The 56,481-nt window shown below is 59.2% G+C and carries 54 protein-coding genes and 1 pseudogene; 28 read left to right on the top strand and 27 right to left on the bottom strand.

What is annotated here, in order from left to right; translation table 11 throughout:
• Positions 1-156: 156 nt before the first annotated feature.
• Positions 157-579 (bottom strand): DUF1801 domain-containing protein, encoded by a 423-nt coding sequence (locus QRN31_RS00005; protein ID WP_285429390.1) that lies wholly within the window; start codon positions 577-579, stop codon positions 157-159.
• Positions 580-878: 299 nt separating this feature from the next.
• Between QRN31_RS00005 and QRN31_RS00010 the strand changes: the two genes are divergently transcribed.
• Both QRN31_RS00010 and QRN31_RS00015 read left to right on the top strand, forming a co-directional pair.
• Entirely contained in the window at positions 879-2,594 is a 1,716-nt protein-coding gene (locus QRN31_RS00010) for an amidase (RefSeq protein WP_285429391.1), read from the top strand.
• A gap of 186 nt (positions 2,595-2,780) precedes the next feature.
• Positions 2,781-3,038, top strand: a complete 258-nt coding sequence (locus tag QRN31_RS00015) for a DUF6555 family protein (protein ID WP_285429392.1) — start codon at positions 2,781-2,783, stop codon at positions 3,036-3,038.
• Between the two features lie 510 nt (positions 3,039-3,548).
• Here QRN31_RS00015 and QRN31_RS00020 read toward each other — a convergent pair.
• The 3 genes from QRN31_RS00020 to QRN31_RS00030 all read right to left on the bottom strand — a co-directional run bounded on the left by QRN31_RS00020 (position 3,549) and on the right by QRN31_RS00030 (position 6,930).
• Positions 3,549-4,874, bottom strand: a complete 1,326-nt coding sequence (locus QRN31_RS00020; RefSeq protein ID WP_285429393.1) for an OprD family porin — start codon at positions 4,872-4,874, stop codon at positions 3,549-3,551.
• A gap of 141 nt (positions 4,875-5,015) precedes the next feature.
• On the bottom strand, positions 5,016-6,365 hold the full coding sequence (locus tag QRN31_RS00025) for a GntT/GntP/DsdX family permease (protein ID WP_285429394.1): 1,350 nt from the start codon (positions 6,363-6,365) through the stop codon (positions 5,016-5,018).
• A 184-nt stretch (positions 6,366-6,549) separates the two neighbouring features.
• Positions 6,550-6,930, bottom strand: a complete 381-nt coding sequence (locus QRN31_RS00030) for a RidA family protein (RefSeq protein WP_222587533.1) — start codon at positions 6,928-6,930, stop codon at positions 6,550-6,552.
• A 138-nt stretch (positions 6,931-7,068) separates the two neighbouring features.
• Between QRN31_RS00030 and QRN31_RS00035 the strand changes: the two genes are divergently transcribed.
• Positions 7,069-8,034, top strand: a complete 966-nt coding sequence (locus QRN31_RS00035) for a Dyp-type peroxidase (protein ID WP_285429395.1) — start codon at positions 7,069-7,071, stop codon at positions 8,032-8,034.
• Between the two features lie 89 nt (positions 8,035-8,123).
• Here the strand turns inward: QRN31_RS00035 and QRN31_RS00040 are convergent, their stop codons facing one another.
• The gene (locus tag QRN31_RS00040; protein WP_285429396.1) at positions 8,124-9,140 is read right to left on the bottom strand and encodes a M14 family metallopeptidase; all 1,017 of its coding nucleotides are present in this window, start codon (positions 9,138-9,140) and stop codon (positions 8,124-8,126) included.
• A 173-nt stretch (positions 9,141-9,313) separates the two neighbouring features.
• Here QRN31_RS00040 and QRN31_RS00045 point away from each other — a divergent pair.
• Positions 9,314-9,799: pseudogene (locus tag QRN31_RS00045) on the top strand (TetR family transcriptional regulator C-terminal domain-containing protein); the annotation flags it as partial.
• Here QRN31_RS00045 and QRN31_RS00050 read toward each other — a convergent pair.
• The 5 genes from QRN31_RS00050 to QRN31_RS00070 all read right to left on the bottom strand — a co-directional run bounded on the left by QRN31_RS00050 (position 9,758) and on the right by QRN31_RS00070 (position 15,147).
• Entirely contained in the window at positions 9,758-10,762 is a 1,005-nt protein-coding gene (locus QRN31_RS00050) for a DMT family transporter (RefSeq protein WP_285429397.1), read from the bottom strand. The pseudogene QRN31_RS00045 and the gene QRN31_RS00050 overlap by 42 nt on opposite strands.
• Positions 10,762-11,460: an ABC transporter permease gene (locus tag QRN31_RS00055; protein WP_285429462.1), complete on the bottom strand. Its 699-nt coding sequence runs from the start codon at positions 11,458-11,460 to the stop codon at positions 10,762-10,764. Before QRN31_RS00055 ends, QRN31_RS00050 begins: the two co-directional genes overlap by 1 nt.
• A gap of 5 nt (positions 11,461-11,465) precedes the next feature.
• A complete protein-coding gene (locus tag QRN31_RS00060) occupies positions 11,466-12,179 on the bottom strand; it encodes an ABC transporter permease (protein ID WP_222587538.1) in 714 nt (237 codons plus the stop codon).
• A 154-nt stretch (positions 12,180-12,333) separates the two neighbouring features.
• The gene (locus tag QRN31_RS00065; RefSeq protein ID WP_285429398.1) at positions 12,334-13,116 is read right to left on the bottom strand and encodes a transporter substrate-binding domain-containing protein; all 783 of its coding nucleotides are present in this window, start codon (positions 13,114-13,116) and stop codon (positions 12,334-12,336) included.
• A 27-nt stretch (positions 13,117-13,143) separates the two neighbouring features.
• On the bottom strand, positions 13,144-15,147 hold the full coding sequence (locus QRN31_RS00070; protein WP_285429399.1) for an aminotransferase class I/II-fold pyridoxal phosphate-dependent enzyme: 2,004 nt from the start codon (positions 15,145-15,147) through the stop codon (positions 13,144-13,146).
• A gap of 308 nt (positions 15,148-15,455) precedes the next feature.
• Here QRN31_RS00070 and glcD point away from each other — a divergent pair, with 308 nt between their 5' ends.
• Genes glcD through QRN31_RS00090 form a run of 4 tightly spaced genes read left to right on the top strand, consistent with a single transcriptional unit; the run spans position 15,456 to position 19,662 of the window.
• A complete protein-coding gene (glcD, locus tag QRN31_RS00075; protein ID WP_285429400.1) occupies positions 15,456-16,955 on the top strand; it encodes a glycolate oxidase subunit GlcD in 1,500 nt (499 codons plus the stop codon).
• Positions 16,955-18,019, top strand: a complete 1,065-nt coding sequence (gene glcE / locus QRN31_RS00080; RefSeq protein ID WP_285429401.1) for a glycolate oxidase subunit GlcE — start codon at positions 16,955-16,957, stop codon at positions 18,017-18,019. The genes glcD and glcE overlap by 1 nt, the downstream gene beginning before the upstream one ends.
• Positions 18,020-18,022: 3 nt before the next feature.
• The gene (gene glcF, locus QRN31_RS00085) at positions 18,023-19,264 is read left to right on the top strand and encodes a glycolate oxidase subunit GlcF (protein WP_285429402.1); all 1,242 of its coding nucleotides are present in this window, start codon (positions 18,023-18,025) and stop codon (positions 19,262-19,264) included.
• On the top strand, positions 19,261-19,662 hold the full coding sequence (locus QRN31_RS00090; RefSeq protein ID WP_285429403.1) for a heme-binding protein: 402 nt from the start codon (positions 19,261-19,263) through the stop codon (positions 19,660-19,662). The genes glcF and QRN31_RS00090 overlap by 4 nt, the downstream gene beginning before the upstream one ends.
• A gap of 137 nt (positions 19,663-19,799) precedes the next feature.
• On the opposite strand, the gene QRN31_RS00095 is transcribed toward QRN31_RS00090, so the two are convergent.
• Complete coding sequence (locus QRN31_RS00095) at positions 19,800-20,108, bottom strand: hypothetical protein (RefSeq protein ID WP_414922522.1); 309 nt, start codon at positions 20,106-20,108, stop codon at positions 19,800-19,802.
• A 307-nt stretch (positions 20,109-20,415) separates the two neighbouring features.
• Here QRN31_RS00095 and aotJ point away from each other — a divergent pair, with 307 nt between their 5' ends.
• From aotJ to QRN31_RS00130, 7 genes are all read left to right on the top strand, one after another.
• Entirely contained in the window at positions 20,416-21,192 is a 777-nt protein-coding gene (gene aotJ / locus QRN31_RS00100; RefSeq protein WP_285429404.1) for an L-arginine-binding protein AotJ, read from the top strand.
• Positions 21,193-21,281: 89 nt separating this feature from the next.
• Positions 21,282-21,971, top strand: coding sequence for an ABC transporter permease (locus QRN31_RS00105; protein WP_285429405.1), 690 nt, complete (start codon positions 21,282-21,284; stop codon positions 21,969-21,971).
• A gap of 14 nt (positions 21,972-21,985) precedes the next feature.
• A complete protein-coding gene (locus QRN31_RS00110; RefSeq protein ID WP_285429406.1) occupies positions 21,986-22,684 on the top strand; it encodes an ABC transporter permease in 699 nt (232 codons plus the stop codon).
• Between the two features lie 9 nt (positions 22,685-22,693).
• Positions 22,694-23,806, top strand: a complete 1,113-nt coding sequence (locus tag QRN31_RS00115; RefSeq protein ID WP_285429407.1) for a succinylglutamate desuccinylase/aspartoacylase family protein — start codon at positions 22,694-22,696, stop codon at positions 23,804-23,806.
• 18 nt (positions 23,807-23,824) lie between these two features.
• Positions 23,825-24,589, top strand: coding sequence for an ABC transporter ATP-binding protein (locus tag QRN31_RS00120; protein ID WP_285429408.1), 765 nt, complete (start codon positions 23,825-23,827; stop codon positions 24,587-24,589).
• Between the two features lie 80 nt (positions 24,590-24,669).
• Positions 24,670-25,578 (top strand): MurR/RpiR family transcriptional regulator, encoded by a 909-nt coding sequence (locus QRN31_RS00125; RefSeq protein ID WP_285429409.1) that lies wholly within the window; start codon positions 24,670-24,672, stop codon positions 25,576-25,578.
• A 217-nt stretch (positions 25,579-25,795) separates the two neighbouring features.
• On the top strand, positions 25,796-27,250 hold the full coding sequence (locus QRN31_RS00130; protein WP_285429410.1) for a M15 family metallopeptidase: 1,455 nt from the start codon (positions 25,796-25,798) through the stop codon (positions 27,248-27,250).
• 22 nt (positions 27,251-27,272) lie between these two features.
• Here QRN31_RS00130 and QRN31_RS00135 read toward each other — a convergent pair whose 3' ends face one another.
• The 4 genes from QRN31_RS00135 to QRN31_RS00150 all read right to left on the bottom strand — a co-directional run bounded on the left by QRN31_RS00135 (position 27,273) and on the right by QRN31_RS00150 (position 31,778).
• Positions 27,273-27,731 carry a GNAT family N-acetyltransferase gene (locus tag QRN31_RS00135; protein WP_285429411.1) on the bottom strand — a complete coding sequence of 153 codons (459 nt, stop codon included), beginning with the start codon at positions 27,729-27,731 and terminating at the stop codon, positions 27,273-27,275.
• Positions 27,732-27,752: 21 nt separating this feature from the next.
• Positions 27,753-28,406 carry a peroxiredoxin gene (locus QRN31_RS00140; RefSeq protein ID WP_285429412.1) on the bottom strand — a complete coding sequence of 218 codons (654 nt, stop codon included), beginning with the start codon at positions 28,404-28,406 and terminating at the stop codon, positions 27,753-27,755.
• Between the two features lie 223 nt (positions 28,407-28,629).
• Complete coding sequence (locus tag QRN31_RS00145) at positions 28,630-30,492, bottom strand: amidohydrolase (RefSeq protein ID WP_285429413.1); 1,863 nt, start codon at positions 30,490-30,492, stop codon at positions 28,630-28,632.
• A 281-nt stretch (positions 30,493-30,773) separates the two neighbouring features.
• Positions 30,774-31,778: a helix-turn-helix transcriptional regulator gene (locus tag QRN31_RS00150; protein ID WP_285429414.1), complete on the bottom strand. Its 1,005-nt coding sequence runs from the start codon at positions 31,776-31,778 to the stop codon at positions 30,774-30,776.
• Positions 31,779-32,013: 235 nt separating this feature from the next.
• Here QRN31_RS00150 and QRN31_RS00155 point away from each other — a divergent pair, with 235 nt between their 5' ends.
• A complete protein-coding gene (locus QRN31_RS00155) occupies positions 32,014-32,286 on the top strand; it encodes a DUF2790 domain-containing protein (RefSeq protein ID WP_285429415.1) in 273 nt (90 codons plus the stop codon).
• 53 nt (positions 32,287-32,339) lie between these two features.
• Here QRN31_RS00155 and QRN31_RS00160 read toward each other — a convergent pair whose 3' ends face one another.
• From QRN31_RS00160 to QRN31_RS00180, 5 genes are all read right to left on the bottom strand, one after another.
• Positions 32,340-33,278 carry a LysR family transcriptional regulator gene (locus tag QRN31_RS00160; protein WP_285429416.1) on the bottom strand — a complete coding sequence of 313 codons (939 nt, stop codon included), beginning with the start codon at positions 33,276-33,278 and terminating at the stop codon, positions 32,340-32,342.
• Positions 33,279-33,343: 65 nt separating this feature from the next.
• Positions 33,344-34,291 carry an aldo/keto reductase gene (locus tag QRN31_RS00165; protein WP_285429417.1) on the bottom strand — a complete coding sequence of 316 codons (948 nt, stop codon included), beginning with the start codon at positions 34,289-34,291 and terminating at the stop codon, positions 33,344-33,346.
• Positions 34,292-34,316: 25 nt separating this feature from the next.
• Positions 34,317-35,807, bottom strand: a complete 1,491-nt coding sequence (locus tag QRN31_RS00170; RefSeq protein WP_285429418.1) for an efflux transporter outer membrane subunit — start codon at positions 35,805-35,807, stop codon at positions 34,317-34,319.
• A gap of 19 nt (positions 35,808-35,826) precedes the next feature.
• Complete coding sequence (locus QRN31_RS00175) at positions 35,827-37,299, bottom strand: DHA2 family efflux MFS transporter permease subunit (protein ID WP_285429419.1); 1,473 nt, start codon at positions 37,297-37,299, stop codon at positions 35,827-35,829.
• Complete coding sequence (locus QRN31_RS00180; protein WP_285429420.1) at positions 37,299-38,435, bottom strand: HlyD family secretion protein; 1,137 nt, start codon at positions 38,433-38,435, stop codon at positions 37,299-37,301. The genes QRN31_RS00175 and QRN31_RS00180 overlap by 1 nt, the downstream gene beginning before the upstream one ends.
• 252 nt (positions 38,436-38,687) lie before the next feature.
• Here QRN31_RS00180 and QRN31_RS00185 point away from each other — a divergent pair, with 252 nt between their 5' ends.
• The 9 genes from QRN31_RS00185 (at position 38,688) to QRN31_RS00225 (ending at position 47,759) form a co-directional block, all read left to right on the top strand.
• Complete coding sequence (locus QRN31_RS00185; RefSeq protein ID WP_285429421.1) at positions 38,688-39,320, top strand: TetR/AcrR family transcriptional regulator; 633 nt, start codon at positions 38,688-38,690, stop codon at positions 39,318-39,320.
• Between the two features lie 2 nt (positions 39,321-39,322).
• Positions 39,323-39,829, top strand: a complete 507-nt coding sequence (gene mug / locus QRN31_RS00190) for a G/U mismatch-specific DNA glycosylase (protein ID WP_285429422.1) — start codon at positions 39,323-39,325, stop codon at positions 39,827-39,829.
• 168 nt (positions 39,830-39,997) lie between these two features.
• Positions 39,998-41,371, top strand: a complete 1,374-nt coding sequence (locus QRN31_RS00195) for a glutamine synthetase family protein (RefSeq protein ID WP_285429423.1) — start codon at positions 39,998-40,000, stop codon at positions 41,369-41,371.
• A 7-nt stretch (positions 41,372-41,378) separates the two neighbouring features.
• Positions 41,379-42,770, top strand: coding sequence for an aldehyde dehydrogenase family protein (locus tag QRN31_RS00200; protein ID WP_285429424.1), 1,392 nt, complete (start codon positions 41,379-41,381; stop codon positions 42,768-42,770).
• A 3-nt stretch (positions 42,771-42,773) separates the two neighbouring features.
• Positions 42,774-43,934, top strand: coding sequence for an iron-containing alcohol dehydrogenase (locus QRN31_RS00205; RefSeq protein ID WP_285429425.1), 1,161 nt, complete (start codon positions 42,774-42,776; stop codon positions 43,932-43,934).
• Positions 43,935-44,047: 113 nt separating this feature from the next.
• Complete coding sequence (locus tag QRN31_RS00210; RefSeq protein ID WP_285429426.1) at positions 44,048-45,595, top strand: amino acid permease; 1,548 nt, start codon at positions 44,048-44,050, stop codon at positions 45,593-45,595.
• Positions 45,596-45,893: 298 nt separating this feature from the next.
• Entirely contained in the window at positions 45,894-46,433 is a 540-nt protein-coding gene (locus tag QRN31_RS00215) for a kinase inhibitor (RefSeq protein ID WP_285429427.1), read from the top strand.
• Between the two features lie 3 nt (positions 46,434-46,436).
• Positions 46,437-47,255: a helix-turn-helix transcriptional regulator gene (locus QRN31_RS00220; protein WP_285429428.1), complete on the top strand. Its 819-nt coding sequence runs from the start codon at positions 46,437-46,439 to the stop codon at positions 47,253-47,255.
• A gap of 168 nt (positions 47,256-47,423) precedes the next feature.
• Positions 47,424-47,759: a hypothetical protein gene (locus QRN31_RS00225; protein WP_285429429.1), complete on the top strand. Its 336-nt coding sequence runs from the start codon at positions 47,424-47,426 to the stop codon at positions 47,757-47,759.
• Between the two features lie 269 nt (positions 47,760-48,028).
• Here the strand turns inward: QRN31_RS00225 and QRN31_RS00230 are convergent, their stop codons facing one another.
• From QRN31_RS00230 to QRN31_RS00240, 3 genes are all read right to left on the bottom strand, one after another.
• Positions 48,029-49,189, bottom strand: a complete 1,161-nt coding sequence (locus QRN31_RS00230; RefSeq protein WP_285429430.1) for an L-talarate/galactarate dehydratase — start codon at positions 49,187-49,189, stop codon at positions 48,029-48,031.
• 37 nt (positions 49,190-49,226) lie between these two features.
• Positions 49,227-50,543, bottom strand: coding sequence for an MFS transporter (locus QRN31_RS00235; RefSeq protein WP_285429464.1), 1,317 nt, complete (start codon positions 50,541-50,543; stop codon positions 49,227-49,229).
• A 253-nt stretch (positions 50,544-50,796) separates the two neighbouring features.
• Positions 50,797-51,849: a LacI family DNA-binding transcriptional regulator gene (locus QRN31_RS00240; RefSeq protein WP_285429431.1), complete on the bottom strand. Its 1,053-nt coding sequence runs from the start codon at positions 51,847-51,849 to the stop codon at positions 50,797-50,799.
• Between QRN31_RS00240 and QRN31_RS00245 the strand changes: the two genes are divergently transcribed.
• Positions 51,797-52,243 carry a hypothetical protein gene (locus QRN31_RS00245; protein WP_285429466.1) on the top strand — a complete coding sequence of 149 codons (447 nt, stop codon included), beginning with the start codon at positions 51,797-51,799 and terminating at the stop codon, positions 52,241-52,243. The two genes, QRN31_RS00240 and QRN31_RS00245, sit on opposite strands and share 53 nt — an antisense overlap.
• 24 nt (positions 52,244-52,267) lie before the next feature.
• On the opposite strand, the gene QRN31_RS00250 is transcribed toward QRN31_RS00245, so the two are convergent.
• From QRN31_RS00250 to QRN31_RS00260, 3 genes are all read right to left on the bottom strand, one after another.
• Complete coding sequence (locus tag QRN31_RS00250; RefSeq protein ID WP_285429432.1) at positions 52,268-52,627, bottom strand: DUF6124 family protein; 360 nt, start codon at positions 52,625-52,627, stop codon at positions 52,268-52,270.
• A gap of 564 nt (positions 52,628-53,191) precedes the next feature.
• A complete protein-coding gene (locus QRN31_RS00255; protein WP_285429433.1) occupies positions 53,192-53,509 on the bottom strand; it encodes a hypothetical protein in 318 nt (105 codons plus the stop codon).
• A 3-nt stretch (positions 53,510-53,512) separates the two neighbouring features.
• Positions 53,513-53,878 (bottom strand): hypothetical protein, encoded by a 366-nt coding sequence (locus tag QRN31_RS00260; protein WP_285429434.1) that lies wholly within the window; start codon positions 53,876-53,878, stop codon positions 53,513-53,515.
• Positions 53,879-54,683: 805 nt separating this feature from the next.
• Between QRN31_RS00260 and QRN31_RS00265 the strand changes: the two genes are divergently transcribed.
• On the top strand, positions 54,684-55,427 hold the full coding sequence (locus QRN31_RS00265) for a carbonic anhydrase family protein (RefSeq protein ID WP_285429435.1): 744 nt from the start codon (positions 54,684-54,686) through the stop codon (positions 55,425-55,427).
• 127 nt (positions 55,428-55,554) lie between these two features.
• Positions 55,555-55,884 carry a GIY-YIG nuclease family protein gene (locus tag QRN31_RS00270; RefSeq protein ID WP_285429436.1) on the top strand — a complete coding sequence of 110 codons (330 nt, stop codon included), beginning with the start codon at positions 55,555-55,557 and terminating at the stop codon, positions 55,882-55,884.
• A 5-nt stretch (positions 55,885-55,889) separates the two neighbouring features.
• Here the strand turns inward: QRN31_RS00270 and QRN31_RS00275 are convergent, their stop codons facing one another.
• On the bottom strand, positions 55,890-56,360 hold the full coding sequence (locus tag QRN31_RS00275) for a hypothetical protein (RefSeq protein WP_285429437.1): 471 nt from the start codon (positions 56,358-56,360) through the stop codon (positions 55,890-55,892).
• Positions 56,361-56,481: the final 121 nt, after the last annotated feature.

Raw genomic sequence — 56,481 nt, forward strand, 5'->3', positions numbered from 1 at the left:
TTGGCGCTCTTCCAAGTGACCCGCCGTCAGGGCGGAACCAATAGCCGCCGTTACCCAAAAATGGATATTTACCCCCCCCTTAAGTGAACCGCATCACGGCAAAACCTGGCTTTCTCACGTCAACGCATCCCAGCCAACACGCAGGCCACGGTGCGCTTACTTGAGCGGTTTACCGCGAGCAGTCGTTCGCGAGGTATTGAGCGCAACAGCAGCAACAATCAACGCTTTCAACGCCCCCTCATCAATCGGCTCACCTTCATGGATATCGATAGCCCGCCGGGTATTCCCTTCAAGGCTTGAATTGAACAGCCCCGCAGGGTCTTCAAGCGAGGCCCCCTTGGCAAAGGTCATTTTCACAACCTGCTTATACGTCTCGCCGGTACAGAGAATCCCGGCATGAGACCACACCGGAACGCCCCGCCACTTCCACTCCTCGACAACATCAGGGTCGGCCTGGTGGATAAGCGAGCGGACCCGAGCCAGCGTCTCACCCCGCCAGTCATTCAACTCGCTGATTCTTGCGTCTATCAACCGAGAAGCAGAATCGTCCCCTTCTCCGACCATTGCGACCTTCTTCATGTGAATGCCAACTCCTTGAGGAAGATTTTTGCCCGATTGAGAATAGTCACCACACGCCCCAGGCTTGAGAAACGCTGACTGACGGCATCCCTGCACGCCAAATCATCACACCGATTCCCTCCGCGCCCGCCTTGGTGCTAAATAGAGCGCTCAGGTTTAAGCCCAGACCCTGTCGCGTAATGCAGTGCAACGAGAACTGATATGAACACCCATTTTGAGAGAAGCGATGCCCTTGAGCCCAAGACCCGGCGCGAGGCAAACATCGACCACAACGCCCTTCAGCCAGCGGTGGTAGCAGCATGATCGAGGTCACCGAGGTTTCCATTGCCGAACTGCGCGCGGCGCTCGAATCCGGCCGGACCACGGCCGTTGAACTGGTCCAGGCCTATCTCGCCAGGATCGACGCCTACGACACCGCCCAAACGCCTACCGCACTCAACGCGGTGGTGGTTCGAAACCCCGACGCACTCAAGGAGGCGCAAGCCAGCGATGACCGTCGGGCCAAGGGCGCGACGCTCGGTCCGCTGGATGGCATTCCCTATACAGCCAAGGACAGTTATCTGGTGAAGGGGCTCACTGCCGCCTCCGGAAGTCCTGCGTTCAAAGACCTGATTGCCTACCGCGATGCGTTCACCATCGAACGGCTTCGTGCTGCCGGGGCGATTTGCCTGGGCAAGACCAATATGCCGCCGATGGCCAATGGCGGCATGCAACGCGGCGTCTACGGCCGCGCCGAGAGCCCGTACAACGCTGACTATCTGACGGCGCCGTTTGCGTCGGGCTCATCGAACGGTGCCGGCACCGCGACCGCCGCCAGTTTCGCCGCATTCGGCCTGGCCGAAGAAACCTGGTCGAGCGGACGCGGTCCGGCATCGAACAACGGTCTGTGTGCCTACACGCCGTCGCGCGGGGTGATCTCGGTGCGCGGCAATTGGCCGCTGACCCCGACGATGGACGTGGTCGTGCCGTACGCCCGAACCATGGCCGACCTGTTGGAAGTGCTCGACGTGGTGGTGGCGGATGACCCCGACACCCGTGGCGATCTGTGGCGGATGCAACCCTGGGTGCCGATCCCGAGTGTCGCCTCGGTGCGCCCCGCCTCCTATGCCGAACTGGCCGCGACCTCCGATGCACTCGCCGGCAAGCGCTTCGGCGTTCCGCGCATGTACATCAACAAGGATCTGGATGCAGGCACCAGCGAATCGCCTGGCATCGGTGGACCGACGGGGCAGAAAATCCACACCCGCCAGAGCGTGATCGATCTGTGGGAACAAGCGCGCAAGGCCCTCGAAGCCGCAGGCGCCGAAGTGATTGAAGTCGATTTCCCGCTGGTCTCCAACTGCGAGGGCGATCGTCCTGGGGCGCCGACCGTATTCACCCGTGGCCTGGTGTCCAAAGAGTTTCTGCATCATGAGCTTTGGGACCTGTCGGCCTGGGCGTTCGATGATTTCCTGCGGGCCAACGGCGATCCCAAGCTCAACCGCTTGGCCGATGTCGACGGGCCGCTGATTTTCCCGCACGACCCGGGCACTTTGCCCAACCGTGAAGACGACCTGGCGGCGGGCATGGACGAATACGTGAAGATGGCCCAACGCGGTATCACCCCGTGGGACCAGATCAGCACCGTGCCGGACGGACTTCGCGGACTTGAAGAGACGCGGCGCATCGACCTTGAAGACTGGATGGATCGGTTGAAGCTCGATGCGGTGCTGTTCCCGACGGTGGCTGATGTCGGGCCAGCGAATGCCGATGTCGATCCGCAGTCTGCCGATATCGCCTGGAGCAACGGCGTGTGGGTCGCCAACGGCAACCTCGCCATCCGTCACCTGGGCGTGCCCACGGTCACGGTGCCGATGGGCGTGATGCCGGACATCGGCATGCCGGTCGGACTGACCTTTGCCGGTCGGGCCTATGACGATTCGACGCTGCTGCGCTTTGCCTCGGCGTTCGAGTCGACGGGTAACCTGCGAATGATCCCGCCGCGCACCCCGCCATTGCCGCGCAACAATCCGTAAAACGGCCGGGACTGGGGCCGCACAGGCCCCAGCCCCGTCGCGCAGCCTCCCGGATCGACCCATCGCAGCCAGCGCGGCCTGAAGATAAAAAAACAATACGATTCAAACACCTGAACATGCCGCACAAACACTTTGAATTTTTTTTGACGCGCTCACTCCTTTGTCTATGAGCATAAGGAGCGCCTCATGAACCGCACTGACCTTTTCATCATCGAATACACGCTCCATGGAGAGCCGAAGTCCTTCATCATCCGCGCGAAAGAAATGAGCAACGCGCACGCATGGCACTGGGCAAGCTGTGATGCCGGATTGGCGCCGATCCCGAAACCCGGAAAACCGCCACTCAAGGTCGTCTCCAAACCCCAAGCTGAACGGTACGGCGTCACCGACGTGAAATGGCGCGCGTCGGCAACACTGGACTGGACAGAGGCTTCAACGCCTTGAGCAAATGCTTAGCCTAAAGTGGGAGCGAGCTTGCTCGCGATGGGGCCGGACCAGTCGCCGATGATGTTGAATGTACTGCCGCCATCGCGAGCAAGCTCGCTCCCACAGGTCCACGGATTCGCAAAGTCTTGCGTCAGCGCTGAGCTTGCTTCTGCACTTGATCTGGCTGTTGCACTTGATCTGGCTGTTGATCTGGCTGTTGATCTGGCTGTTGATCTGGCTTTTGATCTTGACCTGCCCCATCGGAAGGCCGAACGCAGGTTCTGCGCAGTGGGCAACCCGGCATGGATGCCGGGTTAGCCGCCCCCGGCCATGGATGGCCGATGGCGGCGGGCCCACGGAGCAGGACCGGAGTGAGGGAATGCCGAGCCACAGCGAGGCACCGTACGTCAGGGGCAAAAGCGCTTGGTTACTTGGCGCCGGGCCGCGCAGGCTCTTCCAAGTGACCCGCCGTCAGGGCGGAACCAATAGCCGCCGTTACCCAAATAACGGATATGCCCCCACAAAGGCTTACAACAACGAAAGCGTGTAGTTAATGATAAAGCGGTTCTGCTCAACATTCCGCCCAGCATCAGTATTCGACTTACCATTGCGCACACTGAAACCAACCCCCTTGAGCGCACCCGATTGCAACACATAATCGAGAGTCATATCCCGCTCCCATTCCGACTGATCACTGGCATTACGCGCCTTGATATCCGTGCCCTTCAGATAAGCAATAGTCGCCTTCAAACCCGGCACCCCCAGCGGTGCAAAGTCATAACTGTACTGACCGAAATTGGTCTGCTCGCCAGCACGGGCAAAGTTCTGAATCATGCGGTCCGTCGGCAGATAGACGCTGCCACCGCCCGCCCCCTTATCCACCAAACTGCCCTGGTTAGGCTGAACAAAGTTGCTACCGTCACCCACCCGCTGATGCCCCAGTGACACCGCGTGACCACTGTTGGCGTAAGTGATCATCGCCACCCAAGTGTTGTTGTCAATTTCACCGTTGTTGTCTTCGGTGTAACCCGAGACACGATAGCCTTGTGCGCGACCTGCAGCGGTGCTGTTGGCACCGGTCGAGGTGGTATGGAAGTAGCGCAAGTCAGTGGTGAAGGAGCTTTTGCCATCGATGGGCAGGATGTGCGTCAAGCCGAAGAAGTTCTGGTTATAGAAGTCTTCCAATTGCGCGAAGTAGTACTGCGCCTTCAGGTCCTTGGTGACGTTGTAGTCGCCGCCGGCGAAGTAGAACTTGTTGCTGTCCTGGGTGCTGCCAGCCACCGAAAGCCCAGTGCGATCAGTCGAGGCACGACCGACCGCGTGTTCGAGCACACCGCTGGTTAGCATCAGGCCATCGATATCGGTCGACGTGACTTGGGCGCCGGTGAACGACTGCGGCAAGACACGCGCATCGTTGGCAATCAGGATCGGCAGTTTTGGCAGCAATGTGCCGTAGCGAAACTCGGTCTTGGAAATACGCATCTTCGCGGTGGGGCCGAAGCTGCTCCAGGCATCCACCGCGCCGTCGCCATCGGTGGGGATCATGCCACTGCCATTGTGACGCCCGGTGCCGCTGTCCAGCGTAATACCGAGCAACGCCTGTGCATCGACCCCGAACCCGACCGCGCCTTGGGTAAACCCTGACTCGTAACGCAGTACAAACCCCTGCGCGGCCTCCTCCGTTTTCGAGGGGGCGGCGGCGCCGTCGCGGTTATCGCTGTTGAAATACAAGGTGCGCATCGACAGGTTGGCCTTGCTGTCCTCGAGAAAACCGTGGCCGGCAGCGTCGGCTGCCTGGGCGCACAGGGAACCGGTGGCCAACAAGAGTGCGGTGGGGATTGCTCGCTTAAACATACGGTGCTCCAGGGTGATTTTTTTATGATTTTTTTGTTGTTCAACGAGCGCCATCCGCCAGTGGCACCCAACATCGGCGCGCACAATGACGCGCTCGATGGGTGACCATGAGCCTTGAAGAAAGCGATCGGAGTGTTCGGGTTAAATCAGGTAAGAAAGACCCACGGTCAGCGCGAACGCCACCACTGAAATGATGGTTTCAAGCACGGTCCAGGTCTTGAAGGTCTGGGCAACGGTCATGTTGAAGTATTCCTTGATCAACCAGAAACCGCCGTCGTTGACGTGGGAAAAGATAACCGACCCCGCGCCTGTCGCCAGCACCAACAGCTCCGGGTGCGGATAACCCAGACCAATGGCCACCGGCGCGACAATCCCCGAGGCCGTGGTCATCGCGACCGTGGCCGAACCGGTGGCGATGCGCATCAGCGCGGCGAACAGCCAACCCATGATCAGCGGCGACAGGTGGAATTCATGGGCCAGGCTGACGATCTGGTCGGTGACCCCGGCGTCCACCAGAATCCGGTTCAAGCCGCCGCCGGCACCGACCAGCAAGGTGATGCTGGCGGTGGGCGCCAGGCATTCGTTGGTGAACTTGAGGATCGATTCGCGGTTGAAGCCCTGGGCGATGCCCAGGGTCCAGAAGCTCAGCAAGGTCGCCAGCAGCAGCGCGATCACCGAGTTGCCGATAAACAGCAGGAACTGGTTGAAGCCGCTGCCCGGCGTGGAGATCAGGTTGGCCCAGCCGCCGATCAGCATCAGCACCACCGGCAACAAAATGGTCGCCATGGTGATGCCGAAGCCCGGCAGGCTGTCGCGTGGCTCGCGGTCGAGAAACTGGCGCTCCAGCGGGTTTTCCGCTGGCAGTTGAATGCGCGGCACGATGAATTTGGCGTACAGCGGCCCGGCGATGATCGCCGTGGGAATGCCGATCAGGATCGCGTACATCAACGTCTGCCCCACCGACGCCCCATAGACCTGCACCGCCAGCATCGCCGCCGGGTGCGGCGGCACCAGCGCATGCACCACCGAAAGCCCGGCGACCATCGGCAATCCGACCATCAGGATCGACACGCCGACGCGCCGCGCCACGGTGAACGCAATCGGCACCAGCAGCACAAAACCGACCTCGAAGAACAACGGCAGGCCGACCAGGAAGGCGATGCAGACCATCGCCCAGTGCGCGTTCTTCTCGCCGAACCGGTCGATCAAGGTGCGCGCCACCTGCTCGGCACCGCCGGACTCGGCCATCATCTTGCCGAGCATGGTGCCCAGCGCCACGACCAGCGCGATGTGCCCCAGGGTCTTGCCGACGCCCGCCTCGTAGGCGCCAACCACGCCGGACGCGGGCATCCCGGCCAGCAAGGCCAGGCCGATGGACACCAGGGTAATGACAATGAACGGATTGAGTCGGTAACGGGCGATCAGAACGATCAGCGCAATGATGGCGATGGCGGCATACACCAGCAGCCAATAGCCGAAGGACAGGGTCATGCGGTACTCCTCGAAAGGGTCACGTCGAATGGGTTGTGAAACTCATAAAACATTTCGAGGCGTGATTTTCAAACGAGGCGAAACTAATTTTCGTGCAGGGATAAGGGTTGTCGTACAGAGGCATGAGCCGTCGGTGTTTTTGAAATTGGGTCAGGCGGATTTTCATCGCGCCTGACCCCAAACGTCAGGCTTTGGCGGCCATCGCGGTGACTTCGACGCGCATGCCTTCAACGGCCAGCGCGGCTACGCCCACCGCTGCCCGAACCGGCCACGGCTTGGCGAAAAAGCGCTTATAGACTTCGTTGAACGCGGCGCGATCGGCCATGTCGGTGAGGTAGATGGTCAGGTGCAACACCCGGTCCATCGAACTGCCGGCGCGCTCCAGCGCGACCTTCAGCGCTTGCAGCGTGCACTCGCTCTGCAAGGTGATGTCGCCCAGTTCCAGGCTGCCATCGGCGTGGGTCGGGATCTGCGTGGAGACCAACAGGCCACCGAAACCGGCAACGTCGGAAGAGATGGAATCCGCGTCAGGATCGGGGGTGAACGTGATGTCTTGGTTTGCCATGGGGATCTCTTGCTTGAGGGGTGAAGGGGCGGTCAACGCCTTTTGCGCGGACAGTTTACAGTTCATACGCCGTGGCTGCCTCGACGCCATTCTCTGCTACTGTTTTTCAACCTCGTCCTGCAGAACAGGAAACGCTCCATGACAACGCTGACGCCTACGGAAAACCCGACGCCGGAGCCGCAACCGGTCGATAGCCCCATCACCCGAAGTGCGATTTTCATCGTGGCGACGATAGCGCCGGGCGATGACGCTGCCAGCCGCGTGCGGGCCTGGTGTGGCGACGTCGCGGGCCTGGTGCGTTCGGTGGGCAAACGCGTTCCTTCGGGCAATTTGTCCTGCGTCTGCGGCTTTGGCGCCACCGCGTGGGACACCTTGTTCGGCAACCCGCGCCCGGCCGCGCTGCACCCGTTTCGCGAGTTCGGTCCGGCGGGACGTCGCGCGTTGGCAACGCCCGGCGACCTCTTGCTGCACATCCGCGCCGAACAGATGGACCTGTGTTTCGAATTGGCCACGCAAATAATCGCCGCCTTGGGTGATGCGATTTCGGTCGTCGATGAAGTGCAGGGTTTTCGCTATTTCGACATGCGCAGCATCATCGGCTTTGTCGACGGCACCGAAAACCCGGTCGGGCGCAAGGCGGTCGACTTCACGATAGTGGGCAGTGAAGATCCGTCGTTCAGCGGTGGCAGCTATGTGCTGGTGCAGAAATACCTGCACAACATGACGGCCTGGAACACCCTGACGGTCGAAGCGCAGGAACGGATTATCGGTCGTACGAAGTTGTCCGACATCGAACTCGATGACACGGTGAAACCGACCAACTCCCACAGCGCCCTGACTACGATCACCGAGGACGGGCAAGAAGTGAAAATCCTGCGCGACAACATGCCATTCGGCCGGCCGGGCGCGGGCGAATTCGGCACCTACTTCATCGGCTATGCGCGCTCGCCGAGCCCTCTGGAGCTGATGCTCGAAAACATGTTCGTCGGCAGGCCGCCAGGCAATTATGACCGCTTGCTTGATTTCAGCACGGCGGTGACGGGGGGTCTGTTTTTCGTGCCTTCAGCCGACCTGCTGGAAGCGCTGGCTGACCGTGAGCCTTAAGGGCGACCGTCGGTCATTAGCAATATGCCTGACGGCCGCCGCTGACGTCTTTAGAGAATCTGGCGTGTTCAGCGGGAGGGCCGTTTCGGCTAGTTCGGGTCCAGCAACCCGCCGTTCCAGTGGAGCGACATTCGGCTGCCGGTGAATTTCGCCACCACCATGCCTTGGGACACTAGCCGATCCCGATAGCGCGTCACCATCCGTCCAGCCTGCTCGGCCACCAGCACCACTTCGGAAGACGGATCGCCGGGGCGGCGCAGAATCCGCGCAAACCGTTGGCCTTCTTCGACGAAATCCCCCAGCTCTTTTTCAAAGATCAATACGCCAGGCTGCGGCGCGAGGATAGTTTCCATGTGGCCCATTTCCATCGCCTCGACGGGCCAGTCGCCTGGTGCAAGCGCTTCGTCGATGACCCCGCAACTGCACAGCCAGACGTACAAACCCTGGGCATCCTGCTCGGCAAAGCGATCGCTGACATCACCTTGTCCGCGCAACTCCAGGGTCGCGGCCATGCGCCCGTCGGTGACGCCATCGCGCAGCCACGGGGCAATGATGGTTTCTTCGAAGGAGCCATCGCCGCCCTCGTCCCAGATGATCGCCACGTCCATCTTCAGCGCCGCCGCCAGTTGCCGGCCACGGGGCCAGAAGCGGCGGTGTACGTAGAGGTAGGGCAGCGCCTCGTCATCGGTGTGCAGGTCGAGCATCAGGTCTGCCGTGGACGCCAGTTGCACCAGGCTTTTTTGCCATTCCTGGACGTTGGTCGACGGCCGTTGCAGCGCGGCCGACTGATCGAAAGCGCGGTTAAAGTTATGCCCGGTGGCGTCGTGAAAACGCCCCAGGATCCGCCCTTGGCGAAACTGCCCGATGCCCAGTGGATTGGCCTGCGGCACCACCGTCACCCGGCCCTTGAGCCGGCCCTCGGCCTCGGCCACTTCCAGGCGCTGCATCAACCGGTGCAACACCAGCATCCCGGCAATTTCATCGGCATGCACCCCGGCTTGCAAATGCACTGTCGGCCCGCTGCCGTCGCCTTCGAAACGCCAGGCACTCACCGGCACCGCATCTCCGTTGTTGTTGCGCACACTGAACGAAATATCCTGCGCCATTGGCCCGCCCTCCCCGTCATGAAACGTTAAAAACCGAAGCATCGCCACGGCCGGAACTGGTGATTGAACGCACGTTCAACTAAGCTCGCCAACCAGGCACCGCACCCAAGGAATTCCTTGTGACAAACCCCTCGCCGAAGAACCGCCGCGCCGAGCCCGACGAACGCCGCGAAATGCTGGTGGCCGCCACCTTGCGCTGCCTGGCCCGTGACGGGCACGCCGGGATTTCCGTGCGCCGCATCGCCACCGAGGCCGGGGTGTCCGTGGGCCTGCTCAACCATCATTTCGGCAGCATCGATGCCTTGATCGCCGACACCTACCAGAAGATCGCCAGCGAGCTGACCACCGCTCTGCTCCAGGAAATCCAGCAGGCCGGCACTCCGGCCGAAAAGATCGACGCGTTTCTCACCGGGTCTTTTTCGCCGCGGGTCATGGACCCGCAACTGCTGGGTGTCTGGGTGGTGTTCTGGAGCCTGATTCGTCACTCCGAACACGTCAGCCAGTCCCACGAAAAAAGTTACCGCGCCTACCTCGACCTGCTCCGCCAATTGCTGGATGACATGGCGGCCAGCGAAGGTTTTGTGATCCACGACACCCGCCTAGCGGCCATCGGACTGTCAGCGATGCTCGACGGACTCTGGATCGAGTGGTGCCTGAACCCCGAAACCTTCAGCCCCGCCAACGGCCTGCACATCTGCCGTTGCTGGATAAAGGGGTTGCGACACGGAGCATTCAGCACCGACGACGTCTTGTGATGCATGGCGTCCGAAGATCATCGCCAGGGTGCCGCTGACCGCGATCAGCCCGGCACCGATCATCAGCGACACGTCCATCAGCGTGCCCCAGATCAGGCTCGACAACAGGAACGCCCAGATCAGCCCGGTGTATTCGAACGGTGCGAGCAAGGTCGCGGTGGCTCGTCGGAAACTGGCGAACAACAGGAACTGACCGATGCCCCCGACCAACCCGGCACCCAGCATCCCCAGCCAGGCCGGGGTCGGCGCCGGGGTGTGGGTCCAAGGCAGCGCGATGGCCATGCACAGCACAAACACCACGTTGGTGATCAGCATCTGCTCCAGCACGGATGTCTGCTCGTCCACCTGGCGTAACTGAATGTAGGTGAATGCCCAGCACATCGCCGCCAGCAGCGTCAGCACGATTGGCAACGGATCGGTGATGTTGCCCGGGCGACAGGCGATGACTACCCCGACAAAACCGATGATCAGGGAGAACCACTGCCAGCCGCTCGCGCGCTCCTTGAGTATCACTGCCGCCAACACCGTGACCATGATCGGTGCGGAAAAATACAAGGTGGTCATCTCCGCCAGCGTCAGGTCACGGGCAGCCGTGTAGTAGAGCAGCCAGGCGACTATCGACAGCAAGCCGCGCACCACCAGCAAGCGTCGGCTTGGCGAGCGCCAGGCCCGCTGAACCAGGCGCAGGCGCCCGGCCAACAGACAGGCGAGGACCACCACCAGGCCGCGCCAGAACAAAATGGTGACCACCGAATAGTCGGCCACCAGCCACTTGATTACCGCGTCCTGCAACGCCAGGAACGCGTAACCCAGGGTGCACAGGCCAATGCCTTGCAACGAGCGGTCGACCACCCCTGACGCACTCATTACACCGACCTGCGCACGGGCGTCCCGCGCCGTTCGGCGAAGGCAAACAGTGCTTCGATCAGGAACGTCAGACAGACATACACACCGGCCACCAGCAGCAGCGGCTCATAGACCTGCAGGGTTTGCGCCCGCACCACGTTGGCCGCACCCAGCAGGTCGACAATCGCAATGGTCGAGGCCAGTGCCGTGGATTTGAGCAACATCACGGTCTCCCCGGCCAGGGTCGGCAACAGCAAACGCAGGGCCCGGGGCAAGCGCACCCGCAGCAGCGACTGGCGCGGGGTCATGCCAAACGCCGAGGCGGCTTCCATCTCGCCTTTGGGCACCGCCAACAGGCCACCACGAATCACCTCGCCCACATACGCGCCCACCGACAACACCAGGGCGAACACGATGTACCAATATCCGTCACGCAAGTAAGGCCAGAGAAAACTGCCGCGTATCAGCGGGAACTGCGCAAACAGGCTGCCGAGCCCGTAGTAGAAGATGTAGATCTGGATCAGCAACGGCGTGCCCCGCGTGACGCTGGTGTAGAACAGACTGACCTTGGCGATCACTGTGTTCTTCGAGATCCGCGCCAGTGCCACCAGCACCGCCAGGGCAAACCCCAAGGCACTGGAAATCAACAGGATGGTAATGGTCGTTTGCAACCCTCGGCCCAACAGCGCCGCGTATTCAACTATCCACGCTGGAATCATTTCATTCACTCAGCCAAAGGCATCCAGCGACGGATGCGTCGCTCAAGCCGTCCCGACAGGTAGTTGGACACCAGCGTCACCGCGTAATACATCGCCGCGGCCGTGAGGTAGAACAACAGATAGTGACGCGTGGAACCCGCGCCTTGCTTGGCGGTGTACAGCAGCTCGTTGGTGCCGACCACGCTGATCAATGCGCTGTCCTTGATCAGGTTGATCCACAGGTTGGCCATCCCGGCCATTGCATACGGCGCCATGATCGGCAGCGTGACACGGCGGAACAGGCCAAAACCGCTCAGACCAAACGCCTTCGCCGCTTCGATCTGGCCGAAGGGAATCGCCTGGATCGCCGCGCGGAAAATCTCCGATGCATAGGCCCCCTGCACCAGCCCCAGCACGACGATGGCGGCCAGCGGACCGCTGACGTTCACCGCGCCGTAACCCAGCTGCGCCATCAACGAATTGAGGAGCATGGAGCCGACGTAGTACAGCAGCAGGATCAGCAGCAACTCGGGAACGGCACGGAACAACGTGGTGTAGCTGCGCATCAGTGCGGCGATCGGTTTGGGTGCGCCCAGTTTCAGACAGGCCACCACCAACCCGATGAACAGCCCGACCACGAAGGCCCCGGCCGATATCTGCAGGGTCATCCAGAGCCCCTTCAACAGCGCACCGCCCCATCCTTGTTCGCTGAAATTGATCAAATCGAACATTGCCGGCATTTCACTCTCCAGTTAAAGCACCACCGGACCTTGTGGGAGCGAGCTTGCTCGCGATAGCGGAGGTTCAGTCACCTCTGATGGTGACTGTCATGCCCTCATCGCGAGCAAGCTCGCTCCCACAGGTTTTGCATCTGACACAGGATCACTGTTGAGGTCAGAACGCCGGTTTCACGCTGGTGCCGAAGTAGTGCTGGGACAGGTCGTCATAGTCCTTGCTGGCCAGCAAGGAGGTGATTGCCGTGTCGAGTTTGGCCTTGAGTTCGGTGTCGTCCTTGCGCAGACCGGCGCCCACACCTTTGCCGAAGATCGGGTCGTACGGAACCGCACCGAGGTACGCCAGGTCCTTGGCATCCGGTGTCTGCACGAAGGCAGCCATGGCCGTACCGTCAGCCATCATCAAGTCGATCCGGCCGGCAATCAGGTCGGCGTTGGCCGAATCTTGGGTGTCGTAATACTTAACGTCGGCAATCTTTTCATAGTAGGTCTTGAGGAAGCTGGCGCTCACCGTCGAGTTCTGCACGCCGATGGTTTTGCCCTTGAGGTCATCCGGGTATTTTTTCACTGACGTGCCCTTCGGCCCGACAAGCGCGACCACCGAATCGTAATAGGCCTTGCTGAACGCGATCTGTTTTTCCCGTTCTTCGGTCACCGACATGGAGGAGAAAATCACGTCGATTTTCTTCGACAACAGCGAAGGAATGATGCCGTCCCACGCCACTTCCTTGATCTCGCACTCGGCTTTCATTTCGCTGCACAGCTTGTGGATCAGGTCGACTTCAAAGCCTTTCCATTCCCCGTTGGCCTGCTTCTCGGTGTACGGCGGATACGGTTCGGCCGCGACCGCGAACCTGATCGGCTGGGCCTGGGCCGCGCTCATCCCGGCCAGCAATACGCAGGCCACGCCCGAGAACCAGTTTGCCAAACGTCGATTTCCCATGATTTTTCCCCGTCTTTTTATGATGTATTAGCGAGTCTGATGAGCGTTGACGAATTGTCGGCAACGCTCGCTGCGTGGGTGTACGAACACTTCATCCGGCGAACCGGTTTCCTCGATCAGGCCTTGGTGCAAGTAGGCGACTTTGGAAGAGACATCGCGGGCGAAGGCCATTTCATGGGTCACCAGGATCATGGTCCGGCCTTCTTCCGCGAGGGAGCGGATCACCCGTAGCACTTCGCCGACCAGTTCCGGGTCGAGTGCCGAGGTGGGTTCATCGAACAGCATGACCTTGGGCCGCATGGCCAGGGCCCGGGCGATGGCCACCCGTTGTTGCTGTCCCCCGGAGAGAAACGCCGGGTACTCGTTGCGCTTGGCCGCAAGTCCGACGCGTTCAAGCAAGGCTTCGGCCCGTTCAGTGGCCTCCGCACGGCTTTCACGCAGGACCTGGGTCGGCGCTTCGATGAGGTTTTCCAGCACCGTGCGATGGGGCCAGAGGTTGAAATTCTGGAACACCATGCCCAGGCTCGAACGAATCCGGACCAGTTGCTTGGCGTCCGACACCAGCGGCGCGCCGGGACGGTCGAAGTTCAGGTGGATGCTCTCGCCGTCCACCAGAATGCGTCCCTGATCCGGCACTTCGAGCATGTTGATGCAGCGCAGCAAGGTGCTTTTGCCCGAGCCGCTGGCGCCAATCAACGAAATCACATCGCCTTCGCGGGCGGTCAGGGAAACGCCTTTGAGCACCTCGATATTGCCGAAGCGTTTATGCAGGCCGTCGACTTCGATCATGGTCTTGGCGGCGACCGGTTCAACCGTCGCCTGGCAGGAGACACGGCTGATCACCGGCCGTGGCGCTTCGCCTTGCAACACCAGGACAAAATCGCGGATGCGCTGGCAGGCCAGGGCCAGTCGTTCCTCACCGAGGGTGAACGAGAGCCGCACAAAGCCTTGCGCCGGCTCGCCAAACGCGGCGGCGTCCAGCACCGAGACGTGCGCCTCGCGCAACAGGCGCCAGGCAAATTCCAGGGAGGTCAGCCCAGTAGCGCGCACGTCCACCAGCACGAACATGCCGGCGTCGGGGTTGAGCACCGAAATGCCCGGGCAGCCCGACAGGCTCGTCACCACCAAATCGCGGCGACGGCGATAGATTTCGCGCATGCCGTGGGTCACGTCTGCATGGGCCTGCACCGCTTTGAGCGCGGCTTCCATGACGAACCCCGGCAAGCCGTAAAGCATGCTCAGCACCAGGGTTTCGGCGTGCGCGACCAAGCTTGGATCGGCGACGATCCAGCCGGTACGCCAGCCGGTCATCGCGTGAGATTTGGACAGGCTGCCGATCACCACGCAGCGCTCGGCCATGCCCGGCAACGCCGCCAGGCTCAGGTGTTCACGCTCGAAGGCGAGGCTCTCATACACCTCGTCGACCACCACCCACAGGTCATGCTCGATGGCGAGTTCGGCGATGGCTTGCAGCTCTTCGCGGTTGAGCACCACACCGGTGGGATTGTTCGGGTTGGAGAAGAAAATCGCCCGGGTACGCGGGGTGATGGCCTTGGCCAACACAGCGGCGTCTAGCCTGAAACCTTCGTCCGCCGAGCACGGCACACGGACCAGCGTGGCGCCCGACGCCTTGAGCGTGGCCTCGTACGTCACGTACATCGGGTCCAGGGCAATCACTTCGTCGCCGGTATTGAGCAGGCACATCGAGGTGATGAACAGCGCGTTCTGCGCCCCTGCCGCGATGATCACGTTTGACGCTTGCAGGTCACGGTCGAACAGCTGGCTGTAGCGCGCCGCAATGGCTTCGCGCAAGGCCAGCCGACCGGCAATTTCGGTGTAGTGGGTGTCGCCCTCACGCAGCGCATGAATCGCGGCATCGGTGATGAAATCAGGGGTGGGGAAATCCGGGTCGCCGACGCTGAGAATGATCACATCCTCGCCCCGGCGCTGGGCTTCAAAGGCTGCATTGTGAATATCCCAAGCGGCAACACCGTCGCCTGAAATCCGCTCAACAAAAGGTGAAAACCGCATGCCAGTGCCTCGTTCGAATAGAAGAAACGCAAGCCCGCGCTACCAGCCGGGGAGGTGGTCATCAACATAGTCGAAGCTGAACAGTCGTTCAACAGAAAAGTCACAGTGCTTCGCGTTCGGTGTAAACAGGTCGTTTTTACGACAGTCGCGGCGTTTTTCAGTCATTGAGCGCGGTTCAGCTCAACGCCGATGGACGTCACCCGTCTCGACAGCAACGTAGACAGCAGGACGCCTCAGGCGAATGATGAACATCAGCTATAAATGGAAGCAGACCTCGAACAAGAACAACTGAGGGTCGCAAACCGATTATGAATATCCTCTACGACGAACGCGTTGACGGCGTGCTGCCCGACGTCGACAGAACCACTCTGTTGCACGCTCTGCGCGCTCGTTTGCCCGACCTGGAAATCCTGCACCAGCAGGAAGAACTCAAGCCGTACGAATGCGACGGGCTTTCCGCGTACCGCACCACGCCCATGCTGGTGGTGTTGCCGCGTCATATCGACGAAGTCCAGGGCGTGCTAAAGCTCTGCCATGAATTTCATGTGCCGGTGGTGGCGCGCGGTGCCGGGACCGGTTTGTCCGGCGGTGCATTGCCACTGGAAAAAGGCGTGCTGCTGGTGATGGCGCGCTTCAACAATATTCTGCACATTGACCCTGCCGCGCGTTCTGCACGGGTTCAACCGGGTGTGCGCAATCTGGCGATTTCCCAGGCGGCTGCGCCGTTCGGCTTGTATTACGCGCCGGACCCATCCTCGCAAATCGCCTGCTCTATCGGCGGCAATGTGGCGGAAAACGCCGGGGGCGTGCATTGCCTGAAATACGGTCTGACCGTGCACAACCTGCTCAAGGTCGACATCCTCACCGTCGACGGCGAACACCTGAGCCTGGGCTCCGATGCGCTCGACTCGCCCGGGTTTGATCTGCTCGCCTTGTTCACCGGTTCCGAAGGCCTGCTCGGGGTGATCACTGAAGTCACGGTCAAACTGCTGCCCAAACCGCAGACTGCCAAAGTGCTGCTGGCGGCCTTCGATTCCGTTGAAAAGGCCGGGCGCGCGGTGGGCGATATCATTGCCGCCGGCATCATTCCCGGCGGCCTGGAGATGATGGACAACCTGGCCATTCGCGCCGCCGAAGACTTTATCCACGCCGGCTATCCGGTGGACGCCGAAGCGATCCTGCTGTGCGAACTCGATGGCGTTGAGGCCGACGTGCACGAAGACTGCGACCGCGTGCGCGAGGTATTGACGCAGGCCGGCGCCACTGAAGTACGCCAGGCTTGCGATGAAGCCGAACGCGTGCGTTTCTGGGCCGGGCGCAAGAATGCGTTCCCGGCGGTGGGTCGTCTCTCACCTGATTATTACTGCATGGATGGCACGATCCCGCGCCGCGAACTGCCCGGCGTGCTGCGCGCGATTGCCGAGTTGTCGGCTGAATACGGTCTGCGTGTGGCCAACGTTTTCCACGCTGGGGACGGCAACATGCACCCGCTGATTCTGTTCGATGCCAATCAACCCGGCGAACTTGATCGCGCCGAAGCCTTGGGCGGCAAGATCCTTGAATTGTGCGTGAAAGTCGGCGGCAGCATCACCGGTGAACACGGGGTCGGCCGGGAAAAAATCAATCAGATGTGCGCGCAGTTCAACAGCGACGAGCTGACGCTGTTCCATGCGGTCAAAGCCGCGTTCGATCCCAGCGGCCTGCTCAATCCAGGCAAGAACATTCCGACGCTACACCGCTGCGCAGAGTTTGGTGCCATGCACGTTCACTTGGGTCAGATGCCCTTCCCAGAACTGGAGCGCTTCTGATGAGCGGCGAATTCGATATCGATGACAGCGCCAACCTGATTGAACAGGTCAACCTGGCCGTGCAAAACGCAATTCCCCTGCGTATTCAAGGGTCCAACAGCAAAGCGTTCCTGGGCCGTATTGCCGCCGGTGAAGTGCTCGACACGCGCAGCCACCGGGGCATTGTCAGCTATGACCCGACCGAACTGGTGATCACCGCCCGTTGCGGCACGCCGCTGGCAGAGCTGCGCCAAGTATTGGACGCCGCGCAGCAGATGCTGCCGTGCGAACCGCCCTCCTTCGGTGACGGCGCCACCGTGGGCGGGATGATTGCCGCTGGACTGTCGGGCCCGCGACGGCCGTGGTCGGGATCGGTCCGTGACTTCGTCCTCGGGACACGGGTCATTACCGGCCTTGGCAAGCATTTGCGCTTCGGTGGCGAAGTCATGAAGAACGTCGCCGGCTACGACTTGTCACGCTTGATGGCGGGCAGTTATGGCTCGCTTGGGGTGATCACCGAAGTCTCGCTCAAAGTCCTGCCCAAACCCCGGCAAGCGTTAAGCATCAGTCTGGAAATGGACAGCGGCCGCGCCTTGTCGAACCTCGCACAATGGGGCCAGCAACCACTGCCGATCAGCGCCGCGTGCCACGACGGACAACGTCTGCACCTGCGACTTGAGGGCGGCGAAGGCTCGGTGGCGGCGGCGCATGATCGCTTGGGCGGCGAGTGGCTGGACTCGTCCTATTGGGAAGACCTCAACGAGCAGCGATTGAGTTTCTTTGACGAAGGCCAGCCGCTGTGGCGCCTGTCCGTGCCTCACAACACGCCACGGCTTTCGCTGCCCGGCCAGCAACTGATCGACTGGGGCGGCGCCCAACGCTGGCTCAAATCCGAGGCTGAAGCGGCGTTCATTCGCAAAGTGGTCGACGAGGTCGGCGGGCACGTGACCTGCTATAGCCACGGCCTGATCGACAGCCCCTTCCAACCGCTGCCTGGCGCATTGATGCGTTATCACCAGAACTTGAAGCAACAACTCGATCCACGGCGCGTCTTCAATCCCGGTCGCCTGTACGCGGAGCTTTGATCCATGCAGACCACCTTGAGCGAACAGGCCCGCCTACTACCCCGCGCCGAAGAAGCCGAAAGCATCCTGCGTACGTGCGTGCACTGCGGCTTCTGCAATGCCACCTGCCCGACGTATCAATTGCTCGGTGATGAACTGGATGGGCCGCGCGGGCGCATCTACCTGATCAAGCAGGTGCTGGAAGGCAACGAGGTCACGCAAAAAACCCAGCAGCATCTGGATCGCTGCCTGTCGTGCCGCAACTGTGAAACCACCTGCCCTTCCGGCGTCGACTACCACAACTTGCTCGACATCGGTCGCGCCGTGGTTGATGCCGCGGTGCCGCGCTCGCTGGACCAGCGCCTGTTGCGCGAAGGGTTGCGCAGCGTCGTGCCCAATCCCGGGTTATTCAAGGCACTGGTCAGCAGCGGGCAGATGTTCCGTGCGTTGCTGCCCAACACGTTGCAAATCAAGTTACCTCGCCGTATCTACCCGGCCAAACCGCGCCCGGTCACGCCCCACACCCGGCAGGTGCTGATACTCGAAGGTTGCGTGCAGCCCAGCCTGTCACCCAACACCAACGCGGCCACCGCGCGTGTTCTGGATCGACTGGGGATCAGCGTCATCGCGACACGCGAAGCCGGTTGCTGCGGCGCCGTGGATTATCACCTCGATGCCCAGGCGGCCGGCCTTGATCGCGCCCGCCGCAATATCGATGCGTGGTGGCCGAGCATTGAAAAAGGTGCCGAAGCCATTGTGCAAACCGCCAGCGGTTGCGGTGCTTTCATCAAGGACTATGGTCACCTGCTCAGCACCGACCCGGTGTATGCCGAGAAGGCGAAACGGGTCAGTGCGCTGGCCCGGGACTTGGTTGAAGTGCTGCGCGACGAACCGCTGGAAACGCTCGGCATCCACAGCGACCAGCGCCTGGCTTTCCATTGCCCGTGCACCTTGCAACATGCGCAAAAACTCGGCGGCGCGGTGGAAGCACTGCTGACGAAACTGGGCTTCAACCTGACCTTCGTTCCCGACGCGCATCTGTGCTGTGGCTCGGCGGGCACCTATTCGCTGACCCAACCCGAACTGTCCCGCCAATTGCGCGACAACAAGCTCAATGCGCTGGAAAGCGGACATCCCGAAGTCATTGTCACGGCCAATATCGGCTGTCAGTCGCACCTCGACGGTGCGGGCCGAACCCCTGTGCGGCACTGGATCGAACTGGTCGAAGCCGCGATGCCCCCATCGAATCCCGGAGTGTTGCCATGAACAGCAAAGCCGTACTAAGCCAGACCGAAGTCAGCCAGATCCTAAACGCCGCACGCACCGAAGCGCAAAACAACCACTGGGCCGTGACCATCGTGATCGTCGATGACGGCGGCCATCCTCTGGCCCTTGAGCGCCTCGACGGTTGCGCGGCCATCAGCGCCTACATCGCCACCGAAAAGGCCCGCACCTCGGCCCTCGGCCGGCGAGAATCGAAAGGCTATGAGGAGATGGTCAACGGTGGACGCCACGCCTTTTTGTCAGCGCCCTTGCTGACGTCACTTGAAGGTGGCGTGCCGATCATCGTCGACGGCCAGGTGATCGGCGCGGTCGGCGTGTCCGGCGTCAAGGCCGAGCAGGATGCCCAGGTGGCAAAGGCCGGAGCGCAATGCCTGAACTGAGACAAAAGCAGACCCTGTAGGAGTGAGCCTGCTCGCGATAGCGGTCTGACATTCAACACCTGTGTTGTCTGACAGTCCGCTATCGCGAGCAGGCTCGCTCCCACAGGGGATAGGGTTTTAAATTCGCGAGCCTTTTTTCACTTGCGCGCCAATTTGAACCGCACGCAATCCTCATAAAAATTTTTACGCACGTCCGCCGGCTTGTACCGCGATTTGCTGTCGTAGGTTTGCTCGGTGATGCCCATCGCCATCATCCGCATCCACGCCTTGTCGAATTTGTAGGCCTGTATCTTCTGACGAGCGGCATACAGCGAAACCCCGGCCAGCTTGAGTTCCTGGGCCCTCGCCGCCGTTCCCGCGCCCCAACTGCACATAAACCGGTCATTGGACGCCAGCTCTTTAGCCTGGGCACAGAGTGCAACGCTCGCCAGGGCGAACGAGATCATCGTGACAAATACACTTCGCAATTCCATTCACCTAACCACCTGAAAGTGAAGTGATTTTGGCGATAGTTTGGCGACTTGGGGGCCAGCAGTTTGCCTTTTCTGCGCCTTGAGGGATCGACCGGATAAACCGGGCCGCCATCGGTTGATCGATAAATCCGCGCCTCGTTTTGATATGTTTATTTTCACGATATTGATTTATGAAACAATACGTGTCATTTATAGCCTCACAAAATCATCAGGACTGATCCACCGCCAGCCCGGACGGCAACAAACCAGCACCTCCCAATGCCCCCCAGGAGTCAACAAAATGAACAAGACAGCACTTCTAGGCGCTCTGGCACTGTGCGCAGCAAGCTTTCTGGCACACGCCGAGGAAGACAGCCTGCGTATCGGTATCGAAGCCGCCTACCCGCCCTTCTCCTTCAAGACGCCCGAGGGCAATGTCAGTGGCTTCGACTACGACATCGGCAACGCGCTGTGCGAAGAGATGAAAGTGAAATGCGAGTGGGTCATTCAGGAGTTCGACGGCATGATCCCGTCGTTGAAAGTGCGCAAGATCGATGCGGTACTGTCGTCGATGTCGATCACTGAAGACCGCATGAAGTCGGTCGACTTCAGCAAAAAGTACTACCACACGCCGGGCAAATTCGCGATGAAGGCCGGCAACGTGATCAACGATCCGCTGGTGGACCTCAAGGGCAAGAAAGTCGGTGTGCAACGCTCCTCGACTTACGACCGTTTCGCCACCGAGCAACTTGAAAAAGCCGGCGTCGAAGTGGTGCGCTACGGCTCACAAAACGAAGCCTTCCTTGACCTGGCGTCGGGTCGACTGGACGCCACGCTGGCCGACATCGTCGCCACCGACGAAAGTTTCATCAAAACCCCGGCGGGCAAAGGTTTCGCCCTGACAGGGCCGGACATCAACGACCCGAGATATTTCGGTCGGGGCGCCGGGATCGCGGTGCGTAAAGGCGACAGCGCGAACGCTGCACGCCTCAGTTCGGCGATTGACGCGATCCGCGCCAATGGCAAGTACCAGCAAGTGATGGCCAAGTATTTCGCCTTCGATATCTACGGCGAATAAACCTTTATGTATCACCCGGGCGCCCGCTCATTGCGGACGCTTGGGACATGTCTTGCGCGCTTTACGGCGCTCGCTTGAGGAACTTCATCATGCTTCACGGCTACGGATCGAGCATTCTCGATGGCGCCTGGCTGACCATTAACCTGGCCCTGACCTCCATGAGCATGGCGATTGCCTTGGGGCTGATCGGCGCCGCCTTTCGTTTATCGCCGCTCAAATGGCTGGCGATGCTGGGCGAAGGCTATACCACCCTGATTCGCGGCATCCCTGACCTGGTGTTGATCCTGCTGATTTTCTATGGCGGCCAGGACCTGGTGAATCGCATTGCCCTGGCACTCGGCTACACCCGTTACATCGACATCAATCCCTTTATCGCCGGCGTCTGCACCATGGGCTTCATTTTTGGTGCCTATCTCTCGGAAACCTTTCGCGGTGCCTTTATGGCGATCCCAAAAGGCCAGGGCGAAGCCGGCGTGGCGTATGGCATGAGTGGTACCCAGGTCTTCTGGCGGATTCTGGTGCCGCAGATGATTCGTTTCGCCATTCCAGGCTTCACCAACAACTGGCTGGTGCTGACCAAATCCACCGCGCTGATCTCGGTGATCGGCTTGCAGGACATGATGTTCAAGGCCAAGAACGCAGCGGACGCCACCCATGAACCGTTCACGTTTTTCCTTGCGGTGGCGGCGCTGTATCTGATGCTGACCAGCCTGTCATTGCTGGTACTGCGCTATCTGGAAAAACACTACTCGGTCGGCATCAAAGCCGCCGAACTGTGATTGGGAGCAACCCCATGATTCTCGACTACAACCTGATCTGGGAAAACCTGCCGCTGTATTTGAATGGCGCCTTGTTGACCCTCAAAGTGCTGCTGATCTCCCTGGCGTTTGGCCTGGTGCTGGCGATCCCCTTGGCGCTGATGCGGGTGTCCCGCTCGCCGCTGATCAACTTCCCGGCCTGGCTCTACACCTACGTGATTCGCGGCACGCCGATGCTGGTGCAATTGTTCCTGATCTATTACGGCCTGGCGCAGTTCGCAGCAGTCCGTGACAGTGCGCTCTGGCCGTACCTCTCCAGCGCAACGTTTTGCGCCTGCCTGGCCTTTGCGATCAATACCAGTGCCTACAGCGCGGAACTGTTGGCCGGCAGTTTGAAGGCCACCGCCCATGGAGAGATCGAAGCCGCCAAGGCCATGGGCATGTCGCGCTTCACGTTGTACCGCCGGATTCTTTTGCCGTCGGCCTTGCGCCGGGCACTGCCGCAGTACAGCAACGAAGTATTGATGATGCTGCAAACCACCAGCCTGGCCTCAATCGTCACGCTGGTGGACATCACCGGCGCGGCGCGGACGGTCAGTTCGCGGTTCTACCTGCCGTTCGAAGCGTTCATCACCGCCGGCCTCATCTACCTTGCCCTGACCTTCATCCTGGTCCGTCTGTTCAAGCTGGCCGAGCGCCGCTGGCTGGCGTATCTGGCACCGCGCAAGCATTAAGGAGCGTTTATGGAACACATTGAATACCTGTTGCCGTGGAGTGCTTCGGGCACGGAACGGCGCCTGTCGTTGTTTCGTTTTGGCAGCGGGCCGCGCAAGGCTTACATTCAGGCCTCGCTGCATGCCGACGAACTGCCGGGGATGCGCGTGGCCGTTGAACTCAAGCGGCGCCTGCGGGCGCTGGAAGAACAAGGTCGGCTGAACGGGGTGATCGAATTGGTGCCAATGGCCAATCCAATCGGAATCGCCCAGATGTTCCAGGCCACCCACCAGGGTCGTTTCGAATTCAACAGCGGCAAGAATTTCAACCGCTACTTCCCGGAACTGACCGAGTCCGTAGCGGCGCGGGTGAAAGGTCGACTGAGCGACAACGCCGACCTCAACACCGCGCTGATCCGCCACGCCATGAGCGATGTCCTCGCCGACATGCCGCCCGCAAACTCGGAACTCGATGGTCTGCGTCGCGTGCTGTTGCAGCATGCCTGCGACGCCGATGTGGTGCTGGACCTGCATTGCGACTTCGAGTCGATCATGCTGCTTTACGCCATGCCGCAACACTGGCCGCGCTTGCGTTCTTTGGCCGCGCGCCTGGGTGCCGGCGCGGCGCTCCTCGCCGAAGGTGCCGGTGGCAATGCCTTCGATGAAGCCTGCGCGATCCCGTGGTTGCGTTTGGCCGAGCTGTTTCCTGAAGCCGCTATCCCGTTGGCCTGCGCCGCCACCACCATCGAATTGCGCGGCATGGCCGACACCGAGCGTGAGCAATGCAGCGATAGCGCCGAAGCCATTCTCGGTTACCTCGCCGAACAGGGTCTGATCAGCGGTGACTGGCCCGAAGCGCCCTTGACCTGCTGCGAAGCAACGCCCTTCGCCGGTACGCAGTACGCCTATGCGCCGCACCCCGGCGTGGTGAGTTTTCTGCAACCGCTGGGTGCCCGGGTCCGGGTTGGCGATCCACTGTTCGAAGTACTGGATCCGCTGACAGACCAGCACAGCATCGTGCGCGCCAGCACCGACGGCATCCTCTATGCCCGCGAGCGCCTGCGCTTTGCCCAACCCGGTTTGTGGCTGGCCAAAGTCGCCGGCACTCGCCTTATTCGCCAGGGTCGCTTGCTCAGCGACTGACTCCAGAGAGTGAACAGCATGTACAAACTTGAAATCCAGAACCTGCATAAAAGCTACGGCACCCATCAAGTGCTCAAAGGCGTGTCACTGGAGGCGAAAGCCGGTGACGTGATCAGCCTGATCGGCTCCAGCGGCTCCGGCAAAAGCACCTTCCTGCGCTGCATCAACCTGCTGGAGCAACCGAACGCGGGCACTATCGTGCTCAATGGTGAACAGCTCAAGTTGATGCCCAACAAACTCGGCGGCCTCAAGGCTGCCGAACCCAGGCAGCTGCAACGCATGCGTTCGCGCCTGTCGATGGTGTTTCAACATTTCAATCTGTGGTCGCACATGAGCGCCCTCGAGAACGTCATGGAAGCCCCGGTGCACGTGCTGGGAATGGCCAAGAAAGAAGCCCGAGAAAAGGCTGAGCATTACCTGAACAAAGTCGGCGTGGCGCACCGCATGGACGCCTGGCCGGCGCATATGTCGGGCGGCGAACAGCAGCGAGTGGCGATTGCCCGTGCGTTGGCCATGGAACCGGAAGTGATGCTGTTCGACGAACCGACATCGGCACTCGATCCAGAACTGGTCGGCGAAGTCCTCAAAGTCATGCAGGACCTCGCCCTCGAAGGCCGCACCATGGTGGTCGTGACCCACGAGATGGGCTTTGCCCGGGAGGTCTCCAATCAACTGGTGTTCCTGCACCAGGGACAGGTCGAAGAGCGCGGCAACCCGCGTGAAGTACTGGCCAACCCGCAGTCTGAACGTCTGCAGCAGTTTCTGGCCGGCAGCTTGAAATAATCCACCCACCCCGCTCACCGACGGTTGGCTTCGGATACACTCCAGCCAACCTTATGCCCTCAGGAAATGTTGAGCCGGATATGCCGACCCCCTCGAAAAACACCACGGTCTATGCCGCGCCGGTGATGCGCAAACTGGCGGAAATCGTTGCCGACCTTCAGCCGTCCCTGCGCAAGGTGGCGGACTTTATCCTGCGTCACCCGCTGAAGGCCGCGACGCTGACGATCGAGGAGATGGCGCACGAAACATCCACTTCGCCCGCTGCGGTCAACCGGCTGGCCAAGGCGCTGAACCTGGGCGGCTACACCGGCATGAAGGCCGAACTGGTCGCGACCTTGCAGCAGATGGTGTCGCCGGTCGACAAGCTGCGTAACGAACTGGCCCATCGCCCCGACGGTGCGTTTGGCCTGCATGAGCAAATCCAGAGCGCCAGCAGCAACCTTGCCACCGCGGCGACCAATAACCACGAAGACACCTTTGAAGCGTTCGTCACACGGCTGACCACCGCCCGCAAAATCTACATCCTGGGCTTTGGCAACAGCGTGTACTTCGCCGGCCTCGCCGCCTCGACCCTGATGCCCTTCTGTGCGGACGCCACCGCCATCAGCATGGAGGGCGGTAACGAAAACGCTGCTTATCGTCTGGCCGCGATCACCGATCAGGATGTGTTGCTGGCGATCTCGCTGCCGCGTTATTCCCTCGACACCCTGCAACTCGCCCGTTTCGCCAACGAGCGTGGCGCCTCGGTATTGGCCATCACCGATTCACCCGCCTCGCCGCTCACCAGCATTGCCGAACACACGCTGTTTGCCCCCGCCGACCATCCGGTGTTGACCAGTTCCAACATCGCGGTGCTCGCCTTGATCGAAGGCTTGGTGGCCGGTGTGATGGCGCGCAACAAAGAAGCCGTCAAGCTGGCGACCGAGCTGACCGAAAGCGTAATGGCTTACCTGCACATTCCCGCCAGCGGCAAATCCTCGAAAAAGTGATGGTGTACGATTCGCCATCAATTACCCGAGACCGGCCTGTGGCCGATAACCCGCCCTATTCCTCAAAGCGCCCCGTGCTGTCGCGACGTTGACAACGAGCCTCCTAGGGCGTCCCTCAAAATATCGCCAGGGCACACAGGCCAGACATGAATCGGCCAGAACCGGGCGGCATGGTTTAAGATCGATTGAAGCCTTCCGCAGACTCGACGATCACTTCATGCGCTTAAACCTGAACGTTCCCATTGCGGCTCAACTGCGCAGCCTGCTCGCACGCCCTCTCCTGTTGCTGAGTATCGTAACGCCCGCCATGGCCGGCGCCGAGCAAAGACCGGACAACATGGTGTATTTGCGTGCGATTGATCCGAGTATCGAGCAGGACATTCGCTACGCCGGCGTCCACAACTTCACCGGGCACCCGCTCGACGGCTATGCCGCGCCGGAGTGCATGCTCTCGCTGGACACTGCCAAGGCCCTGGCCCGGGTACAAAGCGCACTGCAAAAACAAGGCTATGGCTTGAAGGTGTTCGACTGCTATCGGCCCAGCCGTGCCGTGGCCGATATGGCTCGCTTCGCCACCGAGCCCGGTGACCCGCGCAAGGCCGAGTTCTACCCGCGCGTGGACAAGCAGGACTTCTGGCACCTGGGCTATGTAGCGCGGGTGTCGAATCACTCCAGAGGTTCGACCGTGGACCTGACACTGACCGGTCCGAACGCGCTGCCCGCCGACACCTGGACGCCCTCGGCCGCGCAAGTCGATTGCACCGCGCCCTACGGCCAGCGCTGGCACGACGGTGCACTCGATATGGGCACCGGGTTCGATTGTTTCGATGAGCGCGCGCATACCGCCAACCCGACGATCAACGCGCTGGCCAAAGAAAATCGCCAACGTCTCGGCAGCGCCATGGAAAAAGAGGGCTTTGCCGGGTATTCCAAAGAATGGTGGCACTTCACTTACAGCGCAGAAAACGCGCCCAAAACCGTGATGGATTTCCCCATCACGCCGCTGATGGCCCGCGATGTGCTCGACAGCAGCCATCAATTGATTGTGGTCACCACCAAGAACTGGGACGACATCCAGGGCACCGCCCAGCGTTATGAACGGGACGGGAACACCTTTCGAAAAGTCGGCGACGGGTTTGCAGTGGTGGTCGGCAAAAACGGCCTGGCCTGGGGCAAGGGGCCGGGTAACGTCGAGCCCGTTGCAGGGCCGGTCAAACGCGAAGGCGACGGCAAAGCACCGGCCGGGATCTTCAGGCTCGGCACGGCCTTCGGTTACGACACCACGGCCGCGACAAAACTGCCTTACCTCGCCCTCACGCCCACCACCGAATGCGTGGATGACAGCACCTCCAAACATTACAACCAACTGATCGACGGCGCGGCGATGGCAAAGGACTGGAACAGCGCCGAACACATGCGCAGTGAATCTGGCTATCGCCAAGGCATTTTCATCGAGCACAACACGCCAGCGTCCCCGACTTCGGGTTCGTGCATCTTTTTCCATATCTGGCGCGGTCCCAGCTCCCCGACGCTGGGCTGCACAGCGATGGACCCGGCGGATATTTCACGGTTGTTCGACTGGCTGGACCCTGGCCAGTCGCCGCTGCTGGTGCAAATGCCCGAGGCGCAGTATGAACAAATGCGTGAAGCCTGGAAGTTGCCGCCGCGTTGATGGGCCACCCGCCAGGATTGGCTCAGCCCTGCTTCAAATCCAGGCAGTAGGTGTAATAACCGCTATCACGCACATAGCCCAACGACTCATACAACCGTTGCGCCCCCAGATTGTCCGTGGCCGTTTCCAGCACCATGCCCTTGGCACCGGTCGACACTGCGAAGGCCCGCGCAGCATTCATCAGTGATCGCCCCACTCCCCGCCCCCGATCCTCGGGGGCGGTGAACAGGTCGCTGAGCAGCCAGGTGCGATAGGCGTCGATGGAGGAAAACGTCGGATACAACTGGACAAAGCCCAGTGCCTTGCCGCTGGCGTCCTCGGCGAAAAAGATCGCCGATTCGTCCCGGGCAAGGCGTTCGGCGATGAAATCCCGGGACTGCGCCAGGTTGGAGGGCTGGCCGTAAAAACCTCGATACGCATCGAAGAGGCCGGCGATCTTGTCGACATGAATCGCTTCGGCGCGAAAGATTTGAACAGCCATCTGAGTCTCCGTACGAATGGGTTATTTCGGTTGTGCCACGGTGCGCAAATACGGTTTCACGGTTTTGAAGCCGTCCGGGTATTTCTTCTTCGCGTCTTCGTCGGACACCGACGTCGGAATGATCACGTCCTCGCCCGGACGCCAGTTCACCGGGGTGGCGACGGTGTGTTTGGCATTCAATTGCAGCGCGTCGAGCAAGCGCAGCACTTCATCGAAGTTGCGCCCGGCACTCATCGGGTAGATCAGCATCGCCTTGACCTTTTTATCCGGCCCGATGATGAACACCGAACGCACCGTGGCGTTGTCCACGGCCGTGCGTGCGCCGCCACTGGCATTGGGATGGATCATGTCGTAGAGCTTGGCCACCACCAGGTTGTCGTCGCCGATCATCGGGTAGTTGACCGCATGTCCCTGGGTCTCTTCGATGTCCTTGGCCCAGTTCGCATGATTACTGACCGGGTCGACGCTGAGCCCGACGATCTTGGTGTTGCGTTTATCGAACTCCGGCTTGAGCCCTGCCATGTAACCGAGCTCAGTGGTGCACACCGGGGTGAAGTCCTTGGGATGCGAGAACAGGATCGCCCATTTGTCGCCGATCCACTCGTGGAAATGCAGGGTGCCTTCGGTGCTTTCAGCGGTAAAGTCCGGGGCTTCGTCGCCAATACGGATGGTCATGATCGTTCTCCTGACTGTTGGGTCTTAGGGAAGCCGTCGCTATTCTAACGGCCTTCATGATCTGCGTTGAACCTATCAACGCGGATCAGTATAGGAGACGCTCGAAGACATGCCGGTTACCGCCAACCCTGAATTGCGGGCCAGCCCGTAAACCGCTACACGAGCAGGCTTGCTCCCACAGGGATTGCATTTTACTGACGGGCATTCGGGCAGTCAGTTGCGCTTATTGTGGTTCCGTCACTGCGACTTGAGCCGGTTGCCGATCAAGCCCCATGAATGGCGCCTTGGCCCACACGACCTTGCCCCCGACTACCGTCATCAGCACTTCATTGCGGGCCAGTTCTGCCTCGGGCACCTGCATGAAGTTCTTGTCGAGAACGATCAGGTCGGCGAACTTGCCCACTTCAATCGAGCCGACCACAGCGTCCAGGTTCAGTTGCTCGGCGGCGTTGATCGTGATGGTGCGCAGCACGTCCGCGCGCGACAGTGCCGGATCGGCATTCAGTCTGCCGGCGTACTGGGGACCGTAGCTGTGCGGGTTCAGCGGATCGCCCGAGCGAGTGACACCAATCTTCAACGCGAGAAACTCGTCGAGCGGGTCGACGGGCCAGTCGCTGCCATACGCCACGCGGCCGCCGGCAAGGGCGATGCTGCCTGACGGCTCCATTCGGGCAAACCGCTGAGCCCCCAGGTGATCGCTGGTGCCATCGACCGTGGACGGCGCCTGTTGCGCCCACTGGAAGGACATGTTGGCGGTCACGTCGAGGGCCTTGAAGCGTGGGTAGTCGGCCGGATCAACGGATTCGTTGTGCGTGATGGTCGGGCGGAAAGCATTGCCCGGCAGTTGCTGGCGCACGTATTCGATGCCATCCAGTGACTCACGCACTGCGCGGTCGCCCGTGGCGTGCAGATGCGGATCGAGACCGGCCTGCACGGCTTGCAACAGAAGCGGCTTGAGCACTTGCGGGGGGAAATACAGCTCACCGACGTTCTTGCCGGGCGTCCACTTTGGCGCTTTCTCGGTTCCGGCATTGCGCAGGTACGGCGTCAACATCGCCCCCGTGTCCGCCGGCGCATTGATGATGCCGTCCATGAACAATTTGACGTGACGCATGCTGACGCCCGGCGCCGGTTGCGCTTGGCCCTGATCGTAAGTGGTGGCCAACGCCTTGGCCTCGGCAATGGTTTTCGCCGGGTCTGCCGCAGCGGCGGCCGGGTCCAGTTTGATCGCCAGCAAGGCCCGGGCAGTCAGCTCGCCCGACTGTTGCAGGCGGGTGAAGGCTTTGCCATTTTCCGGCCCGGACAAGGCGTCGAAGAAACTGGTGATGCCTTGCTGGCGCATCGCGTCGAGCGCCGCGCGGGTCTGCGTGAGTTTTTCTGCATCGGTGGCAGGCGGCACTACAGCGGCCATGGCATCGGCCGCACCGTCCTCGCAGATGCCGTTGGGGTTGCCGGCATTATCGCGCACGTATTTGCCATCGCTCGGATTGGCCGTGTGCTTGTTGATGCCGGCCATTTCCAGGCCTCGGGAGTTGGTCAGCACGGTATGGAAGTCGGTGGAGCGCACCTGAATCGGACGTTTGGTCTTCAGCGCATCCAGTGTCGACTTGTCCGGATCGCCGTCGAGTCCGTCCATGCCCATGCGATCCCAGCTGCCGACTTCAAGCCAGACATCGGGGCCCTTGTCCTTGTCGGCATCCAGGCACGCCTGGATGGTTTCCTGAAACGCCTTGCGCGTCATTGTCTGGTATTTCAGGTCGCACAAGGTCATGGCGCGGCCGCCGTCCCCCGGGTGCATATGCGCGTCGATGAAGCCGGGCATCAGCATGCGCCCCGCCAGATCGATCAGCTGAGTGTGTTGGCCGATGTACGAGGTAACCCCTTCGTCGCTGCCGACATAGACGATCTTCCCACCCTTCACGGCAATCGCCTGCTGCACTGAATTCTGGCCATCGACGGTATAGACATAACCGTTGCGCATCACCCTGTCAGCGGGCGCCGAGCCCGGTGTCTGACACCCCACCAGTGCCACGCAGGACACTGCCGTAGTCGTCGCAATCGCGATAAACCGCCTGGAAATTTTCAACTGCCTCACCCCTGTTCTTATCGTTTTCGAAGTGGCCCGGACAGACTGCCGCGCAAGCCCCTGATATGCAGGGCATACCCTATAGATCGCGGCCTCTGGATGGACCTCTGCAAATGAGGAGGGGTAAGGCAAATAGCCCAGCAACATCAACAACTCCGTGGGACCGGGCTTGCCCGCGATGGCGGTGTATCAGGCAAGATTGATGTCGACTGACACGCCCTAATCGCGAGCAGGCTAGCTCCCACAGGGGATTTGCATTTCAACTGGCGAGATCTACGCAATTAATCGCGGCGCGTGGCATCGCGCAGGACAGAACCCAGTTCCACCTTGCTCTTCACGCCAAGCTGCAAGTAGCAATTGCGCAGGTAGGTGCGCACCGTCGCAGGGCTCAAGGCAAGCATCCTGGCAATCTCTTTGTAGGAATGTCCCGCCGCGAACAGCATCGCTGCTGTGCGCTCCCGTGGCGCCAGCACCGCCCCGCGCGACTGTGCTTCGAGCGACAGGATGACGTGCTCGGCGTTGGGACTGAGCGTCAGCGTGCAACGGCCCAGGCGCATCACGCAGGGCGCTTTGTGCAGCTGTGCGATCACCTGCGCCGGCAACATCGAACCGCTCCACCCCGGCAACTCACGCTGAATGGCAGCGCATAGACTGGCGCCCACGTACAACAAGCTGCCGTCCATACGCGCAACGCCAAAGTCAGTCGCGCCGTTGCCGGTGTCGATGCGAATCATGTCCTGCACCTGAAACCGCCACAGCTGCAACAGGTGGTCGCAGAAAGCCGCAAACAAACCGGCCTCGCTGTCGTTGAACGCTGGAGCAGCCACGCCACGGTAAAGACAGACGAAGAACATCAAGCCGCTTTCAGGCAACTCGAAGGTAATGCACATCGGGTGGTAGAGGTCGTGGCGCCGCGCGAACGCGTCCACCCCTGCATCCGGGTCGGTGAAGCCGCTGTCGCGCACGACCGCGCCGGGCTGACTCAAGGTGTCATGGGAGAATTTGTCGCTGCCTGCACTTTTATGCCATTCGGCGGCAAACGATGCCGGCAGGTTGATACGCCCGTGCATCCAGCTCCTGGGGGGAGCATCGGCCTCTGAGGCGGACATCTCGCCCCACCACGCCGAAGCGAACGGCACCAGTTCGCGAAACGCTTGCAGTCCGTCTGCGATGAACTGCGATGAGCCTCGATCTCGCGCCAGCCGCCCCAAGTGCAGCACACACAGATTGAACGCTTTGAGCGTGGCCATCGACGCCTGGGTGCCGACCTCTTCTCCCTCCTCCATCGTGCCGATCCTGTTCGCTGTACGACGTATTTTTCCGACGATGCCATAGGGGCCATCGCAGCGCCATTGGCATTTTTCAAGCCTCCTATTCATACGCAATCCGGCAACAGTGTTTGTCCAGCTGGACGCTGTTTGAGGAAGGGCTGAACACCTAGCATTGTCACTAACCCGGTACACCGATGACGCAAGGCGCCACTGGCCCGTCGGGTCAACCCAAGACGAAACGGAGAATCAAATGAAAATCCTCAAAGTAGCGCTGTTCCTGGCGCTGGGCGGTTTAGGCACACAGGCCTTTGCAGACAGCGGCCACTCAACGACCGGAGCCGACAAAACACCGGTTGAAAGCTACGTTTATGGCACGTCGCTGGACATCAAGAAAATCATCGCGATCTCAGACATTCCCAACGAATGCGCACCGGTTGCGGCGCAAATGACTTACGAAGACTCTCAAGGTCAACGTCACATCCTTCAGTACCAAGTGATGGGCACCGGATGTTCAAATGGTTGAAAACAGTCAGGATGATGGAGGGTCGACACTCCATGCCTGCGCTGTTCGTGAAGTTACTTTTTTTTCGCCGAACCGACGATTTTTTCGTCGCTGGCCAACACGTCCGGGATGGAATGCTTAAGAAACTCCACCCAGGTCTTTATTTTTGCATCGACGAATTTTCGTGACGGGTAGATCGCATACAGATTCAGTTCTTCCAGATGGTGCTCGGGCAACACGCGCATCAACGTGCCCGCTCTCAAGCCATCGACCGCAGAAGCAATCGGCTGAATACCGATGCCCATGCCATTGGCAATCGCCACCGTCATGCCATCGGCGGTGTTGATGTGGAACGGAGATGACGACACGTTCACCGTCTCCACACCTTCGGGCCCTTCCAGTACCCAGCTTTCAACCGGCATCACCGTGTTGACGATTTTTAAACAGTCATGGGCGGCCAACGCCTGCGGTGAATCGGGGTATCCGCGTTTCCTCAAGTACCCCGGCGACGCGCAAAGAATGCTGTACGTAATGCCGAGCCGCTGCGCGACAAACCCTGAATCGGGCAAGTCACGGGCCAACACAATCGACATGTCATAGCCCTCCTCCAGCAGATCCGGCAGTCGATTGGTCAGCGTCAGATCAAACATCACCGAAGGGTGCGTCTCTCTGTATTTGGCAATCGCATCGATCACATAGTGATTGCCCACCGCTGCCATCGCGTGGATTTTCAGCCGCCCCACAGGCAGGGTGTGCGCCGTGCCCGCCTCCTGCTCCGCATCACGTATCTCTTCCAGAATCTTCTCGCAGCGCTGCAAATAACGCAGGCCTGCTTCAGTCAATGCCAGGCGCCGGGTGGTGCGGTTGATCAACCGTGTCTGCAGCCTGGCTTCCAGGCTGGAGACCGCTTTGGAAACGTTCGTCGTGGTGGTGTCCAACACATCAGCCGCTGCCGTAAAACTGCCACTTTGGGCCACCGCAACGAAAAAGCGCATGGTCTGGAAAACGTCCATCGTTTTCACCTCGGGAAAATAGAGAAACGGGGCGGGCCTGTGGCGGGCCGCCCCTGTGTCATGGGCTATTTCTTGCGGGGAATAAATCCAGGCACACCGGTTTCCACCACCGAGTTGAAGCGGATCCTTGTCGTAATGTCCTGCTGGATTTCAGCCATGGCCCGTTGTGGCAACGTCGAAATATCAAAGTTTTCCTGAATATGACTCGGTGTAGCAGACGTGGTCAGAAAAGCGACTCCTCGCTGTACAGACCAGGCCAATGCCACTTGAGCCGGGGTCTTCTGCACACGCTTGGCAATCTGGGTAATCACCGGTTCTTCCAGCACGTTGGGCACCATGCCGTGCCCCAGTGGCGCGAACGCCAGGACGATAATCCCGTGTTGCTTGCAGTATTCCAGCAACTCCCATTCAGGCAGATAAGGGTGGGATTCAACCTGCACCACCGCTGGCTTTATCCGCGCCACGGCGACAATTTCCCGCAGTTTTTCAAGCGTGATGTCCGACAAGCCGATGGCCCCGCAGCGGCCTTCGTCCACCAGACGTTCCAGCGCCCTCCAGGTCTCGATCAGCGTGACGCCGTTGTCATAGATCACGTGCCCCTCTTCATCCCTCGGGTCCTGGTTGTCGCCGGGTTGAAAGGCAAAGGGCGTATGAATCAGGTAGCAGTCGATGTAATCGACCTGAAGACGCCGGCAACTGGCCTCGAACGCCGGCAGGACACGCTCGGGACGGTGGTTGGTGTTCCACAGTTTGGTGGTGATGAACAGGTCTTCGCGGCGGATCTTTCCTTCATCGAGGACTTCCTTGAACGCAACGCCGATCTGTTCTTCATTGCGATAGCGCTCGGCGCAATCGAAATGACGAAAGCCGGCCTCCAGCGCGGCCTTGACCGCTTGCGTGGTGACGCTGAGGTCGCGAAACAGGGTGCCGAAGCCTACGGCCGGCATTGCACTGGAGCCGTTGTTCAACGGGAATTGGGTGTCGCGCAGATCATCGTAAAATGATTCGTACATCTCTCTTACTCCAAAAAGTCCGGGGTTATTGATACGAAGGCTTCGGTTCATCGCGACTGGCAACGCGTTGCTCGAACGCACCGACGGAATTGCCGCCGAGCGCTACATAGAGCTGCACCGTGTCGAGGTATTGCGCGGTTTTCACTTTGATTTGACCCAGCAGTGCCTGTTCATAAGCGCGCTCCGCTTCCAACACCTGGAGAATGCTGTTCTCGCCCTGTGCGTAGGCTTGCTGGTTCAACTGAAAACTGCTTTCGGCCGCGCGTAACGCGTCTGCCTGCGCCAGGTTTTCCTCGGCGTCATGGTTGATGGCCTGCAACGAGTCAGCGACCTGGCCGAACGACTGAATGACCGTCTGCTGGTAGCCGGCGAGCGTCGCCTTGTAGCCGTCGACGGCTGCCTGACGTTCTGCCTTGAGCGTTCCGCCATCGAAGAGCGGCCCCGCGATCCCGGCCGCAAAGCCCCAGAGCGCCGCGCCGCCATTGCCCGAAGCGGCCTGTACCAGCGACGCCGACAGCGTGACATGCGGATAGAGATTGGCGGTCGCAACGCCCACTGCCGCGCTGGCCATGTGCAATTCGGCTTCAGCTTGCAATACGTCCGGCCGACCGTGGGCCATTTCCGAAGGCACGCTGACGGGCACGTTGGCCGGCAACACGAACTCGGCAAAATCGAAGTCCGGCGCGATCCAGTCGCCAGGGCCTTTGCCGGTGAGAATCGACAGCGCGTGGCGGGCGGCATCGCGCTGCTGAGCGAGCGGCGGCAACAGCGTGCGGTCCTGGGCGAGTCGGGTTTCGGCCAGCGAAACGTCGATCTGCGTGGTGGCGCCGCTGACGTGTGCCCTACGCACCAGGTCGAGGTTTTTCGTGTCATTGGCCAGCAACTTCTCGACAGCCGCCATCTGCGCGTTGGCCGACGCGACCAGCAACGCCTGGCTCGCGACGTTGCCCGTCAAGGTCAAATAGGCCGCTTCGTAGCGATGCTTCTGCAGATCGGTAAACGCTTCTTGCTGTTCGACCAGGCGTTTGTTGCCGCCGAACACATCGAGGTCGAAGCCAACCCGTGGACCGATCGCATAGAAATTAGTGGTGGTGGGCTCCTTCGCGTTATGCACCCGTTGGCGGCCCGCCTGGCCGCCAAAATCGACTTGCGGGTACAGCGCACCTTGCGCCGCGGCCACCGAAGACGATGCTTGCCGGATGGTTGCATCCGCAGCCACCAGCTCGAGATTGCCTTCGATGGCGCGGCGTACAACCTTGTCGAGCTTCGGCGACTGGAACGCCGTCCACCAGTTGCCGTTGACCTTCTGGCCGAGGGCGATGTGCTGTTCACCCGGCGTATTGCCACGCGGACCTAGGCGCTGCTCGGCCTGTTGATCGTAGTGCTGCGACTCGCTCGGCGGTTGCATTTGATAGTCAGGGCCGACGGTGCAGGCGGTCAGGAATGCAAGGGCCGCCATCGCGCCGAACGTGGTTCTGAAGGTCTGTCTGTTGATCAAGCGTGCAGAGGATTTCATTGGGCAAACTCCACGAAAACTATTGGGCCGAAACCGGCTTGCGAAGAAAGACAACCAGTGGACTCACCACCAGCATCGCCACCATCAAAATCTTGAATTGATCGATCACCGCGATGAACGCCGCTTGCCCTGTGATCATTTCGTTGAGCCCCGCCAATGCTTGCAGGGACGTCGGCGCCGGGCGATACGGTGTCAGGTTGCTGGCCAGCGCCAGGTGCATCGCTTGCGTGTTGTTGAAGAAAAACAGCTGCACAATCGCCACGCCCAACGTGCTGCCGTAGACCCGGAACAGATTGAAAATGCCGGTGCCTTCCGGGCGTAACGCTGGATCGAGCGTGCTGAACGCGACTTTCGTCAGCGACGGCATCAACATGCCGATGCCGATGCCCTGGATCGCCCCCGCCACTGCCACCGGCGACCAGTCCATCAGCGGCGAGTAACCGAGCATCAGCCAGTTGGCGTAAACCACCAGCGCCACGCCCACCGCCACGAAAAACCGCCGGTCAAAGCGCTCGGGGACACGCCCCATCAGCAGAAACGCACCGACCAGTCCGATGCCGCGCGGGATCGTCAGGGACCCGGTGGTGTCCGGCGGATAACCGAGAATCTCGTCGAGCATCGGCGACGTCAGGGCCATGGTCGACAACAGTACAAACCCCACGGCGAAGAAGATCGTCGTCGACAGCACGAAGTTGCGGTCCTGGAACAAGCGCTTGTTGAGGAAATGCACCTTCGTGGTCAACACATGCACCGCGAACAGGTAGAGCCCCAGGGCACAGCCGATGGCCTCCAGCCAGATCTCGGTCGAGGCGAACCAGTCCAGGCGTTCGCCACGGTCGAGCAGCATTTGCAGGCTGATCAAACCCAGCGTGAAGCTGCCAAAGCCAAAGAAGTCAAACGACGGACGCTTCTCAGCCTTTTTCTCAGCCAGCAACAGCGCGATCACCAAGCCGATAAACGCCGACAACGGAACGCTGATGTAGAAGATCGGGCGCCACCCGAAATGCTCGCCAATCAGGCCGCCGATGCTCGGGCCGCTGACGATGCCGAACAGCACGATGGCGGTCCAGGTCGCGCCAAATTTTGCCCGTTTTTCCAGTGCCAACGTCTCCATGGCAATCGCCATCGACAGCGGCGCCAGCACGCCACTCGCCAGGCCCTGGATAATCCGCGCGCCGATGAACTCCAGCGGCGTTGTGGCCTGCGTGGCGAGCAGCAGGCCCAGGACGAAAAAGGCCAGCGCGGTTTGATACATTCGCTTGAGGCCATAGCGTCCGGCGAGCCATTGCGCAATCGGCATAGTGATGGCGCTCGCCGCCAGGTACGAGGTGAAGACCCACCCCGCCTGGTCGTCGGTCATCGACAGACTGCCCTGAATCAACCTGAGTACGGCGTTGGGAAGTGGCAGGCTCGCCGACTGCATATAAGTGGCAAGCAGCGTGGCGAACCTTAACGTTCCCGCACCTTGAGGTCCGGCATGGTTGGCGTTCATCAGAAGTTACCTGCGGTCAACAGTGCCTTGAGCGGATGCCACCAAGGCGTGCGAAAGCCGGTATCGACCTTGACCGTGGCGCTGGTGCCCGAGAACAGCGGCAAGGCGGGATCGGTTTCATCGAGTTCGAGCCGTACCGGGACACGCTGGACCACCTTGACCCAGTTGCCGGTCGCATTTTCCGGTGGCAGCAAGGCGAAGTCGGAGCCGGCACCCGGGCTCATGCTGGTCACGTGGGCTTTGAAAATGTGATCAGGGTAAGTGTCGATGCTGACGGTCGCTTCCTGGCCTGGGCGCATATGGGTGACGTCGGTTTCGCGGAAATTGGCCTCGACCCAGATCTCGCGATCAGACAGCAGCGCAAAGGCTGGCGCGCCGCTGTTGACGTAGTTGCCCACCTGCAAGTCATCGACCTTGGCTACCGTGCCGTCGTCCGGCGCATACACGGTTGCGTACGAAAGATAGAGCTGCGCCTCGTCGAGTTGCGCCTTGGCTTCGCGAACCGTCGGATGGGTGTCGACTTCAATCGTCGGATTGCCGTTCAGGGCAACCACGGTGCTGGCGATCTGTTGTTCGACAGACGCGATCCGTTGCCGGGCCACTTTGAGGTCGGTGTCGGCACGCTCGTAAATGGCGCGCGAGACGAACTCAGTCGCGACCAGCGCTTTCTTGCGGGCAAATTCGCGCTGATCGAAATCGGCCGACTCTTTGGCCGACTGCAACTCAGCCTGCTGCTGGCGGTAACTGGCTTTGAGCCCGTCGATGCGCAGACGTGCCACGTTCAACTGTGCTTCGGCGCGATCAACGGCGATCTGCAGCGGTTTCGGATCGATCCGGAACAGCACCTGGCCTTTGTGCACCCGCTGATTGTCCTCGACCGCGATTTCCACGACTTGCCCGGAAATGCGCGCATTGATCGACGCTTTCGCCACTCGGGCGTAAGCGTTATCCGTAGAAATGAAAGCGGCGCCAGCCTGATAGCGGGCGTAGCCCAGCGCGGCGAAGATCACCGGCAAACCGATCATCAGCCACGGTCGCAGTTTCTGTTTGAACGGTTTCTTGATGGGCGCCTGGCCAGGGTTCACGCCTGGGTGCTCGAAGCTCTGTGACGCCGGGATGTCGAACTGTTTAGTCATGATCGAATACACCTTTAACCGGGAAATCAGGCCGGCCAACGCTGTGCCGGGCCGGACATCAATAGTTGCTGTGAGGAATCAAGCCCGAGCACGGACGGGAGGATCGCTCCGCCGCACCTGTTTCGTCGCCGCAACACTCAGTTCGAGCTCCGCTTCAACAAACCGTAAACCAAGGAATTTCTGGTTCCTTAATTTTGTGCGATGGTGTAAGAATATCCCCACACCCACCTTCCATCAAGGATTTTGTACAACATGGCACAAAAAAAGATTACCGAGGGAAAAGGCCGTGGCCGCCCTCGCGCCTATGACCCGCAAACCGCCCTGCAGCAAGCGCTTGGTGTGTTCTGGAGCACCGGCTATTCAGGCGCCTCGCTGGACAGCATCGCCACCGCAGCCGGGATGAATCGCCCCAGCCTCTACGCGGCATTCGGTGACAAACACGCGCTTTACATAAAAGCGCTTGAGCAATATTGGGAATTTGCCGCCGCGGCGATGCACGAGGCGCTGACCGACACCCAGCTGCCGCTACGCGATGCATTGATGCGGTTCTACGAAGGGCAGCTGTCGATCTATTTCTCGGGCGACGGCCAACCGCGCGGCTGCTTTGCGATCGGCACGGCAACCACCGAAGCCGTCGAGGACCCGGAAATTCGCGAGGTGCTTTCAGACCGGCTCAGCAGGCTCGACACCGACCTGGAAGCGCGCCTGCGAACGGCCATCGAGTCCGGCGAACTGAAAAGTGATGTCGACGCCGCCGCCCTCGCCGTCCTCGCCTCCTCCCTGCTGCACAGCATTTCTATCCGCGCACGGGCGGGCAAATCCCGCGAAGAACTGACGGATCTGGCGCGTAATGCGGTCAGCGTGATCTGCGGTGTGCGAGGTTGATCGTGAGTGAAGGACTTGAAGACATTCTGGCTGGCCAGCTGACGGTGATTTTTTGTGGCATCAATCCGGGCCTGACCGCTGCCGCTCAAGGGCATCACTTTGCCGGCAGAGGCAATCGCTTCTGGCGCACGCTGCACCTCGCCGGTTTTACACCTGAGGAAGTGCGCCCGGAAAACGATCGGACGATCTTGCAATATCAGTGTGGATTGACGGCCGTGGTTGAGCGGCCGACCGCGCGGGCGGATCAGCTGTCGTTGCACGAATTCACCGCAGCGGCGGCCGATTTCGAACGCAAGATCGAACGCTACGCGCCGCGCTGTGTGGCGTTTCTCGGCAAAGCGGCTTATTGCGCGCTGTCCGGCCAGCGGCAAATCAACTGGGGGCGGCAATCCCAAACTTTTGGCAACGCTTTGGTCTGGGTCCTGCCCAATCCGAGTGGGCGAAATCTCGCGTTCACCCAGGATCAACTGGTGGACGCCTACCGCCAACTCCGCTGTGCGATGAATTAGCCCGGTCTGCGAATGGCCACCGCGCATAACTTGTGTTCGGCGGACGTAGGCTAAGCTAAGAGCAGCTTATTGCTCACGATGCTCGCGTCTGCAGGTTTTGGTTTGTTCTGGAGAGCGTCTGCAACAGCTATCTCAGACAGGCCCAACCTATTCACGCAGGATTACGTGATGACCGAGCCCTTCCTCACTTTCGAGCAACTCAAGCGCGCTGCTGCCTCTGGCGAAATCGATACCGTTCTGGTGTGCATGGTCGACATGCAGGGCCGGTTGGTCGGCAAGCGATTTCAGGTCGAGTTTTTCATCGACAGCGGACATGAAGAAACCCACTGCTGCAATTACCTGCTGGCCGACGACATCGACATGGAGCCCGTGCCGGGCTACGCCGCCGCCAGTTGGAGCAAAGGCTACGGCGACTTCGTGCTCAAGCCCGACATGGCCACGTTACGACGGGTGCCGTGGCTCGAGTGCACGGCGCTGGTGCTGTGCGATGTGCTTGATCATCACCATCGAAAGGACTTGCCCCACAGCCCGAGGGCCATCCTGAAAAAGCAGATCGAGCGTCTGCGCGAACGCGGCTACACCGGCATGTTCGCCTCGGAACTTGAGTTCTACCTGTTCGACGAGAGCTACGAGGCCATCCACAAACGCAACTACCACAAGCCAAAAACCGCCGGCCACTACATCGAGGATTACAACATCCTCCAGACCACCCGCGAAGAGCCGGTGCTGCGGGCGATTCGCAAGCATCTGCAAGCCAGCGGCATCCCCGTGGAAAACTCCAAGGGTGAATGGGGACCGGGACAGGAAGAGATCAACATTCGCTACGCCGATGCGCTGACGATGGCCGACCACCACGTCATCATCAAACACGCCTGCAAGGAGATTGCGCAACTGCAGGGCAAGGCGATCACGTTCATGGCCAAGTGGCGTTATGACGCCGCCGGTTCCAGCAGCCATATCCACAATTCACTGTGGGACAAGAACGGCAAGAAGCCGCTGTTCTTCGACGCCAAGGCTGAGTTCGGCATGTCGAAACTGATGCGTGCCTGGGTGGCCGGGCAGCTCAAATACGCCAACGACATCACCTGTTTTCTCGCGCCGTACATCAATTCCTATAAGCGCTTCCAGGCCGGCACCTTTGCGCCGACGCGGGCGGTGTGGAGCCGCGACAATCGCACCGCAGGCTTTCGCCTGTGCGCAGAAAGCAGCAAGTCCATCCGCATTGAATGCCGCATCGGTGGCGCCGACCTCAACCCTTACCTGGCCTTCGCCGCGTTGATCGCTGCGGGCCTGGCCGGTATCGACGAGAAGCTCAACCTCGCGCAGCCCTTTGAAGGCGATGCCTACGTCGACGAACACTTGCCTGAAGTGTCGAAGACCTTGCGCGAAGCCTGCACAGCGCTCAAGGGCTCGACGATGTTGCGCGAAGCGTTCGGCGATGAAGTGATCGACCACTACGTGCACACCGCCGAATGGGAGCAGAAGGAATACGACCGGCGCATCACCGACTGGGAATTGCAGCGCGGCTTTGAGCGCTATTGAGGCGATCATGACTTCGATGATTCAACTCATCTCACCGGTCGATGGCCGGGTCTATGCCGAACGTCACTGTGCCGATGCAGTGCAACTCAACCAGGCGCTGACGGCTGCCGCAGCCGCCCAGGTGCAATGGAAACGCAGACCACTGAGCGAACGCGCCGCTTTTTGCCGTGCGGCGGTGGACGCGATGCTGGCCATGAAGGACGAAATCGTCCCGGAACTGGCCTGGCAGATGGGCCGCCCGGTGCGCTATGGCGCGGGAGAACTGCGCGGCTTCGAAGAACGCGCCCGGCACATGATCGCCATTGCGCCCAAAGCCCTGGCAACGATAGAGCCCACGCCGATTGCGGGATTTCGCCGCTATATCAAACGTGAGCCGCTGGGTACGGTGTTGGTTGTCGCGCCCTGGAATTACCCCTATCTGACGGCGGTGAACACGATCATTCCGGCGCTGATGGCCGGCAACAGCGTCATCCTCAAACACGCCTCGCAAACGCTGCTGGTGGGCGAACGGTTCGCCGAAGCGTTTCGCCGCGCCAATCTGCCGGAAGGCCTGTTCCACAATTTGCTGCTCGATCATCAGCAGACCGCGTCGATGATTGCCTCTGGCCGCGTGCAGCAAGTGAACTTCACCGGTTCGGTCGCCGCCGGCAAGGCCATGGAAACCGCCGCCACGGGACGCTTCCTCGGCATCGGCCTGGAACTCGGCGGCAAAGACCCGGCCTACGTTCGCGCAGACGCCAACGTCGAACACGCGGTAGAAAACCTGGTGGACGGCAGCTTCTTCAACTCCGGGCAAAGCTGCTGCGCCGTTGAACGCATCTATGTTGATCAGAAAATCTACCCGGCCTTTGTCGAGCGATTCGTCGCCCTGACGAATCAATACGTGCTGGGCAATCCACTGGATGACGCCACCACCCTCGGTCCGCTGGTGAACCCGGGCGCTGCAGAATTCGTCCGTGGCCAGATCGCCGAGGCGCTGGCAAAAGGCGCCAAGGCCCTGATCGATCCGAAAGCCTTCCCCCTTGATGCGCCGGGCAGCGCCTACCTCGCGCCGCAGGTATTGGTCGACGTCAGCCATGACATGTCGGTCATGCGCGAGGAAAGCTTTGGTCCGGTGGTCGGCATCATGCCGGTGGCCAGCGACGACGAAGCCATTGCCTTGATGAACGACAGTGAATTCGGCCTCAGCGCGTCCCTCTGGACGCAAGACCTCGCTGCAGCCGAACGCCTGGGCGATCAGATCGACACCGGCACCGTGTTCATGAACCGCTGCGATTACCTGGACCCGGCCCTGGCCTGGACCGGGGTGAAGCACAGCGGGCGCGGCGTCACGCTGTCATCCCTGGGCTACGAACACCTGACCCGAGCGAAATCCTTCCATCTTCGCCACGAGACCTGAGCCATGAGCCTGACCGGAAACTGGAACTACCCCACGAGCATTCGTTTCGGCGTCGGCCGCATCGCCGAACTGGCCGAAGTCTGTCGCAGCCAGGGTATCCAGCGACCGTTGCTGGTCACCGACAGCGGCCTGGCGCGCGCCCCGATCACCATCGCGGCGGTCGACGCCTTGCGCGCGGCCGGCCTGGGTGTCGCGCTGTTTTGCGACCTGAAGCCCAATCCCGTCGAAGCCAACCTGGCCGGTGGGCTCGATGCCTGGCGCGCGGGCAAACACGATGGCGTGGTTGCGTTCGGCGGAGGCAGCGGCCTGGACATGGGCAAACTCATCGCCTTCATGAGCGGCCAGACCCGGCCGGTCTGGGATTTCGAAGACATCGGCGACTACTGGACCCGCGCCGACGACAGCCGGATCGCCCCTGTCATCGCCGTGCCAACGACGGCGGGCACCGGTTCCGAAGTGGGCCGTGCGGCGGTGATCATCGACGAGCAAACCCACACCAAACGCATCATCTTTCACCCGAAAATGATGCCGCGCGTGGTCATCAGCGACCCGGCCCTGACCGTCGGCATGCCGGCAAAAGTCACCGCCGGTACAGGCATGGATGCGTTGGCGCATTGCCTGGAATCCTACTGCGCCCCCGGTTTTCACCCGATGGCCGACGGCATCGCGGTGGAAGGCATGCGCCTGGTGGCCAGTGCCTTGGTGCGGGCGGTGCATACGCCGTCCGACCTTGACGCACGTGCGCAAATGCTCGCCGCAGCGGCAATGGGCGCCACCGCTTTCCAGAAAGGCCTGGGCGGGATGCACGCCCTCTCGCATCCGGTGGGCGCGCTGTATGACACCCATCACGGCATGACCAACGCCACGTTCATGCCCTATGTCTTGCAGTTCAATCGTCCCGCCATCGAAGAACGCATCACGCGCCTGGCGGCTTACTTGCGATTGCCCTCGCCCGGCTTCGACAGCTTCCTGGCCTTCCTCCTCAAGCTGCGCAAGGACATCGGCGTGCCGCACACGTTGATAGAACTGGGCGTGGATGATCGGCAGGCCGATTTGATCGCAGACATGGCGATTGTCGATCCGTCTGCCAGTGGCAACCCGCTGCCATTGACACGGGCCGGTGCCGCACAGATTTTTGACGCGGCGTATCACGGCCGTCTCTAGAGCCGTTGTCGCGCGGACAGCGTTGCAAAAAGGAGCAGTACGACAAGGGGTTGAAGACCAGGCCATCCGGGACCCCGGATGGATGCGTATCAAAACCTGAAGGGGCACACGACATGAAGCCAGCAAGCCCGCACGATGATGACGTCAAGGTGCTGCACAGCATGGGCTATGCCCAGCAGCTCTCGCGACGCATGGGCGTTTTCTCCAACTTTGCCATTTCCTTTTCGATCATCTGCATCCTCTCGGGTGGCATCAACTCACTCGCCCAGGGCACCTCGGGCGCGGGCGGCGCATCCATCGGTATCGGCTGGCCGATCGGTTGCCTGATCTCCGGGGTCTTCGCCATGGCCATGGCGCAGATCTCCTCCGCCTACCCCACCGCTGGCGGCCTCTATCACTGGGGCTCGATTCTCGGTAACCGCTTCACCGGCTGGCTGACGGCCTGGTTCAACCTGTTGGGCCTGATCACCGTGCTTGGCGCGATCAACGTCGGGACGTATTACTTCTTTTTCGGCGCCTTCGGACCGGCATTGGGCATGGAAGACACCATCACGACAAGGGTGATTTTCCTGGCGATCCTCACGGGCCTCCAGGCCTTGTGCAATCACCTGGGGATTGGCCTGACCGCCAAACTCACCGACTTCTCGGGGTATCTGATCTTCGCCACCGCGCTCGCGCTGACCATCGTCTGCCTGATATCGGCGCCCAGTTATGAGTTCGCCCGGTTATGGACCTTCAGCAACTATTCCGGCGAAGCAGGCGGCAACGTCTGGCCGCAGGTCTCGAACAGCTGGGTGTTCATGCTCGGCCTGCTGTTGCCGATCTACACCATCACCGGCTATGACGCCTCCGCGCACACCTCGGAAGAGACACACAACGCGACCTTGTCGGTGCCACGCGGCATGGTCACTTCAGTGGTCTGGTCGCTGCTGTTCGGCTGGCTCATGCTCTGCTCGTTTGTCCTGATGCTGCCGAGCATGGACGAGGCCGCCAAGCACGGCTGGACCGTATTTTTCTGGGCGATGGACACCCAAGTCAACCCGACCGTAAAAACGGCGCTGTACGTGGCCATTTTCATTTCACAAGTGCTCTGCGGACTGGCGACCGTCACCTCGGTCTCACGCATGATCTTCGCGTTCTCCCGTGACGGCGGCCTGCCCTTCTCCAAGGCACTTTCCTCCGTTTCGCCAACCCTTCGCAGCCCGGTGGCGGCGATCTGGACCGGCGCCACGCTCGCGGTATTGTTCGACTGGGGATCGTCGGTGATATCGATCGGTGAAACGCCGGTCTACACCATCGTCGTGTCCTGCACGGTGATCTTCCTGTTCTTCTCCTTCATCATCCCCATCGTGCTCGGCCTGTTCACCTACGGCACCTCGAAGTGGCCCACCATGGGGCCGTGGAACATGGGGCGATTCTGGTACACGGTGTTCGCCCTGCTCTCGGTCCTCTCGATGGTGATCATCTTCGTCATCGGCATCCAGCCACCCAACGAATGGGCGCTGTACATCACCATTGGCTTCCTGGTGCTGACCGCCATCGTCTGGTTCGGCTTCGAAGCCCGCCGCTTCCAGGGACCGCCAAAGGGCGATTTGATCGTCAGGCGCCAGGCCGAAATTGTCGCGGAGGAAGAAGCGCTCAACAGACGCGCTGGAAACTGATACTGGCGCCATAAAAAACGGGGCGCTGAGCGCCCCGATTTTATGAAGACAGATAAATCGAAGGATAAGAAACCTGTGGCGAGGGACAGCAGTTACGCAGGTGGGTCAATCCTGTCCAGCACGCGGTTTGCGGTGATTTCCGCGACCATGATGCTGTTTGAAATGTCACTGATGGGCAGTGACACGGATCAAGTTACCGAGTGAGCATTTCGGCACTGTTATCGAGCATTTCGGCACAGTAACCACTCTTTGCTCAACCTAGACTCGAGCTTCACTTTAAGACTCGGATGGAGTCGCGATGAATATCAAATTAATCCTGCCTGCACTTTCCATGGCCGTTACATTCAGTGGATACGCTGCCGATTTCTCACTGACCAGCCGGGATATTGCTGACAATCGCCCGCTGACCAGTCGCGAAGTGTTTCAGGGCTTCGGTTGCGAAGGTGGCAACACTTCTCCTGAGCTTTCCTGGATCAACGCCCCCGCAGGTACCAAAAGCTACGCAATCACCGTTTACGATCCCGATGCACCAACCGGTAGCGGTTGGTGGCACTGGACGGTGGTTAACCTGCCAACTTCCACCAATAGCTTGCCAAGAGGAGTGGGGGCGAACCTGCCTGTCGGTGCAGTACAAGGGCGAACCGATTATGGTCAGCCGGGATTCGGTGGAGTTTGCCCACCTGTAGGAGATAAACCCCATCGCTATCAATTCACCGTATGGGCATTGAAAGTCGATAAGCTACCGCTCGACAACCAGGCGAGTGGAGCCTTGGTGGGTTATATGCTCAACGCCAACGCCTTGGCCAAAGCGACCATTACTTCAACTTACGGACGTTAAGCGATGCGCCCTTGTGACGGCATACAGCACCGGGAAAAAATTATCGATGCATGTGTCATTCGGGCGCGACGACCCCTTACATTGCCACGGGTGCCGGTGTTCGTGAGCACCTTGTGTCGAGTACGACAGGGGGAAAAACTGTTGCAATGGGATGACCGGGAAATGCGCGCAGGGCCAAATCATCTAATTTTGATGCCGGCCGGGCGCGAGCTTGGTATCTCCAACTTCCCCGGCCCTCACGGTCACTACATCGCCGATGCGGTGAGCTTTCCCGTCTCGACATTGCGTAACTTCAGCACCCGATATAGCCAGCAGATTATGAGCTGTCGCGGTGTATTGAAGACCGACCTATGCGTTCCCCTGGACAGGCATACAACCCAGGCATGGGAGCAGTTGTTGGCCGCCATCAACGCGAACGCCCCGCAGGCGCTATGCACACATTATGGGGAAGCGGTTCTGCTGAGCCTATGCCTTGGCGGCCAGATCGGCCCGCTGCTGATGAGTCGCAACGATCCACTGTGTGAACGTGTGCAGCAACTAGTAATGGCCAGCCCGGAGAGAGACTGGACGGTTGCGAGCATCGCACAACACATGAACCTGGGTGAGTCGACATTGCGTCGCCAACTGGCCAAAGAAGGTAATAGTTTCAGGAATATTCTGGAGAGCGTTCGACTGTCGACAGCATTACAACGGTTACAAACAACTTCTCGCCCGATCGGTGAAATTGCCGGCGCCTGCGGTTACGCCTCGGCCTCACGTTTTGCTGTGCGCTTTCGCTCACACTATGGCCTGTCACCACGTGAATTGCGGGCATCGATTTAACTCCCTTTCTCCGCATCTGGTCCCCTTTTTGAACCAGAAGATTTCTTCATGGAACACAGACACACCCCTCTCCCCCTTCAGGCCCAATGATAGAATTTTTGTTTTGAAAAAGGAGTTTCATCCGTGGAGCCTGGAAAAAAGAGTTGCCCCTATTGCGCGGAAGTCATCATGGCGGAAGCCATTTTATGCAAGCACTGCCAATCCGACCTCAGGCAGAAAATACGGATTGCGCCACAGGGGCCACTACCGTTGGAAAGGAGAATGGGCCCTGTCAGCAAGGTCTTCGTCGCAATCATTATTGCCGCAACCTTGTACTGGGCTTTCGGTTTTTATGTCAGAGACACACCAGAAGACCTGGGAAGAATACAAGCCCAAGATGCCGTCGAACTATGCCGTCAGGAAGTAGACAGCTACTCCGGCCCGGCAGCAGGGAAAAGCGTAATCGCTGATTCGTGTCGAAAACTGGAGGACGAATTGCGCAAGAGTTTTGGCCGTGTGCCATAGGAAAAATCGTTGACGAAGCCCGCCATTGAGCGGGCTTTTTTTATCTTTGGCAACCTCAGCTTCTTTCGCTGTCCACGGTTCGTGATCGTTCCCACGCTCTGAGTGGGAATGCATCCCGTGACGCTCCGCGTCACCCTGGCGCAAGACTCAAGCCGGGTGTCGACAGCGGAACGCAGAGCGTCCCCGGCGGCATTCCCACGCGGAGCATGGGAACGATCAACAGCAACGCATTTTTAAGTGAACAGCATTACACCGGGCGACCAACGTTCTCAGGGACGAGTCCCCACCTCAGCTTCTTGCGCTGTCCACGGTTTGACTTGCTCGCTGAGTGTCAGCCCCAAACCGGGACGTGTGGGGACCAGCATGCGGCCGTCGCGGGTTTCCAGGCGTTCGTTGAAGAGCGGCTCAAGCCATTCGAAGTGTTCGACCCACGGTTCGGTCGGGTACGCCGCCGCCAAGTGAACGTGCAACTCCATGGCAAAGTGCGGAGCCAGCATCAGTCCCGCTTGCTCGGCCATTGCTGCGACCTTCAGGTAAGGGGTGATACCGCCTACTCGTGGTGCATCGGGCATCAGGAAGTCAGCGCCGCGCAGCTTGATGAACTCGGCGTGCTCGGCAACGCTGGTGAGCATTTCACCCGTGGCTATCGGCGTATCGAATTGTTGCGCCAACGCGGCGTGGCCCTCGGCGTCATAGCAGTCCAGCGGTTCTTCAATCCAGATCAGGTTGTACTCTTCGAACTGGCGGCACATGCGCTGGGCAGTCGGGCGATCCCATTGCTGGTTCGCATCAACCATCAGAGGGAAGTTGTCCCCCAAGTGCTTGCGCACCGTGCTGACACGCTCAATATCGATGGCACAATCCGGCTGCCCGACTTTAAGTTTGATACCACCAATGCCCTTCTCCCGGGACAGGTCGGTGTTCTTCATCAACTGATCAAGCGGCGTGTGAAGGAAACCACCCGAGGTGTTGTAGCAGCGTACCGAATCGCGTTGAGCACCGAGCAATCGGGCCAGTGACAAGTTGGCGCGCTTGGCTTTCAAATCCCACAGCGCCACGTCGAAGGCGCCGATGGCCTGAGTCGACATGCCACTGCGGCCTACGGACGCGCCGGCCCAGCACAGCTTGGTCCAAAGCTTGGAAATGTCACTCGGGTTTTCCCCGATCAGCGCCGGAGCGATTTCCTTTGCGTGGGCGAATTGACCCGGCCCGCCTGCACGCTTGGAGTAGCTGAAACCAAGGCCACGGTGACCATCGATGGTTTCGATTTCCGCGAACAGGATGGCGATCTCGGTCATCGGCTTTTGCCGTCCGGTCAGCACCTTGGCATCGCTGATCGGATTGGCCAGAGGCAGAATTACCGAAGAGACCCGAACCCAGGCAATGCGATCATCGTCGGAGGATTTGATAGCTTCTTGTTGTGCGAGCATGTTGCTCTCCTTAACAGTGATGAGGTCTTGAAAGAGATCAGGTACGTGGATTCGAAAACTGGGGATTCACCGCAACGCCTTCGGCAGGGTTGACCGGTAGATCTTCGAAATCATCAAGTTGCAGGCGCTTGAGTGGCCCGACGATAAACAGGTAGGAAAACGCGCCGAGCAATCCCATGCCCGCGACATACATCAGCGCGACATCGAAGGATCCCAACTGGTTGATCATCACGCCGATGGCGATAGGCGTCACAATGCTGGCGAGGTTGCCGCAGAAGTTGAACATGGCGCCGCTGACGCCCATGGCCCGCGCCGGGGACACGTCACCGACGATGCACCAGCCCAGGTTGCCCACGCCTTTGGCAAAGAAGGCGACGGACATCACCAGAATGACCAAGGTGATCGACTGGGTGTAGTTGGCGACCATGATGCTACTGGAGAGCAACAAGCCACAGATGATAGGGGTCTTGCGCGCTGCGGTGAGGCTGAAGCCTTTGCGTAGCATCCAATCCGACCACACGCCGCCGATCATGCCACCCAGGCACCCGGCGATAGGTGGAATGGCGGCGACCAGACCAACCTTCAGCATGGTCATGCCTTTGGCTTCGATCAGGTAAGTCGGAAACCAGGTCAGGAAAAACCAGGTGATCGACGTCAGGCAAAACTGCCCAAGATAGATACCCGCCATCATCCGGTTGCCGCCGATGGCCTTCATGCGCTTCCAACTGAACGGCGTTTTCACGTCACCGATGGTTGGCAGGCCACCTCCCGCTTCGATGTAGTCGATCTCGGCCTGATTGGCACGCTTGTCTTTGCGTGGCTCCTGAACCATTCGGAACCACATAAAACCAATCAGGATACCGGCGCCACCTGTGACCCAAAACACGTGCTGCCAACCCCAGGTGCTGACCAGCCAGACCATCAAGGGCGTGAAGGCAGCGAGTGCAAAATACTGAGCGGACTGGAACACCGCCGTGGCCAAACCACGTTCGTGGCGCGGGAACCACATAACGGTCAAACGGTTATTGGCGGGGAACGCAGGTGCTTCAGCAACACCCATCATGAAGCGCAACACAAACAGCGCGAGAAAGGCCGAACTGAACAGGTCGACGTAGCCTTGCAGGAAGGTAAAAACCGACCAGATGATGAGGCTCATCCCGAGAACGACTCGAGAACCAAATCGGTCGAGGATGATGCCGCCAGGAAGCTGCATTGAGGTGTAAGCCCAGCCAAAAGCCGAGAAGGCGATGCCCATGGTCATGGCATCGAAGCCAAGATCTGTGCGCATGCTGGGGGCCGCAATGGACAGCGTTGCCCGGTCAACGTAGTTGAAAACGGTGACGATGAAAATCATCACGAGGATCAGATAGCGGACGTTTGTCTTCGCTACCGCTTGCGTAGGGTTGATCACTATTATTTTCCTTATTGTGAGTACAGCAATGAATCCTTGTGGCCCTTACAGCTCCTGATAGCGGATTGATCGGGCAATGATTGCGCAATCATACGGGTTGCTAAAAAAGGCCCCGTCGATAGAGCCTTTGAGCGGATACTACACTGATTGCGCAATCATTCAACCATGCGTTTGTCGGTAAAAGAGATTTTTCGGGTCAGGTACTGGCGCGGTCGATGAGGGTGAAACCTGTGTCGATTCGCACAGGATGATGACTGGCATCGGGTTGTTCAAAGCGTTCGAGCAGTGCCTGAGCCACTTGCAGGCCAATGTTTTTGCCATCGACGCTGACGGTCGACAACGATGGATAAACTTGTGCCGCGCTGCTCAAATCCCCGAACCCCATGACGGCGAGGTCAGAGGGCACATTCATCCCTCGGCTGGCGGCTTCTGCCAAAACGCCTTGTGCCACGGTGTCAGAGCTGCACACCACGATGTCGGGTCGAACGGGTTGCTCCAACAGCCGTCGCAGCCCTTCCCTGCCGACTTCGAGCGTGGCTGGCGGCGCCAGCACTTCCATGGGCACCTCTTCGATGCCGTGGCGCTTCAACTCCGCGATAAGGCTGTTGCAACGGCGCAGCCCGCGAGGATCACTGATCGTCACCACCGAGAAACGCTTATAGCCCTTTTTCAACAAATGCCGTGCGGTCTCCTCCCCCACTTTTTCATGAGAGAAACCGACCAACATATCCAGGGGCGCCTCGCTCAAGTCCCACGCCTCAACGACCGGGATACCCGCCTGAGCAAGGCGCAGCCGACTTGATTCGGTGTGAAGTGTGCCAGTCAAAACAATCCCGTCCGGACGCCGACCAAGAACCGCTTCAAGCAGGTTTTCTTCCTGCTCGGCGGAGTAGCCTGTAAGACCCAGCAGTGTTTGGTAGCCCGCTTGGGTCAGGCGGTCCATCAGTGATTGCACGGTGTCTGCGAAAATCGAGTTCGCGATAGTCGGCAGGAAAATCGCGACCAAACGGCTTTTATTGCTCGCCAATCCCCCGGCCAGCATGTTCGGTACATACCCAGTCTTACGCACGGCTTCACGAACTTTTTCGCGAGTGTCCTCGGTAACCAATTCCGGTCGATGCAATGCCCGGGAAACGGTCATCGGCGAAACACCCGCCACCTTGGCAACATCGATCAAGGTCAGGCTGGAACCCTTCTTGGCTGCTGTCACCGATGTGTCGGTGGAGGATGCTATTGATTTCTTTGCCATGAAGATTTCCGAATTTAAAGCTCAGTATCTGAAGCTGCGTGCCAAGCAGTCTGTATGTCAGCCGAATTTACCAAAGACCCACACAACATTCACGATACATGATCCCGCACACTCGGATGGATCGGTAGCCGCTCAGTTTGAAAGCCGCGAGGGCATTTACGTCAGCGATGGTCGCAGTGGACCAAGCTGCGAGATCAGCCTGATCCCGGGCGCAGCAGCGATGACATCTGGAATGCGGTTCACCATGCAGAAAAGGAGACGCCCATTAGCCGGCCTACACCCTTGTCGCAGAGAAAGAGACGCTAAACAGGCGCGCAGGAAGCTGAGACTTGCACCAAAAAAAACGGGGCGCCGAGCGCCCCTATTTTATGAAAACAGACAGATCGAAGGATAAGAAACCTGTGGCGAGGGACAGCGATTACGCAGGTGGTTCAATCCTGTCCAGCACCCGGTTTGCGGTGATCTCCGCCACCATGATGCTGTTTGAAATGCCCAACAAGGCATAACGCGACTCACCCTCCAAATGATCCACCAACTGATGGACCATCACATCGACCGACGCCAGCGTCTCGACCAGAAAAACCGCCAGGGTTTCGGCAGTGGCCTCTGGGTCAACGGAAAACAGCGTGCTGCGGATTCGCGGTGTGGCTTTGATGTCGGCGTTTGATGGGAAGTGGAAGTCGAGGGCGCGTTCGGCGGCTTCGTGGAATTTCTTTGAATCGGGTTCGTATGGGGAGGTTGGGTCGGTGTCTGGTGGGTTTGGCGTTACTTTGAACATGCGCTTGCTTCTCTAATTGAGTGCCAACCCTCTTGCTGCTAAACGTGAGGGAGGCAGCTGTACGCAGGTTAGCAGACCGGGGAAGCTAGCAAAGCCGGCGCGCCCGAAGACGCCCTGCGCACAACCACCATCAAGTGCAAGCATGGGAATACCTGACTGACAACAGCTTGTGCAGCTTGCTTATAACCCCGGGCTGCTAAACCCGATCACTGATGAGCAGTGACACGAATCAAGTTACCGAGCGACCCAAAAGCGCACAAGCCAGCGGATTCTGGTGCAGCCGTAGGCAACGGCGCAAGGTTTTGTAGCTTTCAGGACGTAACCTTGAGGGCGTTTAAACATGCGCTCTCAGAATCTGTTGAAAACAGCCGATGTGCGCTTCCTACAGAAGGCGAATGCTTTAAAAGCTTCCACCGAACCACTGACGTATTTATAAGGGTGACCGACGCGGGTGTATGGCGACTTGGTCTCTTGAATTAGCTGGCTATCGGCCAAAAGCAGTCAGTGACGATTGGCATGAACAAATCTTTATGAGTATGCCAGGACAAAAATTTCTCAATGCATTCAAAGAAACTTAGTCAAAGCATGATAAATAATTTTGAGAACAAATGAGATAATAACCAACCAAATCCCCCACATAACTAAAGTGGTGTCTTTTGGATTATATTCATCCACAGAAGCTTTTATAGCTTCTAGCTGAGCCTTCAAATCAGCATCCATCGGCGTGCCGAAATTTGAAAATTTTGCAAGCATCACTTTTTGTAAGTTATATAGCACCCGACGATGAATTAAAATTCGATAAGTCGGTGCTAGCAGAATGAAACCACTCGCAGCACCACAAATATCAGACATTACTTCGATACTACTTGCCCATCCAATCATGCTTCAATCACCCCTAACCAAGCTGGATTCAAGCAAAGCACGGTCAATTTCAACATCACACCTCACTGTGACCTTTAAGTTTTGACCTGGCAAACCAAAAACAATCTCACTAAGACTGTCTCCTTTCTGGAATTGCAATCCGTTCTCAACGGCAAGCTGCATCAGTATTTGTACTTGCTCGTGCCCACCAACTAAATGATTTTTATGCTCTAAAAAGTCACGACTTGTTCGACTGCCACTCGATACATATTCAAGTGTTGCCCGCAGCGTATCCAGAACTGGGCGATTTTCAATGACAAAAATAGTCATGGCATCCCGCTCCGCTGGGGGAAGTACTTCGTCTAACGCTCTTTTTTTTATTTTGTTCATGCTCTGAACTCTTTATAGCGCTAAGGTAGCACACGATTGCAAGCCCTAATTTCAGGAGGGTCTTGCCCAATTAACCATCCTTTACAATCCACATCACAAAGAAGTACATCCCAGCAGCTATTGGGGCCTTCCGAGTAAGTCAAAGCTACGGTCTGCGCTGTTGTTGAACCAAATAGACCAGGTAGCCCATACTCTGCAACAAATAAGCGGCCATTAAGATGTTTTTCATTGCTCTGGCGCAGTCCTGTCATATCTTTGGTTCTACAACCTGCCAGTGCTTCAAGCCAAGTCACCGTGGAAACCAATCGTTGCGTATAATTACACTGCGCCATTATTCGATTCCGCTCAATGTTAGCGTCAGGATGAATTGAGTTCGGGGCGCACATATAAATCTCCTAATACACTCAATGAAACTTAACGTCGTCACGATAGAAAATTTAATTTTTTATCCAGAATAACGAATCGTTCATAGCACAGAGCTTAGCCACTGCCAAAGCCGCCAAAATACCTTTTTGGAATAACACTTATAACGCCTTGCAACTTCCTTAGCTGATTATTTAAAAAAGGGGCGGGTTTATTTTTCTAAAAATAAACCCGCCCCTTTTTTTACCTTTTTTCAAAGCGCTGGCATCTTCACCTAGGGCCGCAACCTCATTTCCCTACTCCTTCTTGCAAAGCAATACGATAATCGCAGTGAATACCGCAAAGGACAAAACAAGGGGCACCAACTTGTCCGCTTTGCTTGCGAGTCTTTCCAGGGCTTCTACAGTTAGTGTTTCCAATGCCACGATCCAGGAGTTGAAGAATGAAAAATTCTAACCCGCAGCTCCCATCCCGCCGCATGCTGCTCAAGCGCGGAGCTGCCCTTTCTGCATTAACGATTACTGGCATTGGAATGGCCGGGTTAACCGTGCCTTCAGTGTCTTTTGCCGCAGCGCTTAGCAAAGAAGAGCGGGATAAAATGACGCCGGATGAGGTCATTGAAAGCCTGAAATCTGGCAACCTGCGTTTCCGTAAAGGCAAAATGCAGCAGCACGACTATTTGGCGCAAAAGCGCGCCAGTCAAGGAGGCCAGTATCCGTCAGCGGTCATTTTAAGCTGTATTGATTCGCGTGCCCCGGCGGAAATCCTTCTAGATGCAGGGATTGGTGAAACATTTAACTGCCGCGTGGCTGGCAATGTGCAAAACGAAGACATTCTCGGCAGTATGGAATTTGCCTGCGCTCTGGCCGGAGCCAAGGTCGTAGTGGTGATGGGGCATACCTCCTGTGGTGCGGTGAAGGGTGCCATCGCCAATGCCGAACTTGGAAACCTGACTGGTTTGCTGAGCAAAATCAAACCAGCAATTGCTGAAACGGTATATGCAGGTAAGCGTACGGCTGACAACTATGAATTTGTCGATTCCGTTGCACGCACCAACATCAAGATGACGCTGGCCGACATCCGTCAACACAGCCCGACCCTGAATAAGCTCGAGCAGGATGGAAAAATAAAAATTGTCGGCGCTATCTATAAGTTGGTGGGTGGAGAGGTTGAGTTCTTTAGTTGAAAAGAAAAAAGGGGCCAAAAAGAAAAAGGGGACGGATTTATTTCCATAAAAATAAATCCATCCCCTTTTTTCAATGTGCTACGCACATAAAAATCATCACCATCATCAATTGTAATTTGGGTTATTTATGAAAGATTATTACACCACAGGATATGTCTACTTCCTTCAGGCTGGAGATGATTTGGCTATAAAAATAGGTACAACTATAGAACCATTAGAAAAACGTATTCATCAATTACAAACTGCAAATCACCGCAAACTGAAGTTGGTCGGGGCTATAGACTTAAGGAAATCTACAGGACTTATTACGCCCGGCAGAATAGAATTTTCAATTTTAGCAAAACAGAAAGAAGCAGAAATACAGGCTATGTTTTCAAATTCGCGCATCCATGGCGAATGGTTCGACATAACTGATGACCTTCTTAGCTATATCGAGCAGGTATCCAACGTAGACTGAAGGAGCTATCGATCAACATTGGCCGATGGAAGCCCAATAATTTCCAAGTTAAACCTACTGAGAAGCCCAGTTTCCGGCAGGTTATAGCGATTATTGTCTCTCATTAATGTGTAGTAGTTTGAGACCGCTCGCTCCAATAAATTGCGAGCCTCCATCTTTGGATCGAAGGTTACATGTTCGCCATTTCCCTTGTCCATGTGCTTCGTTTGATTCTTCGGGTGATTGATGACCTCTCTGATGTTTTTGGAATTTGACGCCACTCCGTCGTTTAAAAGCTTGGAAAACTCCACTGCACCGGACACCAGGCTTTTCAAGGATGACTCCCCCTCCCTGCGCTCAACATAAACGCCGAGTATTTCCTCAGCACCGCCTGCAAGATGCAGCGCCGCAAAGTAGGAGCTTCCCTCGTAGTACATGCGCAGGGCTCGATCCAATAATTCGACTGCGACTAGAAGCTTCTCCGTAGTCTCGCGCATCCGATTACTCCAAGGTTATATCGTCTGTTTTGGCCAATTGCTTCCCTTCAATACTTACTCCGATGCCAGGAGTATAGCGAGGCTCATTTTGATAAACTTCTCGTTTTTATCGGTCGGTTGC

The organism is Pseudomonas sp. fls2-241-R2A-110, from assembly GCF_030209165.1.
GTDB lineage: Bacteria > Pseudomonadota > Gammaproteobacteria > Pseudomonadales > Pseudomonadaceae > Aquipseudomonas.

What these genes read in the sequence shown, in the direction of transcription:
- QRN31_RS00200 (WP_285429424.1), top strand. Translation starts at nt 41,379, where the DNA reads ATGACTTCGATGATTCAACTCATCTCACCGGTCGATGGCCGGGTCTAT.
- QRN31_RS00125 (WP_285429409.1), top strand. Translation starts at nt 24,670, where the DNA reads ATGCCGACCCCCTCGAAAAACACCACGGTCTATGCCGCGCCGGTGATG.
- QRN31_RS00035 (WP_285429395.1), top strand. Translation starts at nt 7,069, where the DNA reads ATGACAACGCTGACGCCTACGGAAAACCCGACGCCGGAGCCGCAACCG.
- glcF (WP_285429402.1), top strand. Translation starts at nt 18,023, where the DNA reads ATGCAGACCACCTTGAGCGAACAGGCCCGCCTACTACCCCGCGCCGAA.
- QRN31_RS00170 (WP_285429418.1), bottom strand. Translation starts at nt 35,807, where the DNA reads ATGAAATCCTCTGCACGCTTGATCAACAGACAGACCTTCAGAACCACG.
- QRN31_RS00025 (WP_285429394.1), bottom strand. Translation starts at nt 6,365, where the DNA reads ATGACCCTGTCCTTCGGCTATTGGCTGCTGGTGTATGCCGCCATCGCC.
- QRN31_RS00175 (WP_285429419.1), bottom strand. Translation starts at nt 37,299, where the DNA reads ATGAACGCCAACCATGCCGGACCTCAAGGTGCGGGAACGTTAAGGTTC.
- QRN31_RS00230 (WP_285429430.1), bottom strand. Translation starts at nt 49,189, where the DNA reads ATGCTCGCACAACAAGAAGCTATCAAATCCTCCGACGATGATCGCATT.
- QRN31_RS00140 (WP_285429412.1), bottom strand. Translation starts at nt 28,406, where the DNA reads ATGACCATCCGTATTGGCGACGAAGCCCCGGACTTTACCGCTGAAAGC.
- QRN31_RS00115 (WP_285429407.1), top strand. Translation starts at nt 22,694, where the DNA reads ATGGAACACATTGAATACCTGTTGCCGTGGAGTGCTTCGGGCACGGAA.
- QRN31_RS00040 (WP_285429396.1), bottom strand. Translation starts at nt 9,140, where the DNA reads ATGGCGCAGGATATTTCGTTCAGTGTGCGCAACAACAACGGAGATGCG.
- QRN31_RS00015 (WP_285429392.1), top strand. Translation starts at nt 2,781, where the DNA reads ATGAACCGCACTGACCTTTTCATCATCGAATACACGCTCCATGGAGAG.
- QRN31_RS00185 (WP_285429421.1), top strand. Translation starts at nt 38,688, where the DNA reads ATGGCACAAAAAAAGATTACCGAGGGAAAAGGCCGTGGCCGCCCTCGC.
- QRN31_RS00160 (WP_285429416.1), bottom strand. Translation starts at nt 33,278, where the DNA reads ATGGACGTTTTCCAGACCATGCGCTTTTTCGTTGCGGTGGCCCAAAGT.
- QRN31_RS00055 (WP_285429462.1), bottom strand. Translation starts at nt 11,460, where the DNA reads ATGATTCCAGCGTGGATAGTTGAATACGCGGCGCTGTTGGGCCGAGGG.
- QRN31_RS00265 (WP_285429435.1), top strand. Translation starts at nt 54,684, where the DNA reads ATGAAAAATTCTAACCCGCAGCTCCCATCCCGCCGCATGCTGCTCAAG.
- glcE (WP_285429401.1), top strand. Translation starts at nt 16,955, where the DNA reads ATGAGCGGCGAATTCGATATCGATGACAGCGCCAACCTGATTGAACAG.
- QRN31_RS00165 (WP_285429417.1), bottom strand. Translation starts at nt 34,291, where the DNA reads ATGTACGAATCATTTTACGATGATCTGCGCGACACCCAATTCCCGTTG.
- QRN31_RS00065 (WP_285429398.1), bottom strand. Translation starts at nt 13,116, where the DNA reads ATGGGAAATCGACGTTTGGCAAACTGGTTCTCGGGCGTGGCCTGCGTA.
- QRN31_RS00220 (WP_285429428.1), top strand. Translation starts at nt 46,437, where the DNA reads ATGCGCCCTTGTGACGGCATACAGCACCGGGAAAAAATTATCGATGCA.
- QRN31_RS00215 (WP_285429427.1), top strand. Translation starts at nt 45,894, where the DNA reads ATGAATATCAAATTAATCCTGCCTGCACTTTCCATGGCCGTTACATTC.
- QRN31_RS00150 (WP_285429414.1), bottom strand. Translation starts at nt 31,778, where the DNA reads ATGGAGGAGGGAGAAGAGGTCGGCACCCAGGCGTCGATGGCCACGCTC.
- QRN31_RS00180 (WP_285429420.1), bottom strand. Translation starts at nt 38,435, where the DNA reads ATGACTAAACAGTTCGACATCCCGGCGTCACAGAGCTTCGAGCACCCA.
- QRN31_RS00235 (WP_285429464.1), bottom strand. Translation starts at nt 50,543, where the DNA reads ATGATTTTCATCGTCACCGTTTTCAACTACGTTGACCGGGCAACGCTG.
- QRN31_RS00260 (WP_285429434.1), bottom strand. Translation starts at nt 53,878, where the DNA reads ATGAACAAAATAAAAAAAAGAGCGTTAGACGAAGTACTTCCCCCAGCG.
- QRN31_RS00010 (WP_285429391.1), top strand. Translation starts at nt 879, where the DNA reads ATGATCGAGGTCACCGAGGTTTCCATTGCCGAACTGCGCGCGGCGCTC.
- QRN31_RS00250 (WP_285429432.1), bottom strand. Translation starts at nt 52,627, where the DNA reads ATGTTCAAAGTAACGCCAAACCCACCAGACACCGACCCAACCTCCCCA.
- QRN31_RS00090 (WP_285429403.1), top strand. Translation starts at nt 19,261, where the DNA reads ATGAACAGCAAAGCCGTACTAAGCCAGACCGAAGTCAGCCAGATCCTA.
- QRN31_RS00205 (WP_285429425.1), top strand. Translation starts at nt 42,774, where the DNA reads ATGAGCCTGACCGGAAACTGGAACTACCCCACGAGCATTCGTTTCGGC.
- QRN31_RS00240 (WP_285429431.1), bottom strand. Translation starts at nt 51,849, where the DNA reads ATGGCAAAGAAATCAATAGCATCCTCCACCGACACATCGGTGACAGCA.
- QRN31_RS00005 (WP_285429390.1), bottom strand. Translation starts at nt 579, where the DNA reads ATGAAGAAGGTCGCAATGGTCGGAGAAGGGGACGATTCTGCTTCTCGG.
- QRN31_RS00275 (WP_285429437.1), bottom strand. Translation starts at nt 56,360, where the DNA reads ATGCGCGAGACTACGGAGAAGCTTCTAGTCGCAGTCGAATTATTGGAT.
- aotJ (WP_285429404.1), top strand. Translation starts at nt 20,416, where the DNA reads ATGAACAAGACAGCACTTCTAGGCGCTCTGGCACTGTGCGCAGCAAGC.
- QRN31_RS00255 (WP_285429433.1), bottom strand. Translation starts at nt 53,509, where the DNA reads ATGATTGGATGGGCAAGTAGTATCGAAGTAATGTCTGATATTTGTGGT.
- QRN31_RS00070 (WP_285429399.1), bottom strand. Translation starts at nt 15,147, where the DNA reads ATGCGGTTTTCACCTTTTGTTGAGCGGATTTCAGGCGACGGTGTTGCC.
- QRN31_RS00060 (WP_222587538.1), bottom strand. Translation starts at nt 12,179, where the DNA reads ATGCCGGCAATGTTCGATTTGATCAATTTCAGCGAACAAGGATGGGGC.
- QRN31_RS00270 (WP_285429436.1), top strand. Translation starts at nt 55,555, where the DNA reads ATGAAAGATTATTACACCACAGGATATGTCTACTTCCTTCAGGCTGGA.
- QRN31_RS00225 (WP_285429429.1), top strand. Translation starts at nt 47,424, where the DNA reads ATGGCGGAAGCCATTTTATGCAAGCACTGCCAATCCGACCTCAGGCAG.
- QRN31_RS00105 (WP_285429405.1), top strand. Translation starts at nt 21,282, where the DNA reads ATGCTTCACGGCTACGGATCGAGCATTCTCGATGGCGCCTGGCTGACC.
- QRN31_RS00050 (WP_285429397.1), bottom strand. Translation starts at nt 10,762, where the DNA reads ATGAGTGCGTCAGGGGTGGTCGACCGCTCGTTGCAAGGCATTGGCCTG.
- QRN31_RS00020 (WP_285429393.1), bottom strand. Translation starts at nt 4,874, where the DNA reads ATGTTTAAGCGAGCAATCCCCACCGCACTCTTGTTGGCCACCGGTTCC.
- QRN31_RS00030 (WP_222587533.1), bottom strand. Translation starts at nt 6,930, where the DNA reads ATGGCAAACCAAGACATCACGTTCACCCCCGATCCTGACGCGGATTCC.
- QRN31_RS00130 (WP_285429410.1), top strand. Translation starts at nt 25,796, where the DNA reads ATGCGCTTAAACCTGAACGTTCCCATTGCGGCTCAACTGCGCAGCCTG.
- QRN31_RS00195 (WP_285429423.1), top strand. Translation starts at nt 39,998, where the DNA reads ATGACCGAGCCCTTCCTCACTTTCGAGCAACTCAAGCGCGCTGCTGCC.
- QRN31_RS00210 (WP_285429426.1), top strand. Translation starts at nt 44,048, where the DNA reads ATGAAGCCAGCAAGCCCGCACGATGATGACGTCAAGGTGCTGCACAGC.
- QRN31_RS00135 (WP_285429411.1), bottom strand. Translation starts at nt 27,731, where the DNA reads ATGGCTGTTCAAATCTTTCGCGCCGAAGCGATTCATGTCGACAAGATC.
- QRN31_RS00120 (WP_285429408.1), top strand. Translation starts at nt 23,825, where the DNA reads ATGTACAAACTTGAAATCCAGAACCTGCATAAAAGCTACGGCACCCAT.
- QRN31_RS00155 (WP_285429415.1), top strand. Translation starts at nt 32,014, where the DNA reads ATGAAAATCCTCAAAGTAGCGCTGTTCCTGGCGCTGGGCGGTTTAGGC.
- QRN31_RS00110 (WP_285429406.1), top strand. Translation starts at nt 21,986, where the DNA reads ATGATTCTCGACTACAACCTGATCTGGGAAAACCTGCCGCTGTATTTG.
- QRN31_RS00095 (WP_414922522.1), bottom strand. Translation starts at nt 20,108, where the DNA reads ATGATCTCGTTCGCCCTGGCGAGCGTTGCACTCTGTGCCCAGGCTAAA.
- glcD (WP_285429400.1), top strand. Translation starts at nt 15,456, where the DNA reads ATGAATATCCTCTACGACGAACGCGTTGACGGCGTGCTGCCCGACGTC.